This is a genomic window from Photobacterium alginatilyticum, assembly GCF_009910675.1.
In the GTDB taxonomy this organism is placed as follows: domain Bacteria; phylum Pseudomonadota; class Gammaproteobacteria; order Enterobacterales; family Vibrionaceae; genus Photobacterium; species Photobacterium alginatilyticum.
The window spans coordinates 57,672-114,255 of the sequence record NZ_RSEJ01000019.1; the positions used below are offsets into that span (position 1 = coordinate 57,672).

Consider the following 56,584-nt stretch of genomic DNA (forward strand, 5'->3'; position numbering starts at 1 on the left):
GGTCTTCCTCTTCCGCCGTCGGCTTGTTAACCAGAGCATTAATATGGTTGATCACCTGATTAATACGCAGATCACCGCTCCCGATTCCGGCATACAGTTCCACAGCAGAGTTGACGTTAAAGCGTTTTAGCGCGTAGGCCTCGGCATCCTTCAGCGTTGCACCAACCTTAGTCAGCTCTGCTTCAAGGATCTCACGTCCGGCTGCAATGTTCTTGTCGCGATCCTGCTTACGGTACCAGGCATGTACCTTGGCTCGTGCACGACTGGAAGTGACAAATCCAAGGTTAGGATTCAGCCAATCACGTGAGGGGTTTGGCTCTTTCTGGGTAATAATTTCTACCTGCTCCCCCATCTGCAAGCGATAGGTAAACGGTACAATGCGCCCTTCTACCTTGGCACCAATACAACGGTGGCCCACCTCGGAATGAATGTGGTAGGCAAAATCCAGCGGCGTTGCGTTCAGCGGCAAATCCACCACATCCCCTTTCGGGGTAAAGGCGTACACCCGGTCATCAAACACCTGGCTACGCAGCTCGTCGAGCATTTCGCCGGAATCTGACATCTCCTCCTGCCACGCGAGTAGCTTACGAAGCCAGTTTATTTTCTCGTCGTAGGCCGACTTGGCACCTCCCGATGAGCCTTCCTTGTACTTCCAGTGCGCCGCAACCCCAAGCTCGGACTCTTCGTGCATTTGCTTGGTGCGGATCTGGATCTCAATGGTCTTGCCTTCCGGCCCCAGCACGACCGTATGAATCGACTGGTAACCGTTTGGCTTGGGGTTGGCGACATAGTCATCGAATTCTTTCGGCAGATGACGGTACTTGGTATGCACAACCCCCAGGGCCGCATAGCAATCTTGTAGCTGATCCGCAATGATGCGCACCGCCCGGACGTCGAACAGTTCGTCAAAGGCCAGGTTCTTCTTCTGCATCTTGCGCCAGATGCTGTAGATGTGCTTGGGACGACCGTGCACCTCCGCCTTGATATTCGATGCTTTCATTGACTCGTCTAGATCGGAGACAAAGTGATCTATGTATTGCTCGCGGTCTATCCGGCGCTCGGAAAGCTGTTTGGCAATTTGCTTGTAGGTATGCGGGTGGTTATAGCGAAATGCGTAGTCTTCAATCTCCCACTTCAGCTGACCGATACCCAAGCGGTTGGCCAGCGGTGAGTAGATGTTGGCACACTCTTTCGCCGCCGCACGGCGAACCTCATCCGGCTCGTCTTTCACCTCACGTAAGTTACAGATACGCTCGGCCAGCTTGATCACCACGCAGCGGAAGTCATCCACCATCGACAGCAGCATACGACGGATATTATCGACCTGAGCCGACTGTGCCGCTCCTTCAGTGGTTGCATTTAACTGACCGATGGCAGCCATCTGGCCCACCCCGGTCACCATCTGCAAAATCGTATTGTTATAGTCTTCCTTCAGCTGTTCCGGATCGTAGACGCCTGCCTCGACCAACGGGAACAACAAGGCAGCGACCAGAGTATCCTTGTCCATGCTCAGGGTAACAAGGATCTCCACCATTTCGCGGCCGCGCCATAGCAATAACGACGCGGACTCTTCCTCTGACGTTAATTCGATACATCGCTGGTAAGTTTGCGTAATGCGTTTCGCCACTTTGGCGTCTTGTTGCAAACTCTCGACCCAAGATGAAAGCTCAAATGTATCATTTTCCTTTAAATGCGCACCGCGAACTGCGACCATTTCTCTATCCTGTAAGTTCTCTTGTTAATGTTGAATAAACACTACTTTTTGCTGCCCAGACTATTTTTTATAAACAGGGCCATAGACTCTAGATGCCCGGTATGCGGGAACATATCCAGCATACCCAAACGTTCCAACTGATAACCTTGCTTCAGCAACACCTGGCTGTCTCGTGCCAGCGTGGCAGGGTTGCATGAAACATACACGACCCTTTCCGGGCTCAAATTGACAACATGCTGCATGACCCCGGCGGCTCCGGCGCGTGCCGGATCAAGCAGAATTTTATTAAAATGTTCTTGCGCCCAAACCATAGAGGTAACATCCTCCTCCAGGTTGGCCTGATAGAACGAGGCATTGTTTAACTGATTTGTCAGTGCATTATCACTAGCACGATGCACCATCTCATCAACACCTTCAACACCGACCAGCGCCTTTGCCCGTTTTGCCAGTGGCAGACTAAAGTTACCCAAACCACAGAACAAATCCAACACCCGATCTGTCGGCCCGACATCCAGCCAGTCAAGAGCCTGATCGACCATCTGGCTATTCACATTCCGGTTAACCTGAATAAAGTCTTTCGGGGAAAAATACAACTTCTGGCCATCTAGCTCATAATACGGAGCCTGACCCGAAATTCTATCGATTGAATCAGATGTTGGGGCTAAATACAGAATAACATCGTATTGCTCGGCAAACTGACGCAGCAAGGTCATATCTTTGTCATTAAATGGCTGCAGGTGACGGATCAGCACGACCCTGCCATTATCTGCTTCCACCAACTCGACATGACCAAGGTGCTTTTGCCCCTTCAGCCGAGTTAACAGACTGCGTAACGGTGGTAATAGTTCATTTAATGATTGTGCCAGCACCGGACACTGCTCGACATCGACAATATCCTTGCTCTGCTTTTTGCGAAAACCGAACTGCAGCTTCCCGCCTCCCAGCCTCAGGCTAAAGCGAGAACAGCGGCGATAGTGCTTGTCATTGCCGACAATCGGTGCCGCCTGGTTGAACGCCTGCTCCCTGTCCGTGGTCGCAAACTTACTCATCAGCTCGCTCAATGCCTGCTGCTTGGCCTCAACCTGTCCTGAATGGGACAAATGTTGCAAGTTGCACCCGCCACACTGGTCATAGATAGGACAATGCGGTTTAATACGTGCCTGACTGTCAGCCAGACGTTTTATGACCTTGGCACGCGCGAACTGCTTCTTGTCTTCGGTAAACTGAACCAACGCCTTTTCACCCGGCAACAGGCCATCAACAAAGACCGGTTTTCTGTTGATATGACCGATACCGGCGCCAAGGTGATCCAGGCGGCTAATTTCAATTTCTTTATGCTTGGTATCAGTTACTTTTCGTTTTTGAGGCTTAAAAAAGCGTGCCATAGTGTTTTGACTCACGGAGCAGATAAACCAAACTGAGTGATATTGTCGGCAGTTTGGTATTAGTTGATTGTCGAATAGCCATTGTTTCATTAAGCTAACGGCCACAGATGGACGACAATTCTCCCACAGAATCGCTTTCTTGTAATTAAGAGAACCATGACCAAATATGGACTTCGTGCCAGGGTCTTCACCCTGACATTAGCACCGACACTGATTATTGGCCTGCTATTAAGCGCATTTTTTACCATGAGCCGTTATCGGGATCTCGAGCATCAGCTGATTTCGACCGGTGCCAGTATCATCGAACCCCTTGCGATTTCAACCGAATACGGAATGACAGATAAGAACCGCGAAGCCGTTCGCCGTCTGATCAGCTATGCCCACCGCAAGCACTCGCAGATAGTCCGCAGCATTGCCGTTTTCGATGCCGACAACCAGCTGTTTGTCACCTCGAACTTCCACCGCAATTTTGAAACCCTGATGTATCCGGACGATCAGCCGATCCCCATGCTGCTCGATACCCGGCTCAACGAGAACTCACTGATCCTCCGCGCTCCGATATTGAGCGAAGGCCAGTTTTCCTCGATATCCGCACCGGGCTACCAGGCGGAGGCACTGGGCTATATTGCATTAGAGTTAGATCTGAGCGCCCTGCGCCTGCAGCAATACCAGGAAGTCTTTACCGCCCTGATGGTACTGCTGCTCGGGCTGACACTGTCGTCCCTGTTTGCCTACCGCCTGATGAAGGATGTCACCCGGCCAATTTCCCATATGGTCAGCGTGGTGGACAGGATCCGCCGCGGCCACCTCGATATCCGAATCGAGGGTGAGCTGCTGGGAGAGCTCGATACCCTGAAGAACGGTATCAATGCGATGGCGATCTCGCTGTCTGAATACCATATCGAAATGCAGCAAAGTATCGACCAGGCCACCTCGGATCTGCGCGAGACCCTGGAGCAACTGGAGATCCAGAACGTCGAGCTGGATATTGCCAAAAAACGGGCCCAGGAAGCGGCACGCGTGAAGTCAGAGTTCCTGGCCAATATGTCGCACGAGCTGCGAACCCCGCTTAACGGGGTCATTGGCTTTACCCGCCAGATGCTGAAAACACGCCTCAGTACCAGCCAGCAGGATTACCTGCAGACCATCGAGAAATCAGCCAACAACCTGCTGACCATCATCAATGACATTCTCGATTTCTCGAAGCTCGAAGCCGGCAAGCTGTTGCTGGAGAACATCCCGTTCGACTTCACCGAATCACTGGATGAAGTGATGAAACTGCTGGCACCGAGCGCCCACGAGAAGGGGCTTGAGCTGACACTGAAAGTCGACAACCGGATCCCGACAGGGCTGATCGGCGATCCACTGCGGATCCAGCAAGTACTGACCAACTTGATTGGCAACGCGGTGAAATTTACCGAGCGCGGCAATATCGATGTGTCGGTCGAGCTCAAAACCGATCGCGACGAGAACATCGAGCTGCAGTTTATGGTGCGTGATACCGGGATCGGGATTTCCGAGCGCCAGCAGGCGCAGTTGTTCCAGGCCTTCAGCCAGGCCGATGCCAGCATTTCCCGCCGCTACGGCGGTACCGGGCTGGGGCTGGTGATCACCCAGAAACTGGTTACCCAGATGGGCGGCGAAATCAGCCTGACCAGTCGCCTTCACCAGGGGTCGACGTTCTGGTTCAGCCTGCGTCTGACCAAAACCGATCTGCCGGTCTCCCAGCCGATTGATACCTCGTCACTAAGCGGCAAGAAACTGCTGCTTATCGAGCCTAACATGCAGGCCGCCTCGGTGATCCAGCAGCGTCTGATCAAGGCCGGGATCCATGTGACCTACCGCTCGACGATGCCGGAAGATGCCGAACATCACCACTTTGCCCTGCTCAACCTGACACCGGGCGAGCAGCCACCGATCGCGAGCCTGCTGGATATGGTATTCAAGGCCGAACAGCTAACCGACAAGGTGATGGTCTGCCTGCCGACCACCGAACTGGCCCTGTCCGAGCGACTGGTCAATGCCGGGGTATCCGCCTGTCTGCCTAAACCGCTGGCACACCGCAAGCTACTGGAGACGCTGGTCAGCGAGCCTGACATGCTTTCCGAGCCGGCACCGCAGCTGTTGCCGGAGCCAAGCGAGAGCATCCAGCCACTGACAGTGATGGCCGTCGATGACAACCCGGCCAACCTTAAGCTGATTTCCGCCCTGCTCAGCGAGCGGGTCGAGACCGTGATCACCGCCACCGGCGGACGCAAGGCGGTGGAATATGCCCACCAGAAGGGCTTTGACCTGATCTTCATGGATATCCAGATGCCGGAAATGGACGGCGTCATGGCCTGTCAGGAGATCCACAAGACTGAACTGAACCACAATACCCCGGTTATTGCCGTCACGGCCCATGCCATGGCTGGTGAGCGCGAGCGCCTGATCAATGCCGGAATGGATGACTACCTGACCAAGCCAATCGAGGAGCATATCCTGCAGCAGATCCTGGCCAAGTGGACCCGTCCGCATGATGCCGACACCAACCCACAAGCCAGTGCCGAATTAATTACCGAGCCGGACCCTACACCGCCGGTCAACCACAATGTCAGCTGGGATTGGGATTTGGCGCTGAAACAGGCTGCCGGCAAGGAAGAGCTGGCTAAAGACATGCTACAAATGCTGCTCGACTATATGCCAGAAGTCGAAATGCTGGTCAACGAAGCGCTGGACGGTAAGGATATCGAGCTCTGGCCGCCAATCCACAAACTTCACGGCAGCTGTGCCTATAGTGGGGTGCCAAGGCTGAAAAACCTCTGCTATACCATTGAAACGGCCCTGAAAGCCGATGCGAAGACAGAGGATATCGAGCCGGAGCTGTTCGAGCTGATCGATGAAATGAATAACGTGGTGAAAGCGTCAAAAACGTATCGGCATTGACTATTAGAGACGTGAACCTAGCTATGGGTTCCTAGAGGAAGCACTAAAAAGGAGAGCGTTGGCTCTCCTTTTTGATTTTGGGTCCTAGATCCTGCTGACAAGTTATCCGAACCTTAAGCTGGGTCAAGCTTCTGATCTTCCTAGAGCCTACTTTTCCTAGGTTCTACGATTCTAAAATCACCGTCGCAACCGCATACTTTTTCTCGTCGGCAATCGTAAGGTGAACATGGTTCGCCCCCATTGCGCCGGCCAGTTCAGCGGCCTTACCCGACAGCGTCAGAATCGGTTTGCCCCGCTCGTCGTTACTGACGGTAAAGTCATGGAAGGTTACCCCGCAGGCAATCCCGGTCCCGAGCGCCTTGGATGCAGCCTCCTTGACGGCAAACCGCTTGGCCAGATAGCGCCCCTTCAACTTCAGACTATGGAATATTGCCAGCTCAGAGGGCGACAGCACCCGCTCGGCAAACGCATCACCAGAGCGGGCAAAGACCTTTTCGACCCGCTCAATATCGGCAATATCGGTGCCAAGACCCAAAATTGCCATTAACGACGGGCATCCAGCATTTCGGCTTTCATATCGGCAACGGCTTTTTGCAGACCGTCGAACGCGGCACGACCAATGATCGAGTGGCCGATGTTCAGTTCGTAAAGCTCCGGCAGTGCAGCAATTGGCTTCACGTTGTGGTAAGTCAGGCCATGGCCGGCATTGACCTTGATGCCCTGATCGTCAGCATAGCTGGCCGCCGCGGCAATTTTCTTCAGCTCGTCCTGTTGATCTTCTTCCGTTTCGGCATCGGCATAATGGCCGGTATGCAGCTCGATATACGGCGCACCACAGGCAACCGCCGCATCAATCTGCTCGCGGTCGGCATCAATAAACAGGGACACCTTAATGCCAGCCTCAGTCAGCTTGGCAGTCGCAGCCTTGATTTTCTCCAGCTGCCCGGCAACGTCCAGACCGCCTTCCGTTGTCAGCTCTTCACGCTTTTCCGGTACCAGACAGACAAACTCCGGCTTGGTTTCCAGCGCAATCTTGACCATCTCGTCAGTCACGGCCATTTCCAGGTTCATACGGGTCTGGATGGTTTCGCGCAAAATTCGAACATCCCGATCATTGATATGGCGGCGGTCTTCACGCAGGTGAATAGTGATGCCGTCGGCACCCGCGCGCTCGGCCACCTCTGCGGCATGCACCGGATCAGGGTATCGAGTACCTCGGGCGTTTCGCAGTGTTGCAATATGATCGATATTCACGCCGAGTAAGATGTTGTTCATTTTCCGGTACTCCTTCCTCTAGGGATAAACAATTCCCTGCTTTTTAATGGTTTTCCGCCAAGATACGGCTTTAATGCTATACGTGTAAAGCGTTTTGCAGCCCGGAGCTGGTCCGGGGTTTCAAAATGCCTCGCCGCAATGGCTTTTAGCTGGCTACCGGTAAACGACAGCTGGCCTTTCACCATCGAGGCAATAAAGCCGCGCTGCTCACGGTAGTTATAAGTCATGGTGTCTTCGACAGGCAGGCCGCTACCGGCACAGTGAAGAAAATCAATGCCGTAACCAAGATGGTGCAGTAAGGCGAGTTCAAAACGCCGCAATGCCGGCTCTGGATTATCAGCCTGTGCCAGCTCCCGCAGCACATTCAGATAATCCAGAAACAACACTGGATAAGGCGTATCATTTTCCAGTACCCGGGCCAATACTTCGTTGACGTACATCGCAGAATACAGAATATAGCTGCGCATCGGCAACCCGATACTGATCGGCTCGGCATGGGTCAGCACAGGCATCGAGCCCCGGCCTGACCATTTCATAAACAGCGGAGTGAAAGGCTGCAATGTGCCTTTGAGATTGGAGCGCTTGCGGCGCGCTCCCTTCGATAGGACAGTGACACGGCCTGATTCTTCACTGAATACATCAAGGATCAGGCTCGTCTCACTATAAGGACGAGTATGAAGGACAAAACAGCGCTGTAGTCCCTCCATGGTGTCCCTTACAGGTCGTCAATATAACCCAGGCTTCGCAGTGCACGTTCGTCATCTGCCCAGCCCGACTTCACTTTGACCCACAGTTCCAGGTATACCTTGCGCTCGAACAGCTCTTCCATATCAATACGGGCTTCACGGCCGATGACTTTCATCTTCTCGCCATTTTTACCGATCACCATTTTCTTCTGGCCCTTACGTTCAACCAGAATCAAACCGTTGATATCAAAGCCATTGGTACGCGGGTTATAATCAAAACGCTCGATTTCAACCGTCACAGAATACGGCAGCTCGTCACCCAGGAAGCGCATCAGCTTCTCACGGATAATTTCCGACGCCATAAAGCGCTGGGAACGATCCGTCACATATTCTTCCGGGAAGTAATACTCCCCTTCCGGCAGGTGCTCACGAACAATCTTCTCTACCGCGTCGACGTTAGTCCCGTGCTTGGCCGATACCGGCACGACATCCACGAACTCCATCTTGCGAGACAATTCTTCAAGGTGAGGGAACAGCTCGTGCTTGTCCTTGACGTTATCGACCTTGTTGAGCAACAGTACTGTCGGCAGCTCACTTTTAATCAGCTTATTCAGTACCATTTCATCATCGTCAGTCCACATCGTGCCATCAACCAGAAACAGAACCAGCTCGACATCCGTCAGCGAGCTGCTGGCCGCACGGTTCATCAGGCGGTTGATCGTACGTTTCTCTTCGATATGAAGTCCCGGCGTATCCACGTACACAGCCTGGTAACCGTCACGGGTATCAACCCCCATAATGCGGTGGCGCGTAGTCTGTGGCTTGCGCGAGGTGATTGACAGCTTCTGGCCAACCAGACGGTTTAATAGGGTCGATTTGCCGACGTTAGGTCGGCCGACGATGGCAATAAAGCCGCAATGCTGTTTATCTGTCATGATTCCAACTGCTTAAGCGCAATCTCTGCCGCTGCCTGCTCTGCCTTGCGCCGACTGCCGCCCTTACCGATAACAGGCTTATCCAGGCCCGTCACTTCACACTGTACCGTGAACTCTTGGTTGTGAGCCTCACCGTGTACCTTAGTTACAGTATATGCTGGAAGCGGCAAGCGACGCCCCTGCAGACACTCTTGCAGACGTGTCTTCGGATCTTTCTGGTTGATACCCGGTTTGATGGTATCCAAACGCGACTGGTACCAGTCCAGCACGATCTTGCGAACCACCTCGATATCGCTGTCGAGGTAGATGGCACCGATAATCGCTTCCACGCAGTCAGCCAGAATGGAATCACGACGGAAACCACCACTCTTGAGCTCGCCCGGACCAAGCAGCAAGTGATCACCCAGATCAAACTCACGACCAAGCTCAGCCAGGGTCTTGCCACGGACCAGGGTCGCACGCATGCGGCTCATGTCACCTTCATCCACATTCGGGAAACGGTGGTAGAGATCATCTGCGATAACGAAACTCAGGATTGAGTCGCCCAGAAACTCCAGGCGTTCGTTATGCGTCCCGTTGGCACTGCGGTGTGTCAGTGCCAGGGTCATTAAATCAATATTCTTAAATTGGTAACCCAGCTTACGCTGAAGTCTATTTGCAGGAGATGTCATTTTATCCCGATCAGTTTATGCCACCGATGCGACTAAAGCGCACACCGGTAGGAATCCAAGATGGAAGTGCACTATCAGCACCTCGTTCAAACTCAAAGCTGATCCAGATCCCGACCGCCTTGCCAACCAGGTTGGCTTCAGGCACAAAGCCCCAATAACGGCTATCTGCACTGTTGTCGCGGTTATCACCCATAACGAAGTACTGTCCTTCAGGTACAACCCACTCGCTGACACCCGGACGCGGCTGGTATGCCAGCGTACGGTCACGCTTCAGTGGATGCACCAGGATCTGATGTTCATGTTCACCCAGCTTTTCGTTAAATTGAACCAAACGCGTCATGCCCTGGCTAAACTCGCTGTCCGTCATATTTTCCAGCGGCACCGGCTTACACTCGGTAGCCCCTTTGGGTGCAACACAAATCTGTTTGTGGGCACTATAACGCACCGTGTCGCCCGGCATACCGACTACGCGCTTGATGTAGTCAATTTGAGGTTGAGGCGGAAACTTAAAGACCACAATATCACCACGCTCCGGCTCGCCCGTTTCAACCAGCTTGTGACGGAAAACAGGATCACGGAGACCGTAGGCATATTTCTCAACCAGGATGAAGTCACCAACAAGCAATGTCGGCATCATCGAACCGGATGGGATCTGGAACGGCTCATAAATAAAAGAGCGAAATACCATAATTAGCGCAATCACCGGAAACATCGAGCTGGCTGATTCCACCCAGCTCGGTTGCGGTGCTACGGCTTGCAGGGTTTTAGCATCAACTTGATCGCCGGCATTTGCGGCGGCAGCTTCAATTTTCAATTGGCGCTTCGGCGCCCAGATAAATTTATCCAATGCCCAAATGATCCCGGTTACCAGCGTCGCCAGTACCAGAATTAGCGAAAAAGTATTAGCCATTTTAATCCCTAATAAATGTAACAGTGCAGCAAGAAACTCTTGCTGCACTGCTCATTGACACTTGCTTCAGAACTCCGGAGTTGCCTCCGGCCATTGGTATGCTTTCTGAGGCAATGACAATGAGTAAAGTAGTTACTTACTTGTCTTTACCTACATGCAGAATCGCCAGGAACGCTTCCTGAGGCAGCTCGACGTTACCGATCTGCTTCATACGCTTCTTACCTTCTTTCTGCTTCTGTAGCAGTTTCTTCTTACGACTGATATCACCACCGTAACATTTCGCGATTACGTTTTTACGTAACTGCTTAACCGTTGCACGGGCAATGATCATACCGCCAATGGCTGCCTGAATCGCAATGTCGAACATTTGACGAGGAATAAATTCTTTCATCTTGTCGACTAAATCACGACCACGGCCATGAGCGTTGTCTTTGTGCGTAATGATAGCTAGCGCATCAACACGCTCGCCATTGATCATGACGTCAACACGTACCATGTTCGACGCTTCGTAGCGCTGGAAGTTGTAATCCAGAGATGCATAACCACGCGAGGTAGACTTCAGACGGTCGAAGAAATCCAGTACCACTTCGGACATCGGAATATCGTAAGTCAATGCCACTTGGTTACCGTGGTAAACCATATCCACCTGTACACCACGCTTTTCGATACACAGGGTAATAACGTTACCAAGGTACTCAGACGGTACAAGGATATTACAGCGAGCAATTGGCTCACCGATGGTTTCGATATCGTTCACTGCTGGTAGCTTGGACGGGCTATCAACGTAAATCGTTTCGCCGTCAGTTTTCTCGACTTCGTATACTACGGTTGGTGCCGTGGTAATTAGCGCGAGGTTATATTCACGCTCCAAACGTTCCTGGATGATCTCCATATGGAGCATACCCAGGAAGCCACAACGAAAACCAAAACCCAGTGCCGCAGAGCTTTCTGGCTCGTAGAATAGAGAGGCATCGTTCAGGCTTAGTTTGCCCAGTGCATCACGGAAGTTCTCGTAGTCATCTGAAGAGACAGGGAACAAACCCGCATAAACCTGAGGCTTCACTTTTTGGAAGCCCGGTAGAGGCTCTTCACAACCGCCTTTCGATAGCGTGATGGTATCACCCACAGGTGCACCGAGGATGTCTTTGATACCACAAACAACCCAACCCACTTCGCCGGTATTAAGCTCTGGTGTATCAATTTGTTTTGGTGTGAAGATACCAAGACGGTCAATGCCCCAGACCTGACCAGTGCTCATCATTTTTATCTTGGCATTTTTCTTCAGTGAGCCGTTTTTCACTCGAACCAAAGAAACAACACCCAGGTAATTATCAAACCATGAGTCAATAATCAGTGCCTGTAACGGCGCGTCAGGATCACCTTCCGGTGCAGGAATCGCAGTAACGATGTTTTCAAGAACATCTTCGACACCCAGACCCGTTTTCGCCGAACAACGGGTCGCTTCCAGTGCGTCGATACCGACGATTTCTTCAATTTCTTCTGATACACGCTCAGGATCGGCGGCCGGCAGGTCGATTTTATTCAAAATCGGCACTACCTCCAAATCCATTTCCATTGCTGTATAGCAGTTGGCCAGCGTCTGGGCTTCTACCCCCTGACCGGCATCGACCACCAGCAGCGCACCTTCACAGGCTGCCAGAGAACGTGAAACTTCGTAAGAGAAGTCGACGTGTCCCGGGGTGTCGATAAAGTTAAGCTGATACGTCTCACCATCTTTCGCCTTATAGTCGAGCGTCACGCTCTGGGCTTTGATGGTGATACCGCGTTCGCGTTCAAGGTCCATGGAGTCCAGAACCTGCGCTTCCATTTCACGATCGGAAAGGCCGCCGCAGACTTGGATTAGACGGTCAGATAGGGTCGACTTACCATGGTCGATATGTGCAATAATCGAAAAATTACGAATGTGCTTCATGAATTGGCGTGACTAACTCGTGATTAAAAATGAATGGGATCTACAGATCAAGTTGACAGATTCTACCGAATTTAACGGCTAGTCGCTATCTTTCGATGCGGCATTTATTGTACTGCCGGCAGATATGGGGTTGCCCAACACCCGAATCAGGTTCGGTTTATAGGCCGAATTGCCTTCCAGACGCTTGGCCAGACGACGTGCCAGCAACAAGCCCGCGGCCGCACTCAACACTGCTGTCAGGATCACTCCCAGCTCACCACCACCGGCTAATTCAACAAACCACCACTGCCCGAATACTGCTCCCAGCACTAAGGATAGCAAAGGCAGCACATAAACCAGTACTGCCGAATGCAACATACTTTGTTCGGGCAAACCGATTTCGACGACTTCGCCAACCGATACCCGAGTCCGGGTCGCTATTTGTACCCGATGACTACGCCCCGGGACCGCCTTGCTGACGATACCGGTACCGCAGCTATCACGTGACGCACAGTGACCACAACTGGTCTGCTGCTGACAGGTCACCGTAATGACACCGGGGTCGACGGCTACTACCGTCGCCAATGAGCGCATCATGGCGTCGTTTCTCCTGCAGCATTGGCCTTGCCGGTCAGAAACGCGACAGACTCGGCTACACGACGGGCTGTTGCCGGTGGAATATCGCCAACCACCGTCACTTCTTTATCCTTGAGCAGGTAGCTATGCAGGGTTCTGCGCCCCTGGCGTACCAGCTGCTCCCTGACGGTAAAGCTGTCGGCAGACGAGACATAGATAGAGAAGCTAAACAGGCCATCACTGTACATTTTGCTTTCGACCGGACGCTCGGTCATCATCAGGCGATGACGGTTACGGGATACCGACTCAAACCCCTGTGGCAGCCAGTTGGCATGCCAGCTCAGCTCCGCCTGAGGCTGCGGAGGCAATTTGACCACCGCTGGCAGCTCGACGGTTTTCAGGCTTCTCAATACATCCCCGACTTTCGGGTTCACGACATAGGAGACGGCACGATACTGCTCAAGCGGCTCGCCATCGCGATCCAGCAGGTCGGCCCGCATTACCAGCTTGCTCCGGGTATCAACCCATATCAGGTAGGAATAGCGCGCCCCGTCTTTCGGTGCGATACGAACGACATCACAGGCAACCCCCGCTTCCCGGGCCCGCCCCATTGAAATGAAGTCATAGAACTGCGCCAGCTCCTCGATATCTGACTTCATGATCGGCGGCAGAGGCGCAACCATCTTGTTGCTGTTGATGGTGAACGGATCGAGACCCGGTTCAAAATAGCTCACCTCGCTGCCCCGCTGGATAACCTCTCGCGGCGGACCGCTCAGGTAAACCAGGTGCGCGTACGTCTCGCCGTCTTCAAAGGTATGGCGATAACGTAACGGCTCAATACTGTTTTTCTTGATAAGTATGTACGACAGCTCATAGCTGAGCCCACGGCTAGCCTCATCCATTTGATGCAACAAAGCCTCTGCAGAAGAAACTGAGTCTTCCGCAGAGGCTTGCAATGGCATCATAAGGCTGACCAGTGTCACTACACCGACCAGAATCTTTCTCATTTATCCGCCAGATCAGTTTGTTTCTAACAAAGTTTTATCAATACTGCCATCTTCGGCATTCAAACGCAGCTGGAGTTCATAATCCTGAAGCATCGCATTAATACGGCGTCGCTGCTCCATCACTTGGGCTTCACTCGGCGCGGCATGGCTATTACTGCGCACAGAATCTCGGGTCAGACTAACAGGTTCGGCCGTACCGGCAAAAGGAATGGTCTGTAGTACCGGGATCTGTGAATCAGCAGGGTTGCTGACGACGCCATCGTCACCACCGTTGTACTGCTGAACACCAACAATCACAGCCAAAGAGACACAGGCCGCGACAGCCACCTGGCCAAACTGCGTCAACCAGGCTGGCAGGGTGCGTTTTGCCTGTTGCGGTGTCGGTTGCGGCTCGGCCGTTTCACGTACCGTTGCAAGCTGAACCACTTGCGCAGGCTCTGATACGCCAGTATGGGCCGGCTCATTTTCCAACGCCATTGCCACGCTCGCAGCAATATCCCAATCCTTGTTTTGCGGCGCTTCCCCCCGCATTACATCACCGATCAGATTAAAGTGCTGCCAAGTTTGCTGGCTGTCATCATCAACGGCCAAGGCATTAATAATGCTCTGATCCAGTTCTTCACCATCTAATAGTGCCGAAATCTTTTGTTTATCAGCCATTTTTTTCACCGTATTGGCTTAACATTTATCGCTGCATTAGAGGACGAATTCGTTTTTCGACCGCCTCTCGTGCACGGAAAATACGTGATCTTACCGTACCAACCGGACATCCCATGACTTCTGCAATTTCTTCATAGCTCAAACCTTCCAGCTCGCGCAATGTGATTGCTGTTTTGAGATCATCCGGTAATGCTTCAATGGTACTAAAGACTACCCGCTTCAATTCATCTGACAACATTTGGTTCTCAGGGTTCGATATTTCTTTCAAGGCATTTCCACTTTCGTAGTATTCAGCCTCTTCAGCATCGACATCTGACGCCGGCGGACGGCGTCCCTGGGCAACCAAATAGTTTTTCGCCGTATTAACGGCAATTCGGTACAGCCATGTGTAAAACGCACTTTCCCCACGAAATGTCGGCAAAGCACGATACGCTTTTATGAACGCTTCCTGAGCGACATCCGGCACATCACCGGAGTTGCTGACATATCGGGCAACCAGGCTACATACCTTATTCTGGTATTTAACCACCAACAGGTTAAATGCCTGCTTGTCACCACGCTGTACCCGCTCAATTAATACCTGATCAGTTTGCTGCTCGCTCATTCGAGCGTGTACTCCTATATCCGTCTTTCACTCGTGATTTCTAACTCGCCTGCCAACTGCCGGGTCCAACGTCCCAATAAGGTCTAAGCCTGGACGCGCTTTGTTACAACAGTATAAAGCTCAGTCAAAACAGGGTCGTATGAAAAATATGAGCATGAGCACTATCTAAGACTCAGCGATAAAAGCAAAGTTCCCCGTGCGAAAGAAATAATTTCTCATTAATAGTGCGCGATTTTTTATCCGCAATGAAGCAGTATACCCAAGCTACCTCAAGATGCTCGTTTCAGCGAGAATTACTTGGCTTGTAGGCTAGGCACCGATTAGAAAATCTAGTGGCTCTAAATTAATAATCGGTAACACCGCATAGAAGCCAAGTAAACTCGCCCTTTGGGAGTGAGCCAGCGAACTCATTTCTGTGTCAAATAACGTTGAAAGGGAATACCATTCCTACCGTCATTTTCCTTGAACTGAGCTCGCTGGTCTCACTCTGAACCCTGCATCTTGAGGTAGCTTGGGTATATAACAATTGCTATTAACTCAACATTATACCGCGTCAATACGATAAGTGGTTAACTAACAGTCAAAAATGACCAATTGAGATGGAATTTGGTAACATAGAGTGATTACCACAGGGATATGATATCGATATGAACGAAAACCGTGAACATCAATGCGATGTACTAGTCATTGGTAGTGGCGCTGCCGGACTATCGCTGGCATTGCGCTTAGCGCCACTAGGGAAAGTCATGGTCCTGAGCAAAGGACCACGCAGCGAAGGCGCCACCTATTATGCACAGGGCGGAATTGCAGCCGTCTTTGACGAATCGGACAGTGTTGAATCTCATGTCGAGGACACTCAGGTAGCCGGAGCACACCTGTGCGATGAAGAGGTCGTTCGCTTCATTGCCGAAAATGCCAAGCACTGTGTCCAATGGCTGATCGACGGCGGGGTGCCTTTTGACCGCGAGGAAAGCGACAGTGACGATGCACCTCGCTATCACCTGACCCGCGAGGGCGGCCACAGCCACCGCCGGATCCTGCATGCTGCAGATGCCACCGGTATGGCGGTACAAAACTCACTCCAAGACAATGTTCACAACCACCCGAATATCGAGGTGCTGGAGCGTCACAATGCGCTGGACTTGATCACCAACCAGAAGTTAGGCCGTTGCGACGAGCCAAACCGGGTATTGGGCGCCTACATCTGGAACCGTAACCAGGAAGTGGTCGAAACCGTCCGGGCCAAATTTGTCGTACTGGCAACAGGCGGTGCCTCGAAGGTCTACCAGTACACCTCGAACCCCGATGTGTCCTCCGGTGACGGTATTGCCATGGCCTGGCGTGCAGGTTGCCGGGTTGCCAACCTCGAATTCAACCAGTTCCACCCGACGTGCCTGTTCCACCCGGAAGCGCGCAACTTTCTGCTGACCGAGGCCCTGCGAGGCGAAGGCGCCTATCTGCGCCGTCCTGACGGCAGCCGCTTTATGAAGGATTTCGACGAGCGCGCCGAGCTGGCTCCCCGTGATGTCGTAGCCCGTGCCATCGATTTTGAGATGAAGCGCCTGGGTGCAGACTGCATGTACCTGGATATCAGCCACAAGCCGGCTGACTTTGTCCAGAAGCACTTCCCGACGATCTATGAGAAGCTGCTGGGATTCGGTATCGATATCACCAAAGAGCCGATCCCGATTGTCCCGGCTGCCCACTATACCTGTGGCGGCGTTATCGTCGACAAGGAAGGACGCACGGATCTCGACGGTCTCTATGCTATCGGCGAAGTCAGCTACACCGGCCTGCACGGTGCCAACCGTATGGCATCGAACTCGCTGCTGGAGTGCGTAGTCTATGCCTGGGCAGCTGCCGAGAGCATTACGCACAAACTAGACCATGTCAGCCTGCCTTCAAGCCTGCCTAGCTGGGACGAGAGCCAGGTTAACTGCTCAGACGAAGAAGTCGTGATCCAGCACAACTGGCATGAGCTTCGCCTGTTCATGTGGGATTATGTCGGTATCGTACGAACCACCAAGCGTCTCGAACGTGCCATGCGCCGTATCCAGTTGCTCAACGAAGAAGTGAACGAGTACTACAGCAACTTCAGGGTCTCCAATAACCTGCTAGAGCTACGTAACCTGCTGCAGGTTGCCGAGCTGATGGTGCGTTGCGCGCTGGAGCGAAAAGAGAGCCTCGGCCTGCATTATAATCTCGATTTCCCGGAACAGCAGGAAAGCTCGCAGCCAACCGTCCTCACCCCGGATCAACCGTGCTGAGGGGCTAGTTCCTAGGGGCGATACCCAATCCGAGATAAAAAAAGCGAGAGGTGAAAACCTCTCGCTTTTTTGTGGTCCTGGGTCCAAAAGCCTAAAAGAAGTGTCAAACTCTTACTCTTCCTAGGGCCTGCTTTTCCCGTTCTACCTAGGATCTAGGTTCCAGGATCTCGTACCTGCTATTAAACCTTGAATTCCGCAATAGCCTCATCAAGCGAAGAAGCCTGATTCGCTACCGCATTGGCAGCCAAGGCATTTTCATGGGCTACCGAGGAGTTGAGATTGGTAATATCACGGATCGAGGTAACATTCTGGCCAATTTCATCCGAGACCAGACTTTGCTGCTCGACTGCGGCTGCAATCTGGGTACTGGTATCCATGATCAGCTGCATATCACTCATGATCTGGTTGATTCTGACTTCAGCGCTGTCAGCCTGAGTTACACTCAAATCCCCCTGCTCCCGGCAACGGCCGATATGGACCACCACCTGATCAGTCTGCTCCTGCAACGAAGCAATGATCGTCGTGATTTCCTCCGTCGACTGACGAGTACGCAGCGCCAGTGAGCGCACCTCATCGGCAACAACCGCAAAGCCCCGTCCCTGCTCGCCTGCCCGTGCCGCTTCAATCGCCGCATTCAATGCCAGCAGGTTAGTCTGCTCGGCAATGGCCTTGATCACATCCAATACAGAGCCAATATTCTCCGACAGCGTTGACAGGCTGGCTACCTCATCGCTGGTTTGCGAAAGATCGTCAGACAGAGTACGAATACGCTCTTTGGTTGCAATCACTTCATTCAGGCCTTCCTGGGCACCGTTATAACTTTGATCGGCATTGGCTGCCGCATTCTCGGTATTCGAGGCTATTTCGCGGATCGTTACCCCCATTTCGGTGATCGCGGTTGCCACTGAGTCCGTTTCCGACTGCTGCTGCTCCATCGCCTTTTCCGACTCCTGGCTACGACTCTGAAGCTGTTCTGATGCAGCGCCCAGCTCGGTCACGGCTCCCTGCACATTACCGACCAGATTACGCAGACTTGCCAACAGGCCATTGAAGTTCGTCGCCATTTCACCAAGCTCATCCTTGCCGCTCTCATCGGCGATTTGGGTAAGATCGTTGCTCGCCGCAATATTCGCCATCAACTGACTCAGTGTCTGCACCCGACGCTGGATCGACTGACTGATAAACCATGACAGGCTGACCAGTGCGATGATCACCACCAGCACAGCCGCGATGGTTAGCTGGCTGATCAAGCTCCGCTCGGCAGCAACCTTTTCTTCAAGCTGCTGGACAACCTCTGAAAAGACTTCCTCAACCATATGGGATTGCTTACGAATTTCTCCTCGCAGCCCGAGATTATGGTTCAAGCCAATAGTCTGTTGTTGGGTAATGATTTTGTCGGTCGTATCGGCAAAGCGGGTATAGACTGGCCCAAAATCATCGGCTAGCTTTTGGCTATAGCGGGCAGAAGCCGCCTGATAGTCCTCGAGATACTCCTTTTTACCCGTCACAAGCAATAGCTTGGCTGCCTCCTCAAGACTGTAGGCTTCCAATATATCTCGCTCCTGATCGCCGGCGGCATTAACCAGTTGCTCTGAAGATTCAAAGAACTCACGGTACAAGCCATCAGAAGACGTCAGTCCAAGTTGCTGGTAACCCTTAATCAGGGCCATCATCCCTTCCTGGTAGCTCTGCATCGCAGCCGGCAGAGACTGGAGGCTCGGAATAGCAATAGACAGCGAGTTTAAATCGCTTTCAAGCACGGTCAGCTGGGACTGAAAGGCATCATAGTTTTTCTGGAACTTACCCTGATACTTCATATCCATCCGCATCAGGAAATCTTTTTCGTTACGGCGCAAGTTAAGCAAAATCACCTCTAGCTGGCTAACTGCCGCACTAGAGTCATTGATCTTCATCACCCGCTCATTTGCCTTCCAGGTCATCCCCAATACAGCCAATAGAGCGACAACCGCCAGAGCGGTAAGTCCTAATAATTTATATTTAATTTTCATTTCTACATCGTCCTTGCCTGAATCACCTGCGCCAGGTATGGGCAGATAACCGTACTTCGGCAGTGCTATTACGAAAAAAGATATCGGCTCAGCGAGCGATACCTTTAGGGCGTGAAGGTTATTGCGAATGGCCACAGAGTGCAAAATAAGGAATAAAATACTGAAAGGTAATTAGATTTCGATCAAATCCACCGTAAAAATAAATTTTGTGGTTATTATTTACTAGCCGAATCAATAACCAAGTAATGGCATATCAAAGACAGCGAGCGATATTCCGACTCTTCACATGCATCATGACAAATTAATAACCAGCGTCGCTGGCTCTGATGCCGCAAGCGCCAGAGCATCACAAAACGAGAACGAATTTTAACCTGCTCAATCACCCACGGTTGCTGCTGCCACTGCAGTTCACCGGACGATTTAACCACCAGCCTTCCCTGCATCAGACGGCAGTCAATAAGACGCTGCAGCCATTCGAACCATAAGAACTCCAGGCAGACAATGACCAGCGGAAAAGGAAGAGTGTGACGAAACCAGGAAAGCAATAACAGGCTTGCCGCACCAACGTAGAGGAGTGTCAGTGCGGCAGCCATTAATCGAGACGGGGTTATATCAAGATCAGCGAAGCTTGCTGTTGTTGTGGGCGACAATTCTGTCCACCATCGCCGCATGGGCGGGGTTGTCACTCCGACCGTGCTGCATAACCCATGTAAACAGATCCGGATCATCGCAAGTCAGCAAAGAAATAAAGTCCCGCTGCTCCTGCTCGGGCAGATCATCAAAGCATTCTTCGAAAAACGGCATGATGATCACATCCAACTCCAGCATACCGCGGCGGCATGCCCACTTTACCCGTGCTTTTTCATCTGCACTCAACATATACAACCTCAACGTTCAATATGGTCGTTTTACAATTTGCCCAATACTAGCAGCCAAGGTCCGGGCCGACTATGCGCAGGAACAAGCAATGCACTAAGATGAGACCTATGATCAATAATAACCAGTCAAACTTATCAGGTATTTGGGCTGACAAATCGCTGCCGGCGATTTAACATAGCAGGAACAGAGATATTCACCCAACCAAAGTAACTCGCCGCCATTGCTCTGCCGATTCTCTGGCCGAGAAGAACAAAGCCTCCGGCAAGTTACCAGCACATCATGGAAATCCTATGAGCACCTGGTCAAACGTTCTGAGTTTCAAACCTATTGCATTATCTTCGCAAGACAACCTGCCGGAGCTGGCACTGGTCGATCTCGCTGACTGGGGCCTGATCACCCTGGTTGGCGAAGACAAGAAATCCTACCTACACGGCCAGGTAACCTGCGATGTCGTCGGCCTCACTGCCGAGCAGTCTACCCTGGGAGCCCATTGCGATGCCAAGGGCAAGATGCGCACCGTATTTCGCTTATTCCACCACCGTGATGGCTACGGTTTCTTTCAGCGCCAGAGCGTTATGGCCACCCAACTGCCTGAACTGAAAAAATATGCCATCTTTTCCAAAGTCGACATCGAACAAAGCAACGATGTACTGCTAGGCCTGACCGGTAGCAAGGCTGGCGAGGTGGTTGAACGTGAGTTTGGCGGTGAAGGTAATGTCCGCGCCATTCCTGGCGGAACCGCGGTACAGGTTGATCAGCAGCGCTGGCTAATTGCCGTTGCGGCAGATCAGGCTGAAACCATCGCCGAGAAGCTGGCAACAGAGGCAGAGCTGTCCGACAGTACACTGTGGGATCTCTATGATATCCGGCATGCGATCCCACGTGTCGATGCGGCTACCGAACTGGAGTTCATCCCCCAGGCAATGAACTTGCAGGCTCTTGACGGCATTAGCTTCAAAAAAGGCTGCTATACCGGACAGGAAACCGTGGCACGGGCCAAGTATCGCGGAATTAACAAGCGGGCCATGTATATCGTTCACGGTGAAGCTGAGCAGTGCCCGCAGCCGGGTGATGCCCTCGAGCGCAGTGTCGGCGAAAACTGGCGCAAAGGCGGTACCCTAATAGCGGCATACAAGTTTACTGACAACCAGGCAATAGCGCTTGTCGGTCTGCCCAATGATCTGGATGACGATAGTCAGTTCCGCCTTGCCGGGCAGACATCAACTTGGCACAAGCAGCCACTGCCTTACTCGCTGGAAGATGATCAATAAGCAATGCAAACACCTGTAACCTTCTACCTGGAGCAAGAAGGCGTCGAATACCGGCTCCTGCCCCACACCAAGCCAGCCAAGACCATTGATGAAGCAGCCTTGGAACGTGGGGTGAACCCCGAGCAGATGGTCAAGTCGATCCTGCTCAGAGACATGGGCGGATTCCACGTGCTGGCCTGCGTGCCGGGTCCCGCGCAAGTTGATCCGAAAAAAGTCCGTGCCATGTTTGGCTGTCGCCGTATGACCTGCGCCGATGCCAGTGATGTCGAAAAAGTCACGGGCCTGGTGATCGGTACCGTGGCACCGGTCGGACTGAAACGTCCGCTGCCGGTCATTTTTGACCACAGCATCAAAAAGCACCACAAAGTCAATATCAGCAGCGGTGATCGTATGGCCGGCGTCGAGCTAGAAACCGAGGATCTGCTATTGCTGTGCGATCCCATGTTTGCCGATATCTGTCGCTGATCAAGAGAGTAGGAACAAGCGTGAAGAATATCAACTGGCGGGGGGTCGACCTTAACCTCTTAATTGCATTTTCCGCCCTGATGGAAACCCGGAGCGTCACCAAGGCTGCTGCCAGATTATCCATCGGGCAGTCTGCCATGAGCCATAACCTGTCTCGGCTGAGGGCACTGATCAATGATCCGCTGTTCGAGCGTCAGGGACACCAGATGATCGCGACCGACAAAGCTGTCGAGCTGGCCCCTGTGATCGATAATGTTCTTCACCTTGTCACCACCGAGATCCTTCAGCCAAGCGATTTTATCCCCCAGGACTATCAAGGCAGCTTCCGTATCGGCCTTACCGACTACGCCGAGCTTTTGTTTGCCCCGGCCCTGTTCGATGCAATTACCGCACAGGCTCCCCAGTGCCATCTCAGCTTCTGCAATGTGGACCGCAACAATTACCAGTCCGCCATTGAGGAGCAGAAAATCAACCTGGTTATTGGCTCCATGAAGGAGCTACCGAGGGAGTTCGACAGCCAGTATCTCTATACCGAAGATCATGTCTGCCTGTTCGACAGTCAGGCCACCGGGTTATCAGTGCCTGTCGATCTGGCCCATTACATCACAACGCCGCAGGCGCTTGTGACTCCCGACGGCAAGCTCGCCAGTGCTGTTGATAGTCAGCTGCAACAGCAGGGAGTTAGCCGCCATATTGCTGTCGGCTCGAGTAACTTCATGACAATTCGTCACTTACTAACAGGGCGGAACCTGCTATGTGTCGTATCGACCCTGATGGCTCGTGTCGATATTTTTCATGATAACCTCACCCAGTGTCCGCCACCGGTGAAGATCCCTGATTTTGATATCAACATGTTGTGGCTGCGCCGAAATGGCAGCCACCCGAGAGTCGAATGGCTGCGGCAGATAGTCAGCGAGACCATCACCAAACGCGTTGCCGTGCTGCGACAGCACAGTTAAGTGATCCCGGCCGGGATCACTTTTTCTCAGGCTCGCTGATCTGATACAGCCTGTGGCTATCACACGTCTCGTCGCAGTTACATTCCTTTTCGACCCCGACTCCGGCCAGGCCGCCACAACTGCCCTTAATGGTTTTCTTCTTCACGATCCAGCCTATCGCCATGGCGACAATAACCAGCAGAAAAATCATTACTGTCAGCAAAAAAGTCATATCTTTAGCCCTCCTACCTTAGTCAGACCCGACAATGACAGCTTAGTATTCATTGCTGTACCAATTTTAGCTGGTGCCGGTTTTTTCTTGCTGCCACAACCGCAGCCACAATCTCCTTTCTCCCGCTTACACGGCCGCCCCTGCTCAGGCGATGTCAGTTGCTCTCCGACAATACCACCGCCCAGCACCGCTGAGACCTGACTGCGGACAGGCACACGGGTTACCGAGAAACCAGCCTGCAGCAATCTGGCCAGTGAGCGCTTGCCAATATTTCCCAGCGTTATTTCGCTCACGCCCAGATCGCTAAGCTGACGCTGAAGGCGTTTTTTGTGTTTGCAGCCGATCTCGCGGCTCCCGGTATTTTCCAGTGTCGTAACCAGTTGCCCTTGCTCATCAAAGACCAGAAAAGCAGCAGCTTTACCAAAATGCCCCGCCACTTCATTACGTGGCGTAACCGCAATTGCTCGCGACATATTAACGCTCCTTTTCTTTGTCCTGCCGCTTATTATCAACCGGCAGTGAAATGTTAGATGGGGATGAGTCAGGCTGAAGCTCCAGCGCTTTCCCTTTTACCAGGGCCTGTGCGACTTTATGCCGTGCCCGGGCAACAATATTGCCTAACGTTTGCCGTGAAACGCCGAGCTTCTCGGCAGCAGCCTGCTGTTGCAGGCCGTCGAGATCCACGAGTCTGATGGCTTCAAGCTCATCCGGGGCTAGCGCAATACTTTCCAGCTGCGACATCGGCACACCGTTAGGTTTAAAACAACTGTAGGCCGGGCGACAACCGATCCGGCGGTGTATTTTTGGTCTGGGCATGACGTCCTCATTTCTGGCATATGCCAACAATGGCCATATTATTGGCATATGCTAAAAATCAAACCTTGATCCTGAGCAGAAAACGGAAGAAAACAGCAAACAACTCAGACCAGCAAGAGGATTTAGCACAAAACACTAAATCAGCGGCAGGAGGAACGGATCTCCGCCTAGAAGCACAGATAAAAAATGACACGAAACAATCAACAAAGCATATTGGTGCATATAAGGAAGATCTGTAACACCATAATATACAAACAATAATTAGCAGCAATCGCTGAGTTCATAAAATTTTACAATTCAATTCACTTATTTATTGGCACAAACAAACAGAATAATCATCTAAAAAAATAGTAGTAGCACAAAAAAATACATCGCTCAGTTAAATTTAACATTATTATTATGCTGTAAACATCACAAAACTTTCATAGCCTCTATTCTATAATTCCCGCCGTTAGGAACCCATAGAAGGTTGGCTTTATATGCGCATGTTCAAACGCTACGTGCCCAAATTAATAGCAAAACACGTAAGTCGTTTATTTAGTGGAAGGATCTATATTGATGGCCGAGGAGGCTATGAATTCAACAATGGAATGTTGCTTGTGCCCATAAAAGCCCAGCAACGGCATTTTCAGACCGTCAACGAGGTAAATCAGGAAATAAAACGCCTAAAAGAATGCTCGTTATAGCAAGCCGCTGACAGTAATTGCCCGAATAGCCCAAAGCCCACCCTCACGTGGGCTTTATTGACTTGGTGACTCGCTATTCCGATTCATCAATCAAGTCCAGGTAGTTATCCGCATCCAGCAGATCCGCAAACTCGCTCTCATCTTCGACTTTTATCTGAAATAGCCAGCCATCGCCGTAGGGATCACTATTGACCAGCTCCGGCGAGCTTTCCAGCTCTTCGTTAATGGCAACGACAAACCCAGTCAAAGGGGCATAGATGTCTGACGCCGCCTTGACTGACTCTGCAACGGCACAGTCTTCCCCGGCCTCTGTGGCGGCATCGAGTTCTGGCAAATCAACAAAAACCATATCACCCAGCATCGACTGGGCATGATCAGTAAGACCTACGGTATAGACACCCTCACCTTCCGGACGTACCCACTCATGGGTATTGGTAAACTTCAACTCAGAGGGAATATAGCTCATGGTGATACTTCCTTTTGAAAGCCTGCCTATCGCCTTTAACTCAATGCGACAAAGCAGATAAGTTAAAACCCAGGTACAGCACTTCAACTAACATGGCTGCCGTCAGTCTCGAATTTGTATTCAAATTCCTGTTATTTACTGTAGGAGAAAAAATCAAAATGTGATCAAAAAAATCCCTACGAATTAGCGACAAACAAAAAACCGCCTCAAACGAGACGGTTTATTCTGCTAGCAATACCGGCTTGGAATTAGTTAGTGCCTGGCTAAATCCGGTAACTCCCCGGATAGCCCCAGCGCCCGGCGCATAAATTCATCTTTCACACCCGGCGCTTTATCGGCGATAAGCATACCGATGTCACGCACCAGTTTCTTGGCAGGGTGGCTGCCATCAAACAGATCGCGGAACGCCTGCATCGCGGTGATCATTTTAGCCGCCTCGGCCTTGCGCCAACGCTCGTACTGCCGCAGGTTCGCTTTCTTGCCGATATCCTGCTCTTGCAGCCACAGCGCTTTCAACTCCTGCGCCAGACTGGCCGCATCAAGCAAGCCCAGGTTGACTCCCTGGCCAGCCAGCGGATGAATGGTATGGGCCGCATCACCAACCAGCGCCACCCGTTCACGGACAAAGTCGCGGGCATAGCGCATTTTCAGCGGAAAGGCCTGACGATCACCCTCCACCTTGCACAAGCCTAACCGGCGGTCAAAGGCGGCGGTCAGGGTCTTGTTAAACTCAGCGTCAGACAAGGCACAAAGCTGCTCGGCATCCTGTGGGGACACTGACCAGACAATTGAGCACAAGTCACTGTCCGGCAAAGGCAGAAAGGCTAATGGTCCCTGTGGGCGGAAGATCTGGCGAGCCGTTTGCTCATGGGGTTCCGAACATCGGATATTGGCAACAATCGCACTGTGGCCGTAATCCCAGTGAGTAAGCGGAATATCCAGTTGCTGGCGCAGCCAGGAGTTGGCACCGTCGGCACCGACTACCAGCTTGGCCGTCAGGCTCTGGCCCGACTCGAGACTCAGCCAGGCTTCACTTTCGCCAAAGGCAATATTCTGACAGCGCTCGGGAGCCAGTACCGTCACATTCGGCAATTGCTGTACTCGTTCTAGCAAAGCCAGCTGAATCACCCGGTTCTCGACGATATGCCCCAGGTTCGGCTGGGCCAGACGCTCGGCATCGAAGTCGATGCTGGCAAAGCTATCCTGCTCCCACACCTGCATCTTGCTGTACGGGCTCAGGCGACGTGCTTCAATCCCCGGCCAAGCCCCGACGCGTTGCAAAATACGCTCACTGGCCCGGCTGAGAGCTGAAACACGCAAATCCGGTAATGGTTCAAGCGTCTGCTCCGGCAATCGGCCTTCAATGACCGCCACTCGCAACTCTGTGTCAGCGAGCGCAGCGGCCAGCGTCAAGCCAACCATTCCACCGCCAATAATGGCAACATCTACACTTTGCATCATTATACCAATTCCATAAATTATCTAACCATTCAGAACACCACAGGGAACCTAGTTCAAGGATAGCGATTGATAGAAGAGTAGTTCTCTTTTGAAATCGCTAGACACAGAAATTGGCTTCCTGTGGTGTTCCCTTTGGGCGAGTTTAAAATACTTTTATACTGCGTTAATAAATTTCAATTTAGAGCCACTAGATTTTCAATTTATCTCCTTGTCTAAAAGCATTTTAACTCTCGCTGAATTAATCAGATAATTAATGGATTTGGTATTTTATCTTTCTACCTGTCCCATAGCCCGCCGTACCAGCGGAGCTTTTAATGTATTGCATAGGCTCATTGCCATCAGGCCGCTATTTCTCCCAACAACCAGAGGCAAACTACTGTTGGCAAAAAGACTGACCAGGCCCGCCGTCATAGTAACGGTCGCTTCCCGGTCTGGAGTGCGGCGCTGGCGATATCGGCTCAACACCTTCACACTGCCGGGCTCTTCCCCGGCCTCAAGGCCATTGGCGATCTCTTCGGCCAGTGTCATCACATCTCGTAGCCCGAGATTAAAACCCTGCCCGGCAATCGGATGGAGTGTTTGCGCGGCATTTCCTACCACGGCGACGCGATGGGAGGTGAGCTGACGGGCCTGACGCAGCAGTAGCGGATAGGCACAGCGGGCACCGGTTTTGACCAGCTGTCCGAGTCGCCAGCCAAAGGCCTTCTGCAACTCGGTCAAAAACTGCTCATCGCTCCAGTCCATGACCTTGCGCTGATCTTCTGGGCGGATACACCACACCAGCGAACTGCGACCTTCCGACATCGGCAGCAACGCAACAGGCCCATAGGGTGTAAAGCGCTCAAACGCGCGCCCCTGGTGGGCTTCCGCCGTGGTGATATTGGCAATAACCGCAACCTGCTCAAAATCATATTCGCTACGCCCGATCCCCAACATGTCACAGCATGCCGACAGGGCACCGTCTGCCGTGACCAACAGCTTGCCCGTGATCTTATCGGCCTGATCCAACGTCAGCGAAACCGTCTCCTGGCTGCGTTCGATGTCCGTGATAACCGCCGGGCAGAGCAGCTCAACCTGCTCCAGCTCACCCAGCTGCTTGTGCAGCAGCGCACCGGCATCTGCCAGCTCTATCACATAACCAAGTGCATCCACAGCTTCTTCGTCGGCATCGACATGAACTATACCGGCATGCCCCTGATCAGAAACATGAATATGCGAAATCGGTGTTGCGACTTCTGCCATCGGCGGCCAGACACCAATATCCTGCAGAATATTGGCCGACCCTAACGATATCGCGATGCTCCGGGCATCGTAGCCCGGGTGTTGATCCAGTTTTGGTGCAACCGCTTCGACGACTGCTATTTTCAGCTGGCCCTTGCTCAGTGCATTAAGTGCAATTGCCAGTGTTGCGCCAGCCATTGCCCCACCTGCAATGACCACATCATACTGCTTCACATCCAGCCCCTTCGCGTATCAAATTAATGCAATGTAGGCTTATCACCCTGGCCGATCCCCGGGATAGCCGGCTCTTCAACGGCACCTGGTCGCTGGCTAAGCTCAACCAGGCAGGTCAGTACACACTCCGGCACATAGGCAACTACGTTATCAAACAGCTGCGCCTGCTCCGACATATCGTCGTCTTCGTCGATACCCAGCTGGGAGATCTCCTCCAGTACCGATACCGCCTCGGTAACCTCAGGTGACAGTTTGGCTTTCTCCAGCCCCATCAGCCCCAGTCCCGAGATAAAATTGGTTGTCCACTCGCTCAATGCCTCGGCACGCACCATCAGATCAGCGTCCCCAGCAGGAAGCAGCAGCGAGACCGAAAACTCGGCATCAGCCAGCTCCGCAGCCGTTGAAGTAAATAAGGTTTTAGCCAACTGCCCCATTTCGGCAGACACGGCATCAAACACGGCGCGAACGGCCGTTTTTGCACCATCGGTTAAAGGTGCGCCCTCGTTGGCGTAGTCACAGACCGGTCCCACCCAGCTTTCATCATCCACCGCCATACCGCCGCAGACCATCCCGCTCAGCAAACCGTGAAGCTCTGATGGCGTCACTGCCAGACCGTGATCTTTCAGTGCTGCTTCAACAACATTATATGCAGGTAATTTAACATCGCTCATGGGCCTTTCACCTTAATTTCATTGGTGCCAATCTCAATTGTGTTATGCTAACACTTAGCCTACGAACAGGCTAATAACCTGATAACAATTCAATAGATCGCCTATGCCGACGACTGGATACGATAACGCGGGTTGGCGTTTTGGACCGGACATTTCGCGATATCAGTTCCAGATCGCTTCCCGTTATACGTGCACTTGGTGATGATCTGGCTAGTCAGTAACCATTTGCGGCAAAGCGTGATGAGCAAGCTTGCATGTTGAATAGGCTTTTTCTATATTTAGCCACCTATCGCGTATCGCAAGCGGAATGCCATATTAGCTATCTGGCACGGAGCAGATTAGAAGTTTATGAGTACTCAGGCAGTTGAAATTCAAGTAATGGGCCGTATCCTACGGGTAAACTGCCCGACCGGTCAGGAGGATGCGCTTCGCGAGGCGGCAAAAGATTTTGACCAGCGCCTGAAGGATCTCTCCGAACGAACCAATATTAGTAACATCGAGCAGCTGTTGATGTTTACCGGACTGAATATCTGTAACGAGCTGCACAGCGAACGTAAAGAACAACAAGGCACTGATTCAAATTTATCCAATCGAATCAGTGAACTAGCAGAAAGTTTGGATAAAGCATTGCAAAATCAACCAAAGCGTTGATAATAAATTGACCCTGGGGTGTACGTCAGTGAATTAACGTCCCCGAGCCGATAAGCAAATACCCAGGATCAGCTTTTTATTAGCTATTGAGCATGCTCAGCCCGTACTGAGAAGCCTACGGTTAATGTTGCTGATCCACCTTGAACGTCTGGTTCAAGGGCCACAATTCGCAACGGCACCTTGGGGCATACCTTCTTCAAGAATCGAGTTAGCTGCAACTCGTCTGTCACCAACTCGCTTCTTCTATACTCAGAACACCCTCAGTCATTGGATGACCTATGAGACTACCTGTTCAGCCATCATCTCCACGTCAGCACATTCGTCAACACGTCCGTTTGCTTCGCCGTGCCCTAAGCCCTGAACAGCAACAGCATGATGCCCATGAACTGTTCGTCCGCTTCCAGCAGCTCCAAACAGTTATTGATGCGCACCATATCGCCCTGTATTTATCCAATGACGGCGAAATAGATACCCAGCCCCTGATTAACTGGCTGTGGGAACACGGCAAGCAGGTTTACCTGCCCGTCCTGCACCCTTTCAGCAAAGGACACCTGCTGTTTCTCCATTACACCCCGGCCACCCGTATGGCACTGAACAAATATAAAATCCAAGAGCCCGTGCTGGATATCCGCCTGGTCAAACCCGCCAACGAACTGGATCTGATCTGTACCCCGCTGGTTGCTTTCGACAACACAGGCCAACGGCTGGGCATGGGTGGCGGCTATTATGATCGCACGCTAAGCCGCTGGCACTATGAAAAGCAGGGACCGCGCCCGCTAGGCTTGGCCCATGATTGCCAGCAAGTCAACAATCTGCCCTTTGAAGCCTGGGATGTCCCCCTGCCGGAAATTCTCACCCCGTCTTACCACTTTACCTGGTAGACGATACCTTCAGAAAAATTAACAGGCTGCTGCCTTTTTCAGCAACTGCCGCCTGCTCACGCAAACGTTTGGCTTTTTACGTGCCACAGCTATCAATGCTAACCTTATGTTATTAATAGCTTTATGTTTTATGATGTTACGAACAGCGAACTTCGTCAAAGAATTGGCCTGACGCCGCAAGCCCAGTTAGCTATAATCAGCGCTTCGCGAAACGTTTGTCATCACTAGGAGAAAGGCATGACACAAGATGAAATGAAAAAAGCTGCTGGCTGGGCTGCTCTGGACTACGTAAAGAAAGGCAGCATTGTAGGTGTAGGCACAGGCTCAACCGTTAATCACTTCATCGATGCTCTGGAAACCCGTAAAGAAGAAATCAAAGGTGCAGTTTCAAGCTCTGTCGCTTCGACTGAGCGCCTTGAGCAAATTGGCATTCCGGTACTGGATGCAAACGAAGTCTCCAGCCTAGACGTGTATGTCGATGGTGCTGACGAAATCAACGGCGAGTACGACATGATCAAAGGCGGCGGTGCAGCCCTGACTCGCGAAAAGATCGTTGCCGCCATTGCCAAGAAGTTTATCTGTATTGTTGATGATACCAAGCAAGTCGACGTGCTGGGTCAGTTCCCGCTACCTGTCGAAGTGATCCCGATGGCCCGCTCATACATTGGCCGCGAGCTGGTGAAACTGGGTGGTGATCCGGTATATCGCGAAGGCGTGGTGACCGATAACGGCAACATCATCCTGGATGTACACAACATGCAAATCACCAACCCCAAAGAGCTGGAAGACCAGATCAATGCTCTTCCGGGCGTCGTCACTGTTGGCTTGTTCGCACACCGTGGTGCAGACGCACTGCTGGTCGGTTCTCCTGACGGCGTGAAAAAGTTCGAAAAATAAACCTGTTAGCGTAATTGCTTCGCTGATTTATGTTATTTGATTACAAAACGGCATAATTTATGCCGTTTTTTATTATCTATATTGTAATATTCTTACCCTTACTGGTTATTTTTTGATACTTTAATATCAGCATGTAGCAATCGTTTGAGTTAACGCCAGGCCTTATCAGCATGCAGGAAAATAGCCTCACTTCATCTTTCCTGCCAGAAAGCTGGTTTCCCGCCTGTATGCCTAGACTCATGTTTCTAAGGATGAGAACCCAATGGCTAAAGTTTCACTGGATAAAGAAAAGATTAAAATTCTCTTGTTAGAAGGTGTTCACCCTTCTTCAATTGAAGTTTTACAGCACGCTGGCTATACCAATATCGAATACCATAAAGGCTCTCTGGCGGGAGAAGAACTGCTGGAAGCAATCAAAGATGCCCACTTTGTTGGCATTCGCTCCCGTACCCAGCTGACAGAAGACGTTTTTAGTGCTGCAAAGAAACTGATTGCCGTGGGTTGTTTCTGTATCGGAACCAACCAGGTTGACCTGAAAGCCGCAACCAAGCGAGGGATCCCAGTTTTCAACGCCCCGTTCTCGAACACCCGTAGTGTTGCCGAGCTCGTTCTGGGCGAAATCCTGCTGCTTCTTCGTGGAATCCCGGAAAAGAACGCCAAGGCACACCGCGGCGAGTGGCAGAAATCAGCAGACCATTCCTTCGAGGCCCGCGGCAAGCGCCTGGGTATTATCGGCTATGGTCACATCGGTACCCAGCTGGGTATCCTGGCAGAAAACCTCGGTATGAAAGTCTATTTCTATGATATCGAGAACAAGCTTTCGCTGGGCAACGCCACTCAGGTTCGCTCAATGACCGAGCTACTGAACAAGTGTGACGTGATCAGCCTGCATGTACCGGAAACACCGGAAACCCAGGACATGATGGGGGCCGAAGAATTTGCCCGCATGAAACCCGGCGCTATCTTCATCAATGCTGCCCGTGGTACCGTGGTTGAAATTGACTCGCTCTGCAGCGCGCTGGAAAGCAAGCACATTGCCGGTGCTGCAATCGATGTGTTCCCGACCGAGCCGAAAACCAATAGCGACCCGTTTGAGTCACCGTTGGCGAAGTTCGATAATGTACTGCTGACACCGCACATCGGTGGTTCGACCCAGGAAGCCCAGGAAAACATCGGGGTTGAAGTGGCCGGCAAGCTGGCGAAATATTCTGACAACGGCTCAACTCTATCAGCTGTCGGCTTCCCGGAAGTGTCCCTGCCGGAGCATCGCGACTGTTCCCGCCTGCTGCACATCCACGAAAACCGCCCAGGCATTCTAAATCAAATCACCACGATTTTTGCCTCCGAAGGTATCAATATTGCCGCCCAGTACCTGCAGACAGGTCCTGAAATCGGCTACGTGGTTATCGATGTAGAAACAGAGCGTGCCGAAGAAGCACTGACAAAGCTCAAGGTCATCGACGGTACGATCCGCGCACGTCTTCTGCATTAATCGTAAAGCGACAGGATCGAGGAACTAGGGCCGAGATTCGATAACGAAAAAAGGAGAGCATGTGCTCTCCTTTTTGTTATTCAGAAACAAAGAGAGTGATTATTCCTCCAGCTTAAAGACGACTTCGACTCGGTCTCGGATGGTGATCTGGGCATCCTGATAGGTCGCAGCGGTTTCGGGCGCAGCATCCATCGCCATGCGCATCATTACCGGCCTTGGGTGGCTGACCTGGTAGGTAATTCGCCACACCCCGTCAATCTTTTCACCAAACCCTTTCGCCAACGATTCCGCCTTCTCCATCGCATCTTTTATTGCCGCCTGTCGCGCCTGCTCGACATATTCAGCTTCGTTGCTGACTCTGAGCTGGATATTGTTGATTCGGTTGATACCGTCACCCAGCGCGTTATCAAGATAGGTATTCAACTGCTCAAGATCACGTACCGTAACGGTAATATGGCGGCTGGCACGATAACCGGTAAGCTCAGGCTTTTTATCTTTCGGATAGTGATATTGCGGCTGCAAACTGATGTTGGCGCTCTGAATATCGCTTCGCTCGACGCCCTTGGCCTGCAAACGCTCGACAAATGCCGTAACGGCTTTATCAACAGCTTGCTTGGCTTCTTTGGCCGTGCCACGTACCTCTTCAACCGCAACCGAAAATTCAGCCATATCAGGTTGTGCCGTTACCTCACCACTACCTATTGTTTCGAGGTGTGGCACGGTTACATTGGCTGCCACCGTACCAGCAAAACCCAATGCACTACATCCTAGTACCACCGCTAATAGTTGCTTTTTCATAAGGCTACCCTAGTTAGTTATACCGTCTAATCTGACCGTTGTTCTGTTTCGACAACAAGGTGAGGAAAAATATCCCCAAAGCTCAAAAATTTTGCACGTTGTTTTATTTTTATATTTATCAGCATCCCTGACCAGTTCCTAACTAGCTACTGCGGTAGTACATTACGGGCATACGCAGTTAGCCGCTGCGACAGCTCGGTCAATACACCGCTTTCCAGAGCCCAATGATGCCAGTACATACGGCGGGTCAGGAAAATCTCCGGCGTCACATTGACCAACAAGCCACTATCCAGCTCTTGTTGGATCTGGATCCTTGGGATCAGGCAGTAGGCAATTCCTTCCACCGCCATTCTGACAAACGCCTCGGACGATCTCACTGTGTGCGTCATCACGCTGCCAAGCGGCAAATTAAAATGTTGATGGATAAAGCGTTCATGCATATCATCGTGCTGATCAAAGGCGACTCCCGGCGCGGCCAGCAACCTGTCCCGGGTTACCCCGCCAGCAAAATATTTATTGGCAAAGTCCGGGCTAGCCACACACAGAAAGTCGACCCGACCGAGGTAATCGGCCATACAGCCCGGCAGCGAACTGGCCTCCATACTGATCGCACCGACCACCTCGCCGCTGCGAAGTTTGCCCAAAGTTCTGGCCTCATCCTCTACCAGCAAGTTGAGTGCTATCCGGCGCGATTTCAACAGCGGACTCAATGCAGGTAACAACCAGGTCGCCAGACTATCAGCATTGGTGGCCAGCGAGACTGACAACGGCTGGCTGCTGTCATCCGGAGTGATCTCCGGCAACAGCTCCTGTTCCAGCAACCGTACCCGGCGATAAAGGCCGAGCATTTTCTGCCCTGCCGGTGTCGGTCTCGGCGGCTGCTCGCGCACCAACATAGGCTGGGCCATCAACTTTTCTAACTGCTTGATCCGTTGAGATACCGCCGACTGGGTAATACACAAGTGCTCTGCCGCCCGCTCAAAACCCCGCTGTGAGATCACTGCATCCAAGGCTTCGATCCAACGGTAATCCAACCCACGCATTGCCACTCCTCGTCCTTCATTAGAAAGTCTAATAATAGATAAATTTTATTAGTTGTACTTAATCCTACTGCCAAGAGTAAGCTTGCGCCATCAGAAACCGCCATTGATTAATCTTTTTAGGAATGAAAACAAATGAGTATGTGGGTGTTATTACAAGGATTTGGCTTGGGCGCGAGCATGATCATCCCAATCGGGGCACAAAACGCGTATGTGTTAAACCAAGGCATCAAACGCAACCACCACCTAACAACGGCAACTGTCTGTAGTATCTGCGATGTCATCTTCATCAGTTTGGGGATCTTTGGCGGTGGAGCTCTTTTATCAAGTAATGAAACCTTGTTACTGTGTGTCACCTTAGGAGGTATCGCCTTTCTCACGCTGTACGGCACCATGTCACTGAAAAGTGCCCTTGCATCAGCCGATCATCAGGAAAAGCAAGCTGAAGTTATGGCCCGGGGCCGGCGAGGAGTCATTCTTGGTGCCCTTGCCGTAACGGTACTTAACCCACATTTGTACTTAGATACTGTGGTTATACTGGGGTCTATCGGCGGCCAGTTCGAGGGGCATGAGCGTATCGCGTTTGCCGCCGGCACTATCATGGCGTCCTTCGTCTGGTTCTACAGCCTATCGATTGGCGCCGCCAAGCTTGGGCCGACACTGTCAAAGCCCCGGGTAAAACGGACGATTGACTGTCTGGTTGCCGCTATGATGTTTTTTATTGCAGCCCACCTGGCTCACGGTTTATGGGAGACTTACCTTGGCTAACGCATCCGCCGCTTCCCTGGAAGCAATTTATCAACAAAACTTAACTCTATTCAGCCAAACCGGCGTGGACTATCAGTCATGGCAACATGCCCCTATTCTCGACTTCGAAACTGACGCCCGTATCGCCGCAGAACTGGGCTGGACTGCGGCACCAACCAAAAGCCTGTTCATGAAAATCAAAGGGGGCGGCTTCTGCCTGCTGCTGACACATCGTGACAGTCGGCTCGACAGCAAACTGGTCAAGCAGTTACTGGGCAAGCGGGTTTCTGTCTGCAACAATGAAGAAATGATCGAAGCTATCGGCTGCGAACCCGGTGCGGTATGTCCGTTCGCCCTGCCAGAAGAGGTTAAGATCCTGGTTGATCCGGTTGTATTCAGCTATCCGGAGCTGATGTTCACCCCTGGCAAACCAGATTTCACTTTTGCTTTTGATTCCTCATCCCTGATGAGGCTACTGGAAGCTTTGCCAAACACAGTGATCATGCTGTCGGAACGAGAAACCGAGCAGGCATAACTAGTCATTTTCCGGATTAAAATGCGAATAAAGACTTGGATAAAGAAATGGAGCCTATTGGCTCCATTTCTATTTTTCGTTTGATTGGTGATGTTAGCTTTCCAGCTTATTCAGATGAACATCCATCTGTGGATACGGAATACCGATGTTTTCTTTATCCAGCTCTTCTTTGATTGCTTGCAGCAAATCAAAATACACTCCCCAGTAATCTTCTGTCTTCACCCAAGGGCGCACAGCAAAGTTTACCGAAGAATCAGCCAACGTCAGTACACCAATTGTTGGTGCCGGATCTTTCAAAATACGGTCTTCGGCTTCAATCACCCGGGTCAGTACGGCTTTGGTATGTTTCAGATCCGCGTCATAAGACACGCCAATCACAAAGTCGATACGGCGAGTTGCATGTCGTGAGTAGTTAGTAATGGCACCACCAATGACAGACGAGTTCGGAACAACAACCATCTTGTTGTCCGGTGTATTCAAAATGGTTGAGAACACCTGAATAGACTCTACCGATCCGGAAACACCGCCAATTTCGACAAAATCACCGGACTTGAACGGACGGAAAGCGACAATCAACACGCCGGCAGCAAAGTTTGACAGCGACCCCTGCAGAGCCAGGCCGACAGCAAGACCGGCGGCACCGATCACAGCAACAACAGAAGCAGTCTGCACTCCAATTCGCCCAAGAGCGGCGATCAACACAATCACAAACAATAGATAACGTACTAACGAGTGCAGAAACTCGACAACCGCTTCATCCATGTCTTTCTTGCGTAGCACCTTGGCTACGCCATTGGCAATCCCCTTAGTGATCATGTTACCAATGAACAAAATCAGTAAGGCGGAAAGAATGTTCACCCCATACTGGATCAACAACTCCTGATTATCGGCCACCCAGGTGCCCGCATTCAAGACGCCGTTGGTTAACTCATTATCCTTAATTGTTTCGACTACGGTATCCGTTACGGTTTCAGCCACACTTTCACTCATACTTATCTCTTCCTGCTAATGCTGTTTCTTATTCCACAATGGGTTACGGATACAATATGTACTTAGCGCCCAACACACCCAATCCCTTTGCAATCACCACTATAACTGCATTTTTTAGTGTGAGGCAATCATCTGCGGGCAGGATAATACTCCTAACGATACCCGGCACCAACAGAAAATAGATCTGATAAACAAAGGCCCATAACGAAAAAAGCCCGCTAATGCGGGCTTTTCAATCATTGTGACTTAACGTCAGACGTTACATTACAGTACGTCGATTGCGTTAAGGTCAGCGAATGCTTTCTCAAGGCGAGCAACCATAGAAGCCTGACCAGCACGTAGCCATACGCGAGGATCGTAATACTTCTTGTTTGGTGCATCTTCACCAGTTGGGTTACCGATCTGGCCTTGTAGGTAATCACGGTTTTCAGCTTCGTACGCGCGGATACCATCCCAAGTAGCCCACTGAGTATCAGTATCGATGTTCATTTTGATAACACCGTAGCCGATAGACTCTTGGATTTCAGCTTCAGTTGAGCCAGAACCACCGTGGAATACGAAGTTAAGAGCGTTAGGTGCGATACCGAACTTCTCTGCACAGTATGCCTGAGAGTCACGTAGGATAGTTGGAGTCAGTACAACGTTACCTGGCTTGTATACACCGTGTACGTTACCGAAAGATGCTGCGATAGTGAAACGGTGGCTAACAGCGTTCAGTTTCTCGTATGCGTAAGCAACGTCTTCTGGAGAAGTGTATAGCTCAGATGCGTCCATGTCAGAGTTATCAACGCCGTCTTCTTCACCACCAGTACAACCAAGTTCGATCTCGATTGTCATGTTCATCTTAGCCATGCGCTCTAGGTACTTAGCACATGTTTCGATGTTCTCTTCCAGAGACTCTTCAGAAAGGTCTAGCATGTGAGAAGAGAATAGAGGCTTACCAGTTTGAGCGAAGAACTCTTCACCCGCGTCTAGCAGACCGTCGATCCATGGAAGAAGTTTCTTAGCAGCGTGGTCAGTGTGCAGGATAACTGGCACACCGTAAGCTTCAGCTACAGCGTGAACGTATTTAGCACCTGCTACAGCACCAAGGATTTGAGCACCTTGACCTTCAAGTTTAACGCCTTTACCAGCGAAGAAAGCTGCACCGCCGTTTGAGAACTGAACAACAACCGGAGATTTAACTTTAGCTGCTGCTTCTAGTACTGCGTTTACAGAGTCAGTACCTACAACGTTTACTGCAGGAAGAGCGAATTTGTTTTCTTTCGCTACTTCAAATACTTTCTGTACGTCGTCGCCAGAAATAACACCAGGTTTTACGAAATCGAAGATCTTAGACATAACAATAGTCCTATTTACCTTGTTGTCTGTATTAAATATAAATCTTTGCAAACGTTTGCTACTGGGCAAGTATTCTATAAAAACTTGATCTAATTCACAATCGTTTATCGGCCGGAAGTCACGCTCCCGGCCTAAATTAATTAAGCTTTTGCACGCTCTTCTAGCATAGCAACTGCTGGTAGTACTTTACCTTCAACAAACTCAAGGAATGCACCGCCACCTGTAGAGATGTAAGAAACGTCAGCCTTGATACCGAACTTGTCGATTGCGGCTAGCGTGTCACCACCACCAGCTACAGAGAAGCCTTCAGATTCTGCGATTGCTTTAGAAATACCCGCTGTACCTGCTTCGAAGTTCTTGAACTCGAATACGCCAACTGGGCCGTTCCAAAGAATAGTCTTCGCGTTACCGATAATTTCAGCAAGCGCTGCAGTTGAATCTGGACCTAGGTCGAAGATCATGTCGTCGTCAGCAACTTCAGAAACGTGCTTGATTTCAGCTTCTGCGTTTTCGTCAAATGCTTTCGCACATGCAACGTCAGTTGCAACTGGGATAGAACACTCTTTCATTAGTTTTTGAGCAGTTTCAACTAGGTCTGCTTCGTACAGTGACTTACCAACGTTGTGGCCGTCAGCTGCAATGAAAGTGTTCGCGATGCCGCCACCAACAACCAGTTGGTCAGCAACTTTAGATAGAGACTCTAGAACAGTCAGTTTAGTTGATACTTTAGAACCACCAACGATAGCAACTAGCGGACGCTCTGGGTTGTCCATTGCTTTACCTAGTGCTTCAAGTTCAGCAGCAAGTAGAGGACCTGCACATGCTACAGGAGCGTAAGTACCTACACCGTGAGTAGATGCCTGAGCACGGTGAGCAGTACCGAATGCATCCATTACAAAGATGTCACAAAGTGCAGCGTACTTCTTAGATAGCTCTTCTTCGTTCTTCTTCTCGCCTTTGTTGAAGCGAACGTTTTCAAGAACAACCAGCTCACCAGCGTTTAGTTCAAGGCCTTCCAGGTAGTCTTTCGCTAGTTTTACGTCACAGTCCAGTGCGTCGTTTAGGTAGTTAACTACAGGAGCTAGAGAGAACTCTTCTGCATATTCGCCTTCAGTCGGACGACCCAGGTGAGAAGTAACCATTACTTTAGCGCCAGCTTCCAGGCAACGCTTGATAGTTGGCAGAGATGCAAGAATACGTGCATCAGAAGTTACTTTACCGTCTTTTACTGGTACGTTCAGGTCAGCACGGATAAATACGCGTTTACCTGCTAGTTCCAGGTCAGTCATCTTGATTACAGACATGGTTTGTCCTCTCAACATTGATTAATTTAAAGTCAAAGCTCTGTCGGCCCGGCGTCACTGCCAAGCCCAATAATTTCTACAGCTGTTCTGCTGTTGCAACGCGATGTTCGGTTGCGTACATGGCCAACGCGGTATCTAGCATCCGGTTGGCAAATCCCCATTCGTTATCACACCATACCAGCAACTTGAGTAAATGCTGGTTACTGACACGGGTCTGGGTGCCATCAACAATCGCGCTATGGGGATCGTGATTGAAGTCTATTGAGACAAGTGGTGCTTCGGTGTAATCCACAATATTAGCTAATGTACAACGAGATGCCTCTGCCAGTGATTGATTTACGTCATTAACTTTCACATTTGTTTTAACTGTGACACTTAAATCCATCGCCGTGACGTTAATTGTCGGTACGCGCACAGAGATCGCTTCAAATTTGTCAGAAAATTTCGGAAAAATACGACCAATTCCAAGATGAAGTTTAGTATCGACTGGAATAATTGACTGACTTGCTGCGCGGGTACGACGTAAATCGGAGTGGTAGGCATCAATGACCTGCTGGTCATTCATTGCGGAGTGGATGGTAGTAATCGTGCCGGACTCTATGCCGAAAGTTTCATCCAGCACCTTGATTACCGGGACAATACAGTTGGTGGTACAGGAACCGTTAGAGACAATGCGGTGCTCAGGCTTGAGCGAGTCCTGGTTCACACCATAGATAATAGTATTGTCGATGTCATTATCAGCCGGATGGGAAAATAACACTTTGCCGGCACCCGCCTTAATATGCGCCTCGCCATCAGCGCGAGAGCCAAAGGTACCGGTACAGTCGAGGACGATATCAACATCGAGATCCTGCCACGGTAACAGGTGTATCTCGGTCTGGTGCAGAATGCGGATGCTGTCCTGTTCGCCATTTTCATGGGCAATAAACAGGTGCTCCTGGTCATGGCTGACAGGCTTTTGAAAGCGTCCATGGCTGGTGTCATATTGTAGCAGATGAGCCATTGCTTCTGGCTCAGCCAACTCATTGACTGCCACGACTTTAATTTGATGATGTTTGCCGCTCTCGTACAATGCGCGAAGCACACTGCGCCCGATACGGCCAAATCCATTAATTGCGACTTTAAGTGTCATATCCGTGCTACATAATTACTAAGCCGCGTTAGTGTATACCAAGCTTCGCTCAGAATCACCCTAATTGTGACAGCTATCACCACACAGGCAAAAAGCAGATTAAGATCATATAGATAATTAAAAAGCACAGCCCCAAAAAGTACTGCTTTCTGCCATAAAATAGCATTTCTTACCTGTTTTAAACACAAAAAAGGCCTCCAGAGGAGGCCTTTTTTTCATTCTTCGAAATTAATCACTATGTGGTGTGATTCTTGTGCGTAAAACCACAGCTCGAAAAATAGTGCTCGTCGCTCTTGGTTATGCCAAAAGCTCTTTCGCTGTCTCTACAACATTGTCGACCGTAAAGCCAAACATCTTGAACAGCTCACCAGCAGGAGCAGACTCGCCGAAGGTCGTCATACCGATAATACGGCCGTCGAAACCAACATACTTGTACCAAAAATCAGCAATACCCGCTTCAACCGCGATGCGTGCTGTTACATCTGATGGCAGAACGGCTTCACGGTAAGCTGCATCTTGCTTGTCGAATGCATCTGTTGACGGCATAGAGACAACACGTACTTGCTTACCTTCAGCTGTTAGCTGTGCTGCAGCTTCTACTACCAGCTCAACTTCAGAACCGGTTGCAATCAGGATCAGCTCAGGCTTGCCTGCACAGTCTTTCAGGATGTAGCCACCCTTGGCGATGTCAGCTACCTGTGCTGCAGTACGCTCTTGCTGAGCCAGGTTCTGGCGCGAGAAGATCAGTGATGACGGGCCGTCTTTACGCTCGATAGCCAGTTTCCAGGCCACGGCAGATTCAACCTGATCACATGGACGCCATGTGCTCATGTTCGGCGTCAAACGCAGAGAAGCAATTTGCTCAACAGGCTGGTGAGTCGGACCGTCTTCACCCAGACCGATTGAGTCGTGCGTGTAAACCTGGATATTCTGCACTTTCATCAGTGCTGCCATACGCATTGCGTTACGTGCGTACTCCATGAACATCAGGAAGGTTGCGCCGTATGGTACGAAGCCGCCGTGCAGCGCAATACCGTTCATGATGGCTGTCATACCGAACTCACGTACACCGTAGTGGATGTAGTTGCCCGATGCGTCTTCAGCTGTCAGAGACTTAGAACCAGACCACATAGTCAGGTTTGATGGAGCAAGGTCAGCAGAACCGCCCATGAACTCAGGAAGCATCTGACCGAACGCTTCCAGAGCGTTCTGTGATGCTTTGCGTGATGCAATGTTCGCAGGATTTGCCTGAAGATCGGCGATGATTTGGCTGGCTTTTTCTTCCCACTGAGCAGGTAGATCGCCATTCACGCGACGCTTGTACTCAGCCGCTAGCTCTGGATGAGCTGCCGCGTATGCGTCAAACTTTGTGTTCCATGCCGCTTCTTTGGCTGCACCGGCTTCTTTGGCATCCCACTGTGTCGCAATGTCAGCCGGGATTTCAAACGGGCCGTGGTTCCAGCCCAGGAACTCGCGTGCCGCTGCGATTTCGTCATGGCCAAGAGGCGCACCGTGACAGTCGTGCGAACCCGCCTTGTTTGGTGAACCGAAACCAATAATGGTCTTGGTACAAATCAGTGTCGGACGACCAGTGTCTGCTTTCGCCGCTTCGATTGCAGCATTGATAGCTTCCGGATCGTGACCGTCAACAGCCGGGATTACGTGCCAGCCGTAAGACTCGAAACGCTTAGGCGTATCGTCAGAGAACCAGCCTTCCACTTCACCGTCAATTGAGATGCCGTTGTCATCCCAGAATGCGATCAGTTTGCCAAGGCCAAGAGTACCAGCAAGCGAGCAGGCTTCGTGAGAGATACCTTCCATCAGACAGCCGTCACCCATGAACACATAAGTGTGGTGGTCGACAATGTCGTGGCCTTCACGGTTGAACTGTGCCGCCAGCGACTTCTCAGCCAGCGCCATACCTACGGCATTGGTAATCCCCTGACCCAGCGGACCCGTTGTCGTTTCAACACCCGGCGCATAGCCATATTCAGGGTGGCCAGGTGTTTTTGAATGCAGCTGACGGAAGTTTTTCAGATCGTCGATAGACAGATCATAACCTGTCAGATGAAGCAGAGAGTAAATCAGCATTGAACCGTGGCCGTTTGACAGAACAAAACGGTCGCGATCAGCCCACTGTGGGTTCTGTGGGTTGTGGTTCATGTGGCCACGCCACAGGACTTCAGCGATATCTGCCATCCCCATAGGTGCACCAGGGTGGCCAGAGTTGGCTTGTTGAACACCATCCATGCTCAGGGCGCGGATTGCATTAGCAAGATCTTTACGAGAAGACATGTCTGCTCCAGAAATTCGTAGACTGTTGTATTGTAGTTATTTACCAATCTGTAACTGCGGTAAAGTAACCTAGATTCGGCGGGCGGGTATTGTCGCAAAGTCTGCCCCTGGACTGCAATCGTTTTCCTGAAGAAAATGAGCACTATTTCAATAAGCTGCCATCCCCCACATTTGCAATTTTGACGTTAAGACCCTGAAAGGTAAACGTTTGCCTTTGCGATTCATCTATCACCTTACAATTCACAGTGTTGATTTTAAGCCTGATATAGGTATTATGGCCGTCTAGACGGAGGTAGCTCTATACATTCAAACGTATATCCATATGCGTTTTTCTTATGAAAGCCTTTTATTTCAGAGCACCTTGTTATCAATCTACAGCCAAATAAGAGTGAGTGTACGCATGTCAAAGCACCTGTTTACTTCTGAGTCCGTATCAGAAGGTCATCCGGATAAAATTGCCGATCAGATTTCTGATGCAGTCCTGGATGCGATCCTGGAACAAGACCCAAAAGCACGTGTTGCGTGTGAGACTTACGTGAAAACCGGCATGGTAATGGTAGGTGGTGAAATTACCACCTCTGCCTGGGTTGATATCGAAGAAATTACCCGTGAAACCGTTCGTGAAATCGGCTATGTCCACTCAGATATGGGTTTTGATGCCAACTCTTGTGCCGTACTAAGCGCTATCGGCAAGCAGTCTCCGGACATCAACCAGGGTGTTGACCGCGAAGATCCACGCGAGCTGGGTGCTGGCGACCAGGGTATCATGTTCGGCTACGCGACCAACGAAACTGACGTACTAATGCCTGCTCCGGTAACTTATGCTCACCGCCTTGTAGAGCGTCAGGCTAAAATCCGTAAGAACGGCACCCTGCCGTGGCTACGTCCGGATGCAAAAAGCCAGGTAACTTTCGCCTACGATCAGGGTAAGATTGTCGGTATTGATGCCGTTGTTCTTTCTACCCAGCACTGCGAGAGCATCGAGCTACCAGTTCTGCAAGAAGCCGTAATGGAAGAAATCATCAAGCCGGTACTGCCTTCTGAGTGGCTGAACAAAGACACCAAATTCTTTATCAACCCAACCGGTCGTTTTGTTATCGGTGGCCCAATGGGTGACTGCGGCCTGACTGGCCGTAAGATTATTGTTGATACCTACGGTGGTGCAGCGCGTCACGGTGGCGGTGCTTTCTCTGGTAAAGATCCATCGAAAGTTGACCGTTCTGCAGCATACGCAGCACGTTATGTTGCCAAGAACATCGTTGCTGCTGGTCTGGCTGAGCGTTGTGAAATTCAGCTTTCATACGCTATCGGTGTTGCTGATCCAACATCAATCATGGTTGAGACGTTCGGTACCGAAAAAGTATCTCACGACGTTATCGTTGAAGCGGTACGCCAGCACTTCGACCTACGTCCATACGGCCTGATCGAAATGCTTGACCTGCTTCAGCCTATCTACCAGAAGACAGCAGCATACGGCCACTTTGGTCGTGAAGAATTCCCTTGGGAAGCAACCGACAAAGCAGAAATGCTACGCGACTTCGCCAACATTAAGTAAGCGACAACGCACTGGTTTAAAAAGGAAGCTTCGGCTTCCTTTTTTGTTGTCTGTAGAACAGGGGGTTCTGCACTTATTGTCGCCCTCTCCCAAACTCTTTATACTCCCCCCACTCCATCAGCCACGCACAGCGACTCATGTCAACACTCCAGTCCCAAGTTATCGCCAGAGTCGAGCAATGTATCACCCATGCCAACCAGCGACTTAACAAGCGCCTGCCAATGCCGGCAGTCAGTTTCAGGCAACGGGGTAAAATTGCCGGAAGTGCCCGCCTGCAGGGTTGGGAAGTGCGCTTTAATCCCGTGTTACTGAAAGAGAACCCGCAGGCATTTCTCGACGAGGTCGTCCCTCACGAGGTCGCCCATCTTGTGACCTTCAAATTGTTTGGCAAAGTGCGCCCGCACGGTCGCGAATGGCAAATCATCATGACCGAGGTCTTTAAGATCCCGGCCCGGACAACCCACAGCTTTGATGTCTCTTCGGTGCAAGGCACCACCTACCTGTATCGGTGCGGCTGCAGCGAACACCAGCTCACGGTTCGCCGCCACAACAAAGTGCAGCGAAAGCAGGCAACCTATCACTGCCGGCGCTGCCAACAGCCGTTACTGGCTGTTTGACGACGACACCGGCTGCAATACAGTAATGTAATTTTCTTTTTTAATAAGAGTGAACTGCTTCTAAAACTCACATTCAGTGATAGTCTTGTCAGATAGAGTTCTAACAATAAGACGTCATATGCAGTGTAATTTTAAGTGGCTCGGCCTCGGGTTCCTGTTTCCGGCCATCGTTCTGGCAGCTCCCCCCTCTTCGTTTAGCAAAGCAAAGAAAATCGCGGTCGGTATTTACCAGGATCACCCTGTCAGCTTCTACTGCGGCTGCGACATCGAATGGCACGGCAAAAAAGGCATTCCGGACTTAGAGAGTTGCGGCTACCAGGTACGCAAACAGCAAAAACGAGCCAGCCGTATCGAATGGGAACACGTTGTTCCGGCCTGGCAGTTCGGGCACCAGCTACAATGCTGGCAAGATGGCGGTCGCAGAAATTGCGGCAAAGATCCTAAATTCCGCGTAATGGAAGCCGACCTTCATAACCTGACGCCGACCGTCGGAGAGGTCAACGGCGACCGCTCGAACTACAACTTCCGTCCCTGGAACGGGCAACAGGGCGCTCATTACGGCCAGTGCGAAATGAAAGTTGATTTTAAAGCCCGCCGAGCCGATCCTCCGGCCTCAACACGCGGGGCTATTGCGCGGATCTACCTGTATATGAGCGACGAATACCCCTTCCGCCTGTCGAGCCAGCAACGCCAACTCATGGAAGCCTGGAACAGGCAATATCCCGTCACGGCCTGGGAATGCGAGCGCGACAGAAGGATTGCCGATATTCAGTATAACAACAACCCTTATGTGCTTCGTGCCTGTCAGGATCAAGGGCTATAGTCGCTTATTCCTTTATCGATAAAAACAGTATTACCCCTCGTCTGGTAATACTGTTTTACCGGCAAGAAATCCTTTCCCAACCTTGTAATTTCACCTTCCGGCATCCATGTACTATTTAATGACACTGAACTCTCACCTGCATTCACAACCAGAGTTGATATAATGCAGCGAGATAATAACTAACAGGTTATTGAGATAGCCATGAGAATCCCACGTATTTACCACCCTGAGCGACTTCCTGAACAGGGAAAGGTTTTGCTCAGCGATGATGCCGCCAACCACGTCGGCCGTGTCATGCGTATGCAGGCAGGCCAGGAAGTGCTGCTGTTTGACGGCAGTGATGCCGAGTTTCCCGCGGTGATCACCAACGCCAGCAAAAAAAGCGTTGAAGTCGACATCCAAAGCCGTCGCGAGAACAGTGTCGAATCGCCGCTGAATATCCACCTTGGCCAGGTCATCTCGCGGGGTGAGAAAATGGAGTTCACCATCCAAAAATCGGTCGAGCTGGGTGTAATGACGATTACTCCGCTGATTTCCGAGCGCTGCGGGGTCAAGCTGAATGCCGAGCGTTTTGAGAAAAAACTGGCCCAGTGGCAGAAAATCGCTGTCAGTGCCTGTGAGCAGTGCGGCCGTAATACCGTGCCGGAAATCCGTCCGGTCATGAAGCTGGAAGACTGGTGTGCAGAAGACTATGACGGACTCAAGCTGAACCTGCACCCTCGTGCCAGTTACTCAATAAACACTTTGCCGGAACCCGTTACCAAGGTGCGATTGCTGATCGGGCCGGAAGGTGGCCTGTCGGCCGAAGAAATCGGTATGACAGAGCAGTACCAATTCGATGAAATATTACTCGGCCCGCGAGTTCTGCGTACCGAAACCACGGCGATGACAGCAATCACCGCCTTACAAGTCCGCTTTGGCGACTTAGGCTAACCAGGCCAACGACAGACTAGGAGAAAGAAATGATCAAACTGGGTATCGTGATGGATCCGATTGAATCCATCAACATTAAAAAAGATTCCAGCTTTGCCATGATGATGGAAGCGCAGCGTCGTGGCTGGGAAATCCATTATATGGAAATGAACGACCTCTCACTGGAACAAGGCAAGGCCGTTGCCCGTACCCGTGTGGTTAGCCTGAAAGAAGATCCAAATGGCTGGTACGAATTTCACAACGAGCAGGAAATCTCCCTGTCTGAGTTGGATGCCGTACTGATGCGCAAAGATCCGCCTTTTGATACCGAGTATATTTATGCAACCTATATTCTTGAGCGTGCCGAAAGCGAAGGCGCCCTGATCGTCAACGAGCCCCGCAGCCTGCGTGACTGCAATGAAAAGCTGTTTACGGCCTGGTTCCCGGATCTGACGCCGACCACCGTCGTCACCCGCAGTGCCGACAAGATCAAGGCGTTCCACCAGGAGCACGGCGATGTGATCCTGAAGCCCCTTGACGGTATGGGCGGCTCATCCGTCTTCCGGGTAATGAAAAACGATCCGAATGTCTCGGTGATCATCGAGACGCTGACCAGCCACGGCCAGAACTACTGTATGGCACAAACCTTTGTGCCGGATATCAGCAACGGTGACAAACGTATTCTGGTGGTCGACGGCGAGCCAATGCCATATTGCCTGGCCCGGATCCCGGCCAAAGGCGAGACCCGAGGTAACCTGGCAGCAGGCGGCCGGGGCGAAGCCCGTCCGATCAGCGAGACCGATCGTAAAATCGCTGAAACCGTTGCTCCGGTGCTAAAAGAAAAAGGCCTGATCTTTGTCGGCCTTGATGTTATCGGTGACAAGCTTACCGAGATCAACGTCACCAGCCCAACGTGTATTCGTGAAATCGAAGCCGCTTATGATATCTCGATTACCGGCAAGCTGATAGATGCCATTGAGCGCCGTGTAAACGCATAATTAGCCTCGATAATATAAACGCAGCCTATAAACTGGGCTGCGTTTTTTTACGTATCCCGACATATTACGTACAAGACGTAAATACCATTTCTAACAAATTATCGGCATACTGTAAGTAACAGGATATGTTGTAGGTGCACACGAATGAATCTGACTAATCATTTTCTGGTTGCCATGCCCAGCATGCAGGATCCGAATTTCAAGGGCAGTGTTATCTATGTCTGCGAGCATAATGACGATGGTGCCATGGGTATTGTCATTAACCTGCCTATCGATATTTCTGTAGGCAATATGCTGGAGCAAATTGATGTTGAGCGTGAGCTACCGGTAAACAATCCGGCAAGCCTTGAGCAACCCGTATTCAATGGTGGCCCGGTATCCGGCGATCGCGGTTTCGTTCTTCACTTGCACCTGCAAGAAGGTCGATTCGACTCAAGTATCAACATTACCGAACAGGTATCGGTCACCACCTCCAAGGACATCTTGCCGCTACTCGGTACCAGCGAGGCACCGGAGAAGTTTCTGGTCGCACTCGGCTATGCCGGATGGACGGCCGGACAGCTTGAGCAGGAGCTGGCTGAAAATACCTGGTTAACCACTGAAGCCGATCCGGACGTTGTTTTCAACACCCCGGTCAACGAGCGCTGGGACAAAGCTGTTGCCCAGCTCGGCATAAACTCGGCCCACCTTTCTATTGATACAGGACATGCATGAGTAACTCACGCAGCGTATTAGCATTTGACTATGGCACCAAAAGTATTGGTGTCGCGATTGGCCAGGAGCTGACAGGCACAGCCACTCCCCTTGCCGCACTAAAAGCCAAAGACGGTATCCCGAGCTGGGATGCTATCGAGAAGATCCTCAACGAATGGCAACCGGATCTGGTTGTCGTCGGCCTGCCGCTAGATTTGGAAGGCGGCGAACTTGAGGCCATCACCCCACGGGCGAAAAAGTTCGCCAACCGCCTTCATGGTCGCTTCGGCTGCCAGGTTGAACTTCATGATGAGCGCCTGAGCACCGTTGAAGCCCGGTCAGAGCTGTTTGATCGCGGTGGTTACCGCTCGCTCAGCAAAGGCAATATCGACTCTCAGTCAGCCGTCGTGATCCTCGAAAGCTGGTTTGAACGCCAGTATGGTTAAAAGGGGCCAGGGCTCCAGCACGCAGGATTCAAAACGAGCAGGAAACTGGCATATTCTTGCTCTTTCTCGGATCTTGTTTTCCTAGGTCCTAGAACCTATCGTACACCTTTTTTAGCTTTTTCCACCCAATAGCTGTCACCTTCTTAGCAAGAGAGATCCGCCAAGATCTTATCCCGTACAGGATAAGGCCTGATCAGCCTGTACAGCTTTTTGACACTTGGAACCCAAAAGCTCAACAAGCTGCATACCAACACAGCCGATTAACCATAAAAGTTTTTAAGATCAAATAAGTAGAGATCTTGTGCAATAAAAAAGCGTTAGGATCATAGGAGCCCCAACGCTTTTTCTACATAGTGTTCTTTTTTCTGCCGGGCGTTACCCCATATCGACAGTCACCCCATCAAGGGTATTACTGCCCTGCTGGTTCTTGCAGCCGACCTTGATCATCAGACGCAGATCGTTGGCCGAGTCGGCATGGTGAAGCGCATCCTGCTCGGTGATCTTGCCCTCTCTAAACAACTCGTACAGCGACTGATCGAATGTCATCATGCCCGACTCACTGGACTTGGACATCGCCTCTTTGATCTCATGCAATTCACCCCGGCGGATCAAGTCAGCAATCCGAGGAGTATTGATCAAGAGCTCAAAAGCACCATGGCGGCCGATACCCTTGGCATCCGGGATCAACTGCTGGGCAAGAATACACTTGAGGTTCAGGGACAGATCAAACAAAAACTGCTCCCGACGCTCCTTGGGCACCAAATGCAGAATCCGCTCCAGAGCCTGGTTGGCGTTGTTGGCATGCAAGGTTGCCATGCACAGGTGCCCGGTTTCGGCAAAGTTCATTGCATACTCCATGGTCTCGGGAGTCCTGATTTCACCGATCAGGATCATATCCGGCGCCTGGCGCAAAGAGTTCTTCAAGGCGACATCATAACTTTCGGTATCGAGCCCCACTTCACGCTGGGTCACAATGCAGCGTTCATGCTTGTGGACAAACTCAATCGGATCCTCGACAGTCAAGATATGCCCGCTGCGATTTTTATTACGATAACCGGTCATCGCCGCCATCGAGGTCGACTTGCCCGATCCGGTTGCACCGACAACCAAGACCAGGCCACGCTTGGCCAGCGCCATTTTCTGCATATCCATCGGCAGGTTCAGCGAGAATAAATCGGGGATATCTGTCTCAATCCGCCGCACAACCATACCCGGTAGCTCACGCTGCCAAAAAGCACTGACACGAAAGCGCCACTCACCGCGTACCAGGGCAAAATTTGCCTCCCGGCTCGTGGTGAAGTCCTGTCGCTGTTCCGGATCCATCGCCTCATCAAACAATCGATCAACAGCGTCGCGATCCAGGCTTTCTCCCAGTGGTTGAAGTTTTCCGTCCACCCGCAGCAAGCACGGGGAGTCTACCGTAATGTAGAGATCAGAGGCCTTGCAACGTACCACTTCCTCAAGGATCTGCTGTAAGTTCATTACCTTTCCTTTTATTTCGCTAATACGGACGCGCTAGGCGAGACTACTGTCGACAACACGGCGTCCTTCTTCAGACTCTACAATTCCCTGCGCGACCAGCATTTTGACACTCTGCTCCATCGTCTGCATCCCCATCGCAGAGCCGGTCTGGATCATCGAGTACATCTGGGCAACCTTGTCTTCCCGGATCAGGTTGCGAATCGCCGGCGTCGCCATCATCACCTCGTGGGCTGCCACCCGGCCGCCACTGACGCACTTAAGCAGGTTCTGCGATACCACCGCCCGCAGTGACTCCGACAGCATCGAGCGAACCATCGCCTTGTCATTGCCGGGGAAAACATCAATGATCCGGTCCACCGTCTTGGCTGCCGAGCTAGTATGCAAGGTCCCAAGTACCAAATGCCCGGTTTCGGCGGCTGTCAGCGCCAGGCTGATCGTTTCCCTGTCCCTCAGCTCCCCGACCACAATAACATCAGGATCTTCACGCAATGAAGACCGCAGCGCATTGTGGAAACTGTGCGTATCGCGGTGAACCTCGCGCTGGTTGATCAGGCAGCGCTTGCCGCTATGGACAAACTCCACCGGATCTTCAATCGTCAGAATATGCCGGTTGTAGTTGGCGTTGATATAGTCGACCAAGGCCGCGATAGTTGTAGACTTACCCGAGCCTGTGGCTCCGGTCACCAGCACCAGGCCCCGCTGGCACTGGGCAATTTTGTAAAACACCTCGGGCACATTAAGCGAGTCCAGCGAAGGAATATGAATTGGGATAGTTCGAAATACCGCCGCGCTTCCCCGGGACTGCTGAAACGCATTAACACGGAAACGGCCAACTTTCGGCAGTTCGAACGAAAAGTCCACTTCCAGCTTCTCTTCATACTCCCTGCGCTGGGCATCAGTCATGATATCGAACACCAACCGGTGTACCTCTCCATGCTCCAATGCTGGTAAGCTTAGTTTTCTGACTTCACCGTCAACCCTGATCATTGGCGGAACACCCGCAGAAAGGTGCAGATCAGAGGCATTATGCTTTACACTAAAGTCCAGTAGTTCGGTGATATCCATAAATTTTCCCCACAGAATCGATTATGAGTAGTATCAAACAAAACATTGAGCAGGTCATCTCCCAGATAACCTCGGCAACAGAAAAATGCGGCCGGACAGCCGATTCCGTGCAGTTACTGGCGGTAAGCAAGACCAAACCTATTGTCGCCATCGAAGAAGCCATCGATGCGGGACAATTTGCGTTTGGCGAAAACTATGTCCAGGAAGGTGTCGAAAAGGTACAGCACTTTGCCACCAGCCCGCAGGCTGACAAACTTAGCTGGCATTTTATCGGTCCTATCCAGTCAAACAAAACCCGGCAGATTGCCGAGCATTTTGACTGGGTGCACTCAGTCGACCGGGCAAAAATCGCCCGTCGTCTCAGTGAGCAACGCCCGGAAAATATGCCACCATTAAATATACTATTGCAGGTCAATACCAGCGCCGAGGCCAGCAAATCCGGCGTTGCCTTTGACGAGTTAGCCACACTGGCCGACGAAATTGCCGCCATGCCCAACATCGTGCTGCGCGGACTGATGTCCATTCCGCAAAAGGCGGATGACTATGATAGCCAATATGCAGCATTTCATGCATTGGCCGAGGCCCAGAAGGCATTACAAGGCAAACATCCGCAGCTCGATACCCTGTCAATGGGCATGAGCGGCGATATGGAAGCCGCCATCGCTGCAGGCAGTAGCATTGTCCGTATCGGCACCGCGATCTTCGGCGCACGTGACTACGGCACTAAACAGTAAATGGCTCTCAGGACTATTTGACAAGGACTCTACATGGAACAACGTTCAATCGCTTTTATCGGTGCCGGCAATATGGCCCGCTCTATCATTGCCGGGCTGGTATGCAGCGGCTACCCTGCCGACAAGATCACCGCCACCGCGCCGGGACCGGCTCGCCGTGAACCGCTTGCCCGCGACTACGGTATCCACACCGGTGACGACAACCTGCTGGCAGCCGAACAGACCGAGGTGATCGTGCTGGCCGTCAAGCCACAGCTGATGGAAGAGGTCTGCCGCCCGCTACAGGGCATCGACCTGACCGGTAAGCTGGTGATCTCAATCGCAGCGGGCATCTCCGCCCGGCGCCTTAACGAAATGCTAGCGACCGAGCTCGATCTCGTCAGGGTAATGCCCAATACGCCATCGCTTATTGGCAAAGGCATGAGCGGTATGTTTGCCACAACCACAGTATCAACAGCAGACAAGGCCTTTGCCGAAAACTTAATGCGAGCTGTCGGCGAAGTGTGCTGGGTAGAGCAGGAATCGGGAATTAACGGTATTATAGCGGCAGCAGGCAGTGCCCCTGCCTACTTCTTCCTGTTTATGGAAGCGATGCAGGCCGAAGCCATCAGACAGGGCTTCGATCCGCAGACAGCCCGTCTGCTGGTCCAGCAGTCTGCAGCAGGAGCTGCAGAAATGGTGGTTGCCAACCCGGATACCGAGCTGGCAACCTTGCGCGAGCAGGTAACATCCAAAGGTGGAACCACGGCAGAAGCACTGCGGACGTTTAACGAACACCAACTTAGTGATACCGTAGCCAAAGCAATGCGTGCTGCGATTTCCCGCGCTGAAGAAATGGAAAAATTATTTTAAGGTTTAGTTATGAATTCAATTGGTTTTCTGGTCAGTACCCTATTTGACCTCTACATCATGGTTGTATTGCTACGGATCTGGCTCCAGTGGGCTCGGGCAGATTTCTATAACCCGTTCTCCCAGTTTATCGTCAAGGCAACCCAGCCGGTTGTCGCGCCGCTGCGTCGTATTATCCCGTCGATTGGCTCGCTGGATCTTGCCACGCTGCTGTTTGCCTATGTCCTTAGCATCGCCAAGTTTGTCATTCTCCAGCTAGTACTGACTGGCGGCGGCATGGCATTCAGTCCTGACTTCTTGTGGGTTGGCGCCCTGGCGCTGCTAAAAGCTGCCGGTGGTCTGCTATTCTGGGTACTGCTGCTACGCGCAATTCTGAGCTGGGTCAGCCAGGGCCGCAGCCCGGTTGAATACGTCATGCACCAGCTGACCGAGCCGATGACAGCCCCTATCCGCCGTATTATTCCGGCAATGGGCGGCCTGGATCTGAGTGTTCTGGTTCTGTTTATCGGCCTGCAGTTTGCCAACTTCCTGATGGGCGATATCATCGGTCCGATCTGGCACCAGCTATGAGTCTGAATGCGATAACTCGCAGCGGAGACGATTTGGTGATCCGGCTGTATATTCAACCCAAAGCCAGCCGGGACCAAATCGTCGGCCTTCATGGCGACGAGCTCAAAGTTGCCATTACCGCCCCGCCGGTCGACGGCAAGGCCAATGCTCATCTTACCAAATACCTGGCCAAGCAGTTCCGGGTTGCCAAGGGGCAAGTGGTGATTGAAAAAGGCGAGCTCGGCCGCCACAAACAGGTACGTATCGAGACCCCGCGGGAAACGCCCGCAATCGTTTCTGATCTGCTGTAAACATTCGCAGACTCAAGCACTCAACAAACCTACAGCTCAGCCGCCTGGCTGGGCTGCTACAACAATCATCAGCTGACTATACTAAAAAGAATGAAATACCCACCAGGCTATAGGGGTCGTATCAATAACCGGTGAGTATCCAAAAGGATAAAATCATGACTCGAATTTTATGTTTATTATCAGCACTACTCTTTACCGCCCTTCCCGTTAATGCTGAACAGCTAACCAATATCGGTAACCTTGAAGTCCACTACTCCAGCTTTCCTTCCACCTTTCTGACTCCCGAGGTCGCCAACACCTACCGCATTCAGCGCAGCCGTTACTCGGCCGTTGTCAATGTCACCGTGCTGGACAAAACCCAGGAAGGCAAACCAGCAGTTACTGCCGTCTTGTCCGGACAGGCCAAGAACCTGCTTGGCTCTATCAAGAAACTCTCCTTCCGCGAGGTTCGCGAAGGCTCTGCCATCTACTATATTGCCGAGCTAAGCCATGCCAACGAGGAGAGCTTCAGCTTTACCATCGATGTCTCCCAGGGCGGAAACAGCGGCCAGATAGCATTCAAACAGACATTTTATGTCGACTAGGCCGCCGCCACGCATACCCGGAAGGAGCCAGTGGCTCCTTTTTTATTATCAGGAAGCTAAACAACAAAGCTATCAGAAAACAGTCCGCGCTCAATTGAGTGGTGGCTGAGCCAGATTGGTATTATCATAGCGCCCCGTTATTATCAGTCCGCACGAATTCACCGAGGAACAATGATGAGCAAACTAGTACTGGCCACTGGCAACCAGGGCAAAGTAAAAGAAATGGCAAGCCTGCTTGCAGACTTTGGGTTTGATGTCGTCGCCCAGAGCGACTACAACGTTTCTTCGGTTGCCGAAACCGGCACAACCTTTATCGAAAATGCCATTATAAAAGCTCGTCATGCCGCGAAGGAGACAGGCCTGCCGGCCATTGCCGATGACTCCGGCCTGGAAGTGGATTACCTCAAGGGCGCGCCGGGTATCTACTCAGCCCGCTTTGCCGGCGAAGATGCCAGTGATCAGCAGAATCTGGAAAAACTACTGAAGGAGATGGAAGGTGTTCCTGCCGAGCAGCGTACAGCCCGCTTCCACTGCGTACTGGTTATGATGCGTCACGAAAATGATCCGACACCTCTGGTTTGCCACGGCAGCTGGGAAGGCAGCATCCTAAGCGAGGCCCACGGCGAGAATGGCTTCGGCTATGATCCCGTCTTCTGGGTGCCGGAAGATCAGTGCGCCTCCGCCGAGCTGGAGCCTGCCCGCAAGAAGCAGCTTTCACACCGCGGCAAAGCCCTGCAGAAACTCTTTGCCGCCCTGAAGGACGCCTAATGCTAGTTCCACCGCCACTCAGCCTATATGTCCACATTCCATGGTGTGTACAGAAATGTCCCTACTGTGACTTTAACTCGCACGCCCTGAAAGCGGAGATCCCCGAGCTCGATTATATCGATGCCCTTATCGAGGATCTGGACACCGATCTGGCCGCCTATCGGCTGACAGAAGACAGCCGTTCGCTGCATTCAATTTTTATCGGCGGTGGTACACCGAGCCTGATCTCCCCCGAGGAGATCGGCCGTCTGCTAAAGGCAATCGAGGTCCGTATTCCGTTCAGCGAGAATATTGAAATCACCATGGAAGCCAACCCGGGTACCATCGAAGCCGGGCGTTTTACTGCCTACCGCGAGGTCGGCGTCAACCGGATCTCAATCGGGATCCAGAGCTTCCAGGACGAGAAGCTAAAGCGTCTAGGCCGTATCCATGGCAGCGACGAAGCAACCAGGGCAGCCAATCTGGCGACTGACGCCGGGTTGAACAGCTTTAACATTGACCTGATGCACGGGCTGCCAGATCAGTCGATTGACGATGCTCTGTCGGATCTCAAGCAGGCTATCGCCCTCAATCCACCGCACTTGTCCTGGTACCAACTCACTATCGAGCCCAATACCCTGTTCTACTCCAAGCCGCCGACTCTGCCTGATGATGACGACCTGTGGGATATCTTTGAACAGGGCCACCAGCTACTGACCGAAGCGAGCTATGTCCAGTACGAGATTTCCGGCTATAGCAAGCCCGGCCTGCAATGCCGTCACAACCTCAACTACTGGCGCTTCGGGGATTATCTCGGGATTGGCTGCGGCGCCCATGGCAAGATCAGTTTTGCTGACGGGACAATAACCCGAACCGTCAAGGTCAAGCACCCGCGTGGCTACCTGAACCCGCAGAAGCCGTATCTGGATCAGGAAACTCAGGTTGAGGATAGCGAAAGGCCATTTGAATTCTTCATGAACCGTTTTCGCCTGCTGGAGTCCTGTCCGAAACAGGACTTTGTCGAGCGTACCGGCCTGCCGTTAGACGCGATTCAGTCTTCGATAGACTGGGCTCTGGGGGAAAACTACCTGACCGATAACGGCAGCGAGTGGCAGATCACCAAACAGGGCAAGCTGTTCCTCAATGACCTGCTGGCCGCCTTCGTCGACGAGGAGTAACTTACTCCAGAGTCACGCTCTGCCATTGCCTCAGCGCCGGGATCAAAGACTGGATCTCATGT

At 51.6% G+C, this 56,584-nt stretch carries 60 protein-coding genes and 1 other RNA gene (2 of these 61 only partly in view); 28 read left to right on the forward strand and 33 right to left on the reverse strand.

Translation table 11 applies throughout. The annotated features are described in order from the left end of the window. Positions 1-1,714 carry the 5' portion of a GTP diphosphokinase gene (gene relA, locus EIZ48_RS17675; protein WP_160654164.1) on the reverse strand. Its footprint begins 512 nt before the window's first position, so only the first 1,714 of its 2,226 coding nucleotides appear in the window; it begins with the start codon at positions 1,712-1,714; its stop codon lies beyond the left edge, outside the window. A gap of 41 nt (positions 1,715-1,755) precedes the next feature. Then, entirely contained in the window at positions 1,756-3,099 is a 1,344-nt protein-coding gene (gene rlmD, locus EIZ48_RS17680; protein WP_160654167.1) for a 23S rRNA (uracil(1939)-C(5))-methyltransferase RlmD, read from the reverse strand. A 156-nt stretch (positions 3,100-3,255) separates the two neighbouring features. Here rlmD and barA point away from each other — a divergent pair, with 156 nt between their 5' ends. Beyond that, on the forward strand, positions 3,256-6,024 hold the full coding sequence (barA, locus tag EIZ48_RS17685) for a two-component sensor histidine kinase BarA (protein ID WP_160654170.1): 2,769 nt from the start codon (positions 3,256-3,258) through the stop codon (positions 6,022-6,024). A gap of 163 nt (positions 6,025-6,187) precedes the next feature. Here the strand turns inward: barA and acpS are convergent, their stop codons facing one another. The 11 genes from acpS to rpoE all read right to left on the reverse strand — a co-directional run bounded on the left by acpS (position 6,188) and on the right by rpoE (position 15,260). Then, entirely contained in the window at positions 6,188-6,568 is a 381-nt protein-coding gene (gene acpS / locus EIZ48_RS17690; RefSeq protein ID WP_160654173.1) for a holo-ACP synthase, read from the reverse strand. Beyond that, entirely contained in the window at positions 6,568-7,299 is a 732-nt protein-coding gene (pdxJ, locus tag EIZ48_RS17695) for a pyridoxine 5'-phosphate synthase (protein ID WP_160654176.1), read from the reverse strand. Before pdxJ ends, acpS begins: the two co-directional genes overlap by 1 nt. Next, complete coding sequence (gene recO, locus EIZ48_RS17700; RefSeq protein ID WP_075763102.1) at positions 7,296-8,006, reverse strand: DNA repair protein RecO; 711 nt, start codon at positions 8,004-8,006, stop codon at positions 7,296-7,298. Before recO ends, pdxJ begins: the two co-directional genes overlap by 4 nt. 8 nt (positions 8,007-8,014) lie before the next feature. Then, a complete protein-coding gene (era, locus tag EIZ48_RS17705) occupies positions 8,015-8,920 on the reverse strand; it encodes a GTPase Era (RefSeq protein ID WP_160654179.1) in 906 nt (301 codons plus the stop codon). Then, on the reverse strand, positions 8,917-9,591 hold the full coding sequence (rnc, locus tag EIZ48_RS17710) for a ribonuclease III (protein WP_075763104.1): 675 nt from the start codon (positions 9,589-9,591) through the stop codon (positions 8,917-8,919). The genes era and rnc overlap by 4 nt, the downstream gene beginning before the upstream one ends. Positions 9,592-9,601: 10 nt before the next feature. Then, positions 9,602-10,501, reverse strand: a complete 900-nt coding sequence (gene lepB / locus EIZ48_RS17715) for a signal peptidase I (RefSeq protein ID WP_075763105.1) — start codon at positions 10,499-10,501, stop codon at positions 9,602-9,604. A gap of 136 nt (positions 10,502-10,637) precedes the next feature. Then, on the reverse strand, positions 10,638-12,434 hold the full coding sequence (gene lepA / locus EIZ48_RS17720) for a translation elongation factor 4 (protein ID WP_160654182.1): 1,797 nt from the start codon (positions 12,432-12,434) through the stop codon (positions 10,638-10,640). Positions 12,435-12,512: 78 nt separating this feature from the next. After that, entirely contained in the window at positions 12,513-13,010 is a 498-nt protein-coding gene (locus EIZ48_RS17725; RefSeq protein WP_160654184.1) for a SoxR reducing system RseC family protein, read from the reverse strand. Next, entirely contained in the window at positions 13,007-13,996 is a 990-nt protein-coding gene (rseB, locus tag EIZ48_RS17730) for a sigma-E factor regulatory protein RseB (protein WP_160654187.1), read from the reverse strand. Before rseB ends, EIZ48_RS17725 begins: the two co-directional genes overlap by 4 nt. Positions 13,997-14,008: 12 nt before the next feature. Next, positions 14,009-14,656 carry an RseA family anti-sigma factor gene (locus EIZ48_RS17735; RefSeq protein ID WP_160654189.1) on the reverse strand — a complete coding sequence of 216 codons (648 nt, stop codon included), beginning with the start codon at positions 14,654-14,656 and terminating at the stop codon, positions 14,009-14,011. 25 nt (positions 14,657-14,681) lie between these two features. Beyond that, a complete protein-coding gene (gene rpoE, locus EIZ48_RS17740; protein WP_075763110.1) occupies positions 14,682-15,260 on the reverse strand; it encodes an RNA polymerase sigma factor RpoE in 579 nt (192 codons plus the stop codon). A gap of 647 nt (positions 15,261-15,907) precedes the next feature. Between rpoE and nadB the strand changes: the two genes are divergently transcribed. Beyond that, positions 15,908-17,527, forward strand: coding sequence for an L-aspartate oxidase (nadB, locus tag EIZ48_RS17745; RefSeq protein ID WP_160654191.1), 1,620 nt, complete (start codon positions 15,908-15,910; stop codon positions 17,525-17,527). A gap of 179 nt (positions 17,528-17,706) precedes the next feature. Here nadB and EIZ48_RS17750 read toward each other — a convergent pair whose 3' ends face one another. The 3 genes from EIZ48_RS17750 to EIZ48_RS17760 all read right to left on the reverse strand — a co-directional run bounded on the left by EIZ48_RS17750 (position 17,707) and on the right by EIZ48_RS17760 (position 20,415). After that, positions 17,707-19,536: a methyl-accepting chemotaxis protein gene (locus EIZ48_RS17750; protein WP_160654194.1), complete on the reverse strand. Its 1,830-nt coding sequence runs from the start codon at positions 19,534-19,536 to the stop codon at positions 17,707-17,709. A gap of 215 nt (positions 19,537-19,751) precedes the next feature. Next, entirely contained in the window at positions 19,752-20,186 is a 435-nt protein-coding gene (locus EIZ48_RS17755; protein WP_160654197.1) for a protein YgfX, read from the reverse strand. Beyond that, positions 20,155-20,415 carry an FAD assembly factor SdhE gene (locus EIZ48_RS17760; RefSeq protein WP_075763114.1) on the reverse strand — a complete coding sequence of 87 codons (261 nt, stop codon included), beginning with the start codon at positions 20,413-20,415 and terminating at the stop codon, positions 20,155-20,157. The genes EIZ48_RS17755 and EIZ48_RS17760 overlap by 32 nt, the downstream gene beginning before the upstream one ends. Positions 20,416-20,705: 290 nt before the next feature. On the opposite strand from EIZ48_RS17760, the gene ygfZ reads away from it, so the two are divergent. The 3 genes from ygfZ to EIZ48_RS17775 are packed head-to-tail and all read left to right on the forward strand — an operon-like array spanning position 20,706 to position 23,110. Then, positions 20,706-21,686: a tRNA-modifying protein YgfZ gene (gene ygfZ, locus EIZ48_RS17765; protein WP_160654200.1), complete on the forward strand. Its 981-nt coding sequence runs from the start codon at positions 20,706-20,708 to the stop codon at positions 21,684-21,686. A gap of 3 nt (positions 21,687-21,689) precedes the next feature. Next, positions 21,690-22,151 (forward strand): aminoacyl-tRNA deacylase, encoded by a 462-nt coding sequence (locus EIZ48_RS17770; RefSeq protein WP_160654202.1) that lies wholly within the window; start codon positions 21,690-21,692, stop codon positions 22,149-22,151. Positions 22,152-22,171: 20 nt separating this feature from the next. Next, entirely contained in the window at positions 22,172-23,110 is a 939-nt protein-coding gene (locus EIZ48_RS17775; RefSeq protein ID WP_160654205.1) for a LysR substrate-binding domain-containing protein, read from the forward strand. Positions 23,111-23,126: 16 nt separating this feature from the next. On the opposite strand, the gene nqrM is transcribed toward EIZ48_RS17775, so the two are convergent. The 3 genes from nqrM to EIZ48_RS17790 are packed head-to-tail and all read right to left on the reverse strand — an operon-like array spanning position 23,127 to position 24,137. Continuing rightward, positions 23,127-23,321 (reverse strand): (Na+)-NQR maturation NqrM, encoded by a 195-nt coding sequence (gene nqrM, locus EIZ48_RS17780; RefSeq protein ID WP_160654208.1) that lies wholly within the window; start codon positions 23,319-23,321, stop codon positions 23,127-23,129. Beyond that, positions 23,318-23,794 (reverse strand): NifB/NifX family molybdenum-iron cluster-binding protein, encoded by a 477-nt coding sequence (locus EIZ48_RS17785; protein ID WP_160654211.1) that lies wholly within the window; start codon positions 23,792-23,794, stop codon positions 23,318-23,320. The genes nqrM and EIZ48_RS17785 overlap by 4 nt, the downstream gene beginning before the upstream one ends. A 1-nt stretch (position 23,795) precedes the next feature. Beyond that, positions 23,796-24,137 carry a DUF134 domain-containing protein gene (locus tag EIZ48_RS17790; RefSeq protein ID WP_160654214.1) on the reverse strand — a complete coding sequence of 114 codons (342 nt, stop codon included), beginning with the start codon at positions 24,135-24,137 and terminating at the stop codon, positions 23,796-23,798. 41 nt (positions 24,138-24,178) lie between these two features. Here EIZ48_RS17790 and EIZ48_RS17795 point away from each other — a divergent pair, with 41 nt between their 5' ends. Both EIZ48_RS17795 and EIZ48_RS17800 read left to right on the forward strand, forming a co-directional pair. Then, positions 24,179-24,376 carry a hypothetical protein gene (locus tag EIZ48_RS17795; protein WP_160654216.1) on the forward strand — a complete coding sequence of 66 codons (198 nt, stop codon included), beginning with the start codon at positions 24,179-24,181 and terminating at the stop codon, positions 24,374-24,376. A 240-nt stretch (positions 24,377-24,616) separates the two neighbouring features. Further along, positions 24,617-24,823, forward strand: a complete 207-nt coding sequence (locus tag EIZ48_RS17800; RefSeq protein ID WP_075763121.1) for a DUF1107 domain-containing protein — start codon at positions 24,617-24,619, stop codon at positions 24,821-24,823. Positions 24,824-24,896: 73 nt separating this feature from the next. Here EIZ48_RS17800 and gcvH read toward each other — a convergent pair whose 3' ends face one another. The 4 genes from gcvH to EIZ48_RS17820 form a co-directional block, all read right to left on the reverse strand. Beyond that, complete coding sequence (gcvH, locus tag EIZ48_RS17805) at positions 24,897-25,280, reverse strand: glycine cleavage system protein GcvH (RefSeq protein WP_338046931.1); 384 nt, start codon at positions 25,278-25,280, stop codon at positions 24,897-24,899. Positions 25,281-25,541: 261 nt separating this feature from the next. Beyond that, positions 25,542-26,750: an FAD-dependent 2-octaprenylphenol hydroxylase gene (locus EIZ48_RS17810; protein WP_192928621.1), complete on the reverse strand. Its 1,209-nt coding sequence runs from the start codon at positions 26,748-26,750 to the stop codon at positions 25,542-25,544. A gap of 267 nt (positions 26,751-27,017) precedes the next feature. Next, entirely contained in the window at positions 27,018-28,205 is a 1,188-nt protein-coding gene (gene ubiH / locus EIZ48_RS17815) for a 2-octaprenyl-6-methoxyphenyl hydroxylase (protein WP_160654219.1), read from the reverse strand. Between the two features lie 23 nt (positions 28,206-28,228). Next, positions 28,229-28,876 (reverse strand): UPF0149 family protein, encoded by a 648-nt coding sequence (locus tag EIZ48_RS17820; RefSeq protein ID WP_160654222.1) that lies wholly within the window; start codon positions 28,874-28,876, stop codon positions 28,229-28,231. 348 nt (positions 28,877-29,224) lie between these two features. Between EIZ48_RS17820 and zapA the strand changes: the two genes are divergently transcribed. The 5 genes from zapA to serA all read left to right on the forward strand — a co-directional run bounded on the left by zapA (position 29,225) and on the right by serA (position 32,797). Then, positions 29,225-29,527 carry a cell division protein ZapA gene (gene zapA, locus EIZ48_RS17825; RefSeq protein WP_075763126.1) on the forward strand — a complete coding sequence of 101 codons (303 nt, stop codon included), beginning with the start codon at positions 29,225-29,227 and terminating at the stop codon, positions 29,525-29,527. Between the two features lie 7 nt (positions 29,528-29,534). Next, a non-coding RNA gene (ssrS, locus tag EIZ48_RS17830) (6S RNA) lies at positions 29,535-29,718 on the forward strand. An 87-nt stretch (positions 29,719-29,805) separates the two neighbouring features. Next, positions 29,806-30,408, forward strand: coding sequence for a 5-formyltetrahydrofolate cyclo-ligase (locus tag EIZ48_RS17835; RefSeq protein WP_160654225.1), 603 nt, complete (start codon positions 29,806-29,808; stop codon positions 30,406-30,408). Between the two features lie 237 nt (positions 30,409-30,645). Continuing rightward, positions 30,646-31,305 carry a ribose-5-phosphate isomerase RpiA gene (gene rpiA, locus EIZ48_RS17840; protein WP_075763128.1) on the forward strand — a complete coding sequence of 220 codons (660 nt, stop codon included), beginning with the start codon at positions 30,646-30,648 and terminating at the stop codon, positions 31,303-31,305. A gap of 262 nt (positions 31,306-31,567) precedes the next feature. Continuing rightward, on the forward strand, positions 31,568-32,797 hold the full coding sequence (gene serA, locus EIZ48_RS17845; protein ID WP_160654228.1) for a phosphoglycerate dehydrogenase: 1,230 nt from the start codon (positions 31,568-31,570) through the stop codon (positions 32,795-32,797). A 99-nt stretch (positions 32,798-32,896) separates the two neighbouring features. Here the strand turns inward: serA and EIZ48_RS17850 are convergent, their stop codons facing one another. Together EIZ48_RS17850 and EIZ48_RS17855 are read right to left on the reverse strand one after the other, a co-directional pair. Then, on the reverse strand, positions 32,897-33,595 hold the full coding sequence (locus tag EIZ48_RS17850; RefSeq protein ID WP_160654231.1) for an oxidative stress defense protein: 699 nt from the start codon (positions 33,593-33,595) through the stop codon (positions 32,897-32,899). Between the two features lie 146 nt (positions 33,596-33,741). Continuing rightward, the gene (locus tag EIZ48_RS17855) at positions 33,742-34,638 is read right to left on the reverse strand and encodes a LysR family transcriptional regulator ArgP (protein WP_160654235.1); all 897 of its coding nucleotides are present in this window, start codon (positions 34,636-34,638) and stop codon (positions 33,742-33,744) included. Between the two features lie 132 nt (positions 34,639-34,770). On the opposite strand from EIZ48_RS17855, the gene EIZ48_RS17860 reads away from it, so the two are divergent. Both EIZ48_RS17860 and EIZ48_RS17865 read left to right on the forward strand, forming a co-directional pair. Beyond that, positions 34,771-35,403 (forward strand): LysE/ArgO family amino acid transporter, encoded by a 633-nt coding sequence (locus EIZ48_RS17860; RefSeq protein ID WP_160654238.1) that lies wholly within the window; start codon positions 34,771-34,773, stop codon positions 35,401-35,403. Continuing rightward, on the forward strand, positions 35,396-35,917 hold the full coding sequence (locus EIZ48_RS17865) for a YbaK/EbsC family protein (protein ID WP_160654241.1): 522 nt from the start codon (positions 35,396-35,398) through the stop codon (positions 35,915-35,917). The genes EIZ48_RS17860 and EIZ48_RS17865 overlap by 8 nt, the downstream gene beginning before the upstream one ends. Before the next feature lie 93 nt (positions 35,918-36,010). On the opposite strand, the gene mscS is transcribed toward EIZ48_RS17865, so the two are convergent. The 5 genes from mscS to tkt form a co-directional block, all read right to left on the reverse strand. Then, positions 36,011-36,907, reverse strand: coding sequence for a small-conductance mechanosensitive channel MscS (mscS, locus tag EIZ48_RS17870; RefSeq protein WP_160654242.1), 897 nt, complete (start codon positions 36,905-36,907; stop codon positions 36,011-36,013). A gap of 264 nt (positions 36,908-37,171) precedes the next feature. Beyond that, positions 37,172-38,248 carry a class II fructose-bisphosphate aldolase gene (gene fbaA / locus EIZ48_RS17875; protein ID WP_160654245.1) on the reverse strand — a complete coding sequence of 359 codons (1,077 nt, stop codon included), beginning with the start codon at positions 38,246-38,248 and terminating at the stop codon, positions 37,172-37,174. Between the two features lie 140 nt (positions 38,249-38,388). Then, positions 38,389-39,552, reverse strand: coding sequence for a phosphoglycerate kinase (locus tag EIZ48_RS17880; RefSeq protein ID WP_160654248.1), 1,164 nt, complete (start codon positions 39,550-39,552; stop codon positions 38,389-38,391). A 76-nt stretch (positions 39,553-39,628) separates the two neighbouring features. Beyond that, complete coding sequence (gene epd, locus EIZ48_RS17885; RefSeq protein ID WP_160654251.1) at positions 39,629-40,684, reverse strand: erythrose-4-phosphate dehydrogenase; 1,056 nt, start codon at positions 40,682-40,684, stop codon at positions 39,629-39,631. A gap of 297 nt (positions 40,685-40,981) precedes the next feature. Then, positions 40,982-42,979, reverse strand: coding sequence for a transketolase (gene tkt / locus EIZ48_RS17890; RefSeq protein WP_160654254.1), 1,998 nt, complete (start codon positions 42,977-42,979; stop codon positions 40,982-40,984). A gap of 400 nt (positions 42,980-43,379) precedes the next feature. On the opposite strand from tkt, the gene metK reads away from it, so the two are divergent. The 7 genes from metK (at position 43,380) to ruvX (ending at position 49,023) form a co-directional block, all read left to right on the forward strand. Next, positions 43,380-44,534, forward strand: a complete 1,155-nt coding sequence (gene metK / locus EIZ48_RS17895; protein ID WP_160654257.1) for a methionine adenosyltransferase — start codon at positions 43,380-43,382, stop codon at positions 44,532-44,534. Between the two features lie 137 nt (positions 44,535-44,671). After that, positions 44,672-45,151, forward strand: a complete 480-nt coding sequence (locus EIZ48_RS17900; RefSeq protein WP_160654260.1) for a SprT family zinc-dependent metalloprotease — start codon at positions 44,672-44,674, stop codon at positions 45,149-45,151. Positions 45,152-45,269: 118 nt separating this feature from the next. After that, positions 45,270-45,974, forward strand: a complete 705-nt coding sequence (gene endA, locus EIZ48_RS17905; RefSeq protein ID WP_160654263.1) for a deoxyribonuclease I — start codon at positions 45,270-45,272, stop codon at positions 45,972-45,974. A 201-nt stretch (positions 45,975-46,175) separates the two neighbouring features. Beyond that, positions 46,176-46,907, forward strand: a complete 732-nt coding sequence (gene rsmE, locus EIZ48_RS17910; protein WP_160654266.1) for a 16S rRNA (uracil(1498)-N(3))-methyltransferase — start codon at positions 46,176-46,178, stop codon at positions 46,905-46,907. Between the two features lie 29 nt (positions 46,908-46,936). Continuing rightward, positions 46,937-47,884 (forward strand): glutathione synthase, encoded by a 948-nt coding sequence (gshB, locus tag EIZ48_RS17915; RefSeq protein ID WP_160654269.1) that lies wholly within the window; start codon positions 46,937-46,939, stop codon positions 47,882-47,884. A 144-nt stretch (positions 47,885-48,028) separates the two neighbouring features. Beyond that, positions 48,029-48,598, forward strand: coding sequence for a YqgE/AlgH family protein (locus EIZ48_RS17920; protein ID WP_160654272.1), 570 nt, complete (start codon positions 48,029-48,031; stop codon positions 48,596-48,598). After that, positions 48,595-49,023: a Holliday junction resolvase RuvX gene (ruvX, locus tag EIZ48_RS17925; RefSeq protein ID WP_075763144.1), complete on the forward strand. Its 429-nt coding sequence runs from the start codon at positions 48,595-48,597 to the stop codon at positions 49,021-49,023. The genes EIZ48_RS17920 and ruvX overlap by 4 nt, the downstream gene beginning before the upstream one ends. A gap of 375 nt (positions 49,024-49,398) precedes the next feature. On the opposite strand, the gene EIZ48_RS17930 is transcribed toward ruvX, so the two are convergent. Further along, complete coding sequence (locus EIZ48_RS17930; RefSeq protein ID WP_160654275.1) at positions 49,399-50,505, reverse strand: PilT/PilU family type 4a pilus ATPase; 1,107 nt, start codon at positions 50,503-50,505, stop codon at positions 49,399-49,401. 33 nt (positions 50,506-50,538) lie between these two features. After that, on the reverse strand, positions 50,539-51,570 hold the full coding sequence (locus EIZ48_RS17935) for a type IV pilus twitching motility protein PilT (RefSeq protein WP_075763146.1): 1,032 nt from the start codon (positions 51,568-51,570) through the stop codon (positions 50,539-50,541). Between the two features lie 23 nt (positions 51,571-51,593). Here EIZ48_RS17935 and EIZ48_RS17940 point away from each other — a divergent pair, with 23 nt between their 5' ends. The 7 genes from EIZ48_RS17940 to hemW all read left to right on the forward strand — a co-directional run bounded on the left by EIZ48_RS17940 (position 51,594) and on the right by hemW (position 56,522). Continuing rightward, complete coding sequence (locus EIZ48_RS17940; protein ID WP_160654279.1) at positions 51,594-52,304, forward strand: YggS family pyridoxal phosphate-dependent enzyme; 711 nt, start codon at positions 51,594-51,596, stop codon at positions 52,302-52,304. Positions 52,305-52,337: 33 nt separating this feature from the next. Further along, the gene (gene proC / locus EIZ48_RS17945; RefSeq protein WP_160654282.1) at positions 52,338-53,156 is read left to right on the forward strand and encodes a pyrroline-5-carboxylate reductase; all 819 of its coding nucleotides are present in this window, start codon (positions 52,338-52,340) and stop codon (positions 53,154-53,156) included. 9 nt (positions 53,157-53,165) lie between these two features. Beyond that, the gene (locus tag EIZ48_RS17950) at positions 53,166-53,723 is read left to right on the forward strand and encodes a YggT family protein (protein WP_160654285.1); all 558 of its coding nucleotides are present in this window, start codon (positions 53,166-53,168) and stop codon (positions 53,721-53,723) included. Next, entirely contained in the window at positions 53,720-54,013 is a 294-nt protein-coding gene (yggU, locus tag EIZ48_RS17955; RefSeq protein ID WP_205298601.1) for a DUF167 family protein YggU, read from the forward strand. Before EIZ48_RS17950 ends, yggU begins: the two co-directional genes overlap by 4 nt. A gap of 155 nt (positions 54,014-54,168) precedes the next feature. Beyond that, the gene (locus EIZ48_RS17960; protein WP_160654288.1) at positions 54,169-54,597 is read left to right on the forward strand and encodes a DUF4426 domain-containing protein; all 429 of its coding nucleotides are present in this window, start codon (positions 54,169-54,171) and stop codon (positions 54,595-54,597) included. A gap of 174 nt (positions 54,598-54,771) precedes the next feature. Then, positions 54,772-55,365 (forward strand): XTP/dITP diphosphatase, encoded by a 594-nt coding sequence (locus tag EIZ48_RS17965; RefSeq protein ID WP_160654291.1) that lies wholly within the window; start codon positions 54,772-54,774, stop codon positions 55,363-55,365. Continuing rightward, complete coding sequence (gene hemW, locus EIZ48_RS17970) at positions 55,365-56,522, forward strand: radical SAM family heme chaperone HemW (RefSeq protein WP_160654294.1); 1,158 nt, start codon at positions 55,365-55,367, stop codon at positions 56,520-56,522. The genes EIZ48_RS17965 and hemW overlap by 1 nt, the downstream gene beginning before the upstream one ends. 1 nt (position 56,523) lies before the next feature. On the opposite strand, the gene EIZ48_RS17975 is transcribed toward hemW, so the two are convergent. Next, a protein-coding gene (locus tag EIZ48_RS17975; RefSeq protein WP_160654297.1) for a YggN family protein crosses the window boundary here: on the reverse strand, positions 56,524-56,584 show its 3' end. 344 nt of this gene lie beyond the right edge of the window; only the last 61 of its 405 coding nucleotides appear in the window; the start codon falls outside the window, past its right edge; the stop codon is at positions 56,524-56,526.

Excerpts from the sequence above, each read along its gene's own strand:
- EIZ48_RS17760 (WP_075763114.1), bottom strand. The coding sequence starts at position 20,415 with ATGTTGAGTGCAGATGAAAAAGCACGGGTAAAGTGGGCATGCCGCCGC.
- rsmE (WP_160654266.1), top strand. The coding sequence starts at position 46,176 with ATGAGAATCCCACGTATTTACCACCCTGAGCGACTTCCTGAACAGGGA.
- EIZ48_RS17725 (WP_160654184.1), bottom strand. The coding sequence starts at position 13,010 with ATGATGCGCTCATTGGCGACGGTAGTAGCCGTCGACCCCGGTGTCATT.
- zapA (WP_075763126.1), top strand. The coding sequence starts at position 29,225 with ATGAGTACTCAGGCAGTTGAAATTCAAGTAATGGGCCGTATCCTACGG.
- EIZ48_RS17790 (WP_160654214.1), bottom strand. The coding sequence starts at position 24,137 with ATGCCCAGACCAAAAATACACCGCCGGATCGGTTGTCGCCCGGCCTAC.
- endA (WP_160654263.1), top strand. The coding sequence starts at position 45,270 with ATGCAGTGTAATTTTAAGTGGCTCGGCCTCGGGTTCCTGTTTCCGGCC.
- EIZ48_RS17930 (WP_160654275.1), bottom strand. The coding sequence starts at position 50,505 with ATGAACTTACAGCAGATCCTTGAGGAAGTGGTACGTTGCAAGGCCTCT.
- acpS (WP_160654173.1), bottom strand. The coding sequence starts at position 6,568 with ATGGCAATTTTGGGTCTTGGCACCGATATTGCCGATATTGAGCGGGTC.
- EIZ48_RS17770 (WP_160654202.1), top strand. The coding sequence starts at position 21,690 with ATGCAAACACCTGTAACCTTCTACCTGGAGCAAGAAGGCGTCGAATAC.
- EIZ48_RS17785 (WP_160654211.1), bottom strand. The coding sequence starts at position 23,794 with ATGTCGCGAGCAATTGCGGTTACGCCACGTAATGAAGTGGCGGGGCAT.
- rpiA (WP_075763128.1), top strand. The coding sequence starts at position 30,646 with ATGACACAAGATGAAATGAAAAAAGCTGCTGGCTGGGCTGCTCTGGAC.
- EIZ48_RS17800 (WP_075763121.1), top strand. The coding sequence starts at position 24,617 with ATGCGCATGTTCAAACGCTACGTGCCCAAATTAATAGCAAAACACGTA.
- ruvX (WP_075763144.1), top strand. The coding sequence starts at position 48,595 with ATGAGTAACTCACGCAGCGTATTAGCATTTGACTATGGCACCAAAAGT.
- EIZ48_RS17860 (WP_160654238.1), top strand. The coding sequence starts at position 34,771 with ATGAGTATGTGGGTGTTATTACAAGGATTTGGCTTGGGCGCGAGCATG.
- rnc (WP_075763104.1), bottom strand. The coding sequence starts at position 9,591 with ATGACATCTCCTGCAAATAGACTTCAGCGTAAGCTGGGTTACCAATTT.
- rseB (WP_160654187.1), bottom strand. The coding sequence starts at position 13,996 with ATGAGAAAGATTCTGGTCGGTGTAGTGACACTGGTCAGCCTTATGATG.
- serA (WP_160654228.1), top strand. The coding sequence starts at position 31,568 with ATGGCTAAAGTTTCACTGGATAAAGAAAAGATTAAAATTCTCTTGTTA.
- mscS (WP_160654242.1), bottom strand. The coding sequence starts at position 36,907 with ATGAGTGAAAGTGTGGCTGAAACCGTAACGGATACCGTAGTCGAAACA.
- EIZ48_RS17960 (WP_160654288.1), top strand. The coding sequence starts at position 54,169 with ATGACTCGAATTTTATGTTTATTATCAGCACTACTCTTTACCGCCCTT.
- hemW (WP_160654294.1), top strand. The coding sequence starts at position 55,365 with ATGCTAGTTCCACCGCCACTCAGCCTATATGTCCACATTCCATGGTGT.
- EIZ48_RS17820 (WP_160654222.1), bottom strand. The coding sequence starts at position 28,876 with ATGAGCGATGTTAAATTACCTGCATATAATGTTGTTGAAGCAGCACTG.
- EIZ48_RS17810 (WP_192928621.1), bottom strand. The coding sequence starts at position 26,750 with ATGATGCAAAGTGTAGATGTTGCCATTATTGGCGGTGGAATGGTTGGC.
- EIZ48_RS17920 (WP_160654272.1), top strand. The coding sequence starts at position 48,029 with ATGAATCTGACTAATCATTTTCTGGTTGCCATGCCCAGCATGCAGGAT.
- epd (WP_160654251.1), bottom strand. The coding sequence starts at position 40,684 with ATGACACTTAAAGTCGCAATTAATGGATTTGGCCGTATCGGGCGCAGT.
- nadB (WP_160654191.1), top strand. The coding sequence starts at position 15,908 with ATGAACGAAAACCGTGAACATCAATGCGATGTACTAGTCATTGGTAGT.
- proC (WP_160654282.1), top strand. The coding sequence starts at position 52,338 with ATGGAACAACGTTCAATCGCTTTTATCGGTGCCGGCAATATGGCCCGC.
- EIZ48_RS17735 (WP_160654189.1), bottom strand. The coding sequence starts at position 14,656 with ATGGCTGATAAACAAAAGATTTCGGCACTATTAGATGGTGAAGAACTG.
- ygfZ (WP_160654200.1), top strand. The coding sequence starts at position 20,706 with ATGAGCACCTGGTCAAACGTTCTGAGTTTCAAACCTATTGCATTATCT.
- EIZ48_RS17965 (WP_160654291.1), top strand. The coding sequence starts at position 54,772 with ATGAGCAAACTAGTACTGGCCACTGGCAACCAGGGCAAAGTAAAAGAA.
- EIZ48_RS17880 (WP_160654248.1), bottom strand. The coding sequence starts at position 39,552 with ATGTCTGTAATCAAGATGACTGACCTGGAACTAGCAGGTAAACGCGTA.
- metK (WP_160654257.1), top strand. The coding sequence starts at position 43,380 with ATGTCAAAGCACCTGTTTACTTCTGAGTCCGTATCAGAAGGTCATCCG.
- EIZ48_RS17850 (WP_160654231.1), bottom strand. The coding sequence starts at position 33,595 with ATGAAAAAGCAACTATTAGCGGTGGTACTAGGATGTAGTGCATTGGGT.
- EIZ48_RS17835 (WP_160654225.1), top strand. The coding sequence starts at position 29,806 with ATGAGACTACCTGTTCAGCCATCATCTCCACGTCAGCACATTCGTCAA.
- EIZ48_RS17940 (WP_160654279.1), top strand. The coding sequence starts at position 51,594 with ATGAGTAGTATCAAACAAAACATTGAGCAGGTCATCTCCCAGATAACC.
- fbaA (WP_160654245.1), bottom strand. The coding sequence starts at position 38,248 with ATGTCTAAGATCTTCGATTTCGTAAAACCTGGTGTTATTTCTGGCGAC.
- rlmD (WP_160654167.1), bottom strand. The coding sequence starts at position 3,099 with ATGGCACGCTTTTTTAAGCCTCAAAAACGAAAAGTAACTGATACCAAG.
- EIZ48_RS17900 (WP_160654260.1), top strand. The coding sequence starts at position 44,672 with ATGTCAACACTCCAGTCCCAAGTTATCGCCAGAGTCGAGCAATGTATC.
- nqrM (WP_160654208.1), bottom strand. The coding sequence starts at position 23,321 with ATGACTTTTTTGCTGACAGTAATGATTTTTCTGCTGGTTATTGTCGCC.
- EIZ48_RS17855 (WP_160654235.1), bottom strand. The coding sequence starts at position 34,638 with ATGCGTGGGTTGGATTACCGTTGGATCGAAGCCTTGGATGCAGTGATC.
- lepB (WP_075763105.1), bottom strand. The coding sequence starts at position 10,501 with ATGGCTAATACTTTTTCGCTAATTCTGGTACTGGCGACGCTGGTAACC.
- era (WP_160654179.1), bottom strand. The coding sequence starts at position 8,920 with ATGACAGATAAACAGCATTGCGGCTTTATTGCCATCGTCGGCCGACCT.
- rpoE (WP_075763110.1), bottom strand. The coding sequence starts at position 15,260 with ATGAGCGAGCAGCAAACTGATCAGGTATTAATTGAGCGGGTACAGCGT.
- lepA (WP_160654182.1), bottom strand. The coding sequence starts at position 12,434 with ATGAAGCACATTCGTAATTTTTCGATTATTGCACATATCGACCATGGT.
- gshB (WP_160654269.1), top strand. The coding sequence starts at position 46,937 with ATGATCAAACTGGGTATCGTGATGGATCCGATTGAATCCATCAACATT.
- EIZ48_RS17935 (WP_075763146.1), bottom strand. The coding sequence starts at position 51,570 with ATGGATATCACCGAACTACTGGACTTTAGTGTAAAGCATAATGCCTCT.
- barA (WP_160654170.1), top strand. The coding sequence starts at position 3,256 with ATGACCAAATATGGACTTCGTGCCAGGGTCTTCACCCTGACATTAGCA.
- EIZ48_RS17750 (WP_160654194.1), bottom strand. The coding sequence starts at position 19,536 with ATGAAAATTAAATATAAATTATTAGGACTTACCGCTCTGGCGGTTGTC.
- pdxJ (WP_160654176.1), bottom strand. The coding sequence starts at position 7,299 with ATGAACAACATCTTACTCGGCGTGAATATCGATCATATTGCAACACTG.
- yggU (WP_205298601.1), top strand. The coding sequence starts at position 53,720 with ATGAGTCTGAATGCGATAACTCGCAGCGGAGACGATTTGGTGATCCGG.
- recO (WP_075763102.1), bottom strand. The coding sequence starts at position 8,006 with ATGGAGGGACTACAGCGCTGTTTTGTCCTTCATACTCGTCCTTATAGT.
- tkt (WP_160654254.1), bottom strand. The coding sequence starts at position 42,979 with ATGTCTTCTCGTAAAGATCTTGCTAATGCAATCCGCGCCCTGAGCATG.
- EIZ48_RS17950 (WP_160654285.1), top strand. The coding sequence starts at position 53,166 with ATGAATTCAATTGGTTTTCTGGTCAGTACCCTATTTGACCTCTACATC.